Genomic DNA, 57,671 nt, shown 5'->3' with positions numbered 1-57,671 from the left:
GTCGAGGTTGTTGCTCGGCAGGTAGGACAGCAGCGCCTTGACGTAGTCGAGGGCGTCGGACTCGTCCTCGGCCAGATAGTGCGCGACACCGGACTTGGTGTTGTGCGTGCGGGCGCCGCCGAGCTCCTCCAGGCTGACGTCCTCGCCGGTCACGGTCTTCACGACGTCGGGGCCGGTGATGAACATCTGGCTGGTCTGGTCGACCATCACGACGAAGTCGGTCAGCGCGGGGGAGTAGACGTGCCCGCCGGCCGCGGCGCCCATCACCAGCGAGATCTGCGGGATGACGCCCGAGGCGTGCACGTTGCGCCGGAAGATCTCGCCGTAGAGGCCGAGGGAGACCACGCCCTCCTGGATGCGCGCGCCGCCGCCCTCGTTGATGCCGATGATCGGGCAGCCGTTGCGCATGGCCAGGTCGAGGACCTTGACGATCTTCTCGCCGTAGACCTCGCCGAGGCTGCCGCCGAACACCGTGACGTCCTGGGAGAAGACGCAGACCGGGCGCCCGTCGACGGTGCCGTAGCCGGTGACGACGCCGTCCCCGAAGGGCCGCTTGGACTCCATGCCGAAGTTGGTGGAGCGGTGGCGGGCGAACTCGTCGAGCTCGGTGAACGAGCCCGGGTCCAGCAGCGCCTCGATCCGCTCGCGGGCGGTCATCTTGCCCGCGGCGTGCTGCCTCTCCACGGCGCGTTCGGAGCCCGCGTGGGTGGCCTCCTGCACGCGTCGCTCGAAGTCCGCCAGCTTGCCGGCGGTCGTGTGGATGTCGACGTCGCCGGGGACGGAGTCCCCGGCGCTCTCCAGTTCAGCCGCGCTCACGTGCTCTCCTCGCTGCGCTCGTCGGCGCGTCCGCGCCGCGCTGCTGCGTCCATCGGTGAGCTCGCAAGCTCGCTCACGCACCTCTCCTCGCTGGGGCTCGTCGGTCGCGTCGACGCGCTGCCGTGCCCGGGAGTGAGCTCCCTCGCTCACGGGTTCCGTAGCGTAGAAGAGTGCCCGAGACGCTGCCGTCCGCCTCCTCCGACCCCTCCCGGGCCCCGCTCGACGGCCGGTCGCTGGCGGCTGCGCTGACCCCCGGGAGCGCCCTGTGGCGCTCGCTGGAGGTGGTACCCGAGATCGGCTCCACGAACGCCGCTCTCCTCGCGGCCGCGGCCGAGGACGCCCCCGAGGGGACGGTCCTCGCGGCCGAGCACCAGGTGACCGGCCGTGGGCGGCTGGACCGGGTCTGGACCTCCCCGCCGGGCGCGGGCGTCACCGTCTCGTTCCTGCTGCGCCCCGACGTCCCGAGCGCGCGCCGCGGGTGGCTGCCGCTGCTCACCGGCGTGGCCCTGGCCGAGGCTGTGGGCGAGGTGCCGGGCGTGCGCACCTCGCTGAAGTGGCCCAACGACCTGCTCGCCGCCGGCGGCGCGAAGCTGGCCGGCATCCTCGCCGAGGTCGGCAGCGGGGCGGTCGTCGTGGGCGTCGGCCTCAACGTCTCCACCCGGGCCGACGAGCTGCCCGACACCGGCACCTCCCTCGCGCTCGAGGCCGGGCGGCCGGTCGACCGCGCGGCGGTCCTGCTGCAGTTCCTGCGGACCTTCGAGCGCCGCTACCTCGCGTGGGCGCAGGCGCTCGGCGACCCGGTGTCCAGCGGGCTGGCCCGCGACTACCTGGCGTGGTGCTCGACGGTCGGCGCGGACGTCGTCGTCACGCTGCCCGACGGCTCCACGCTCGAGGGGGTCGCGGAGTCGGTCGACTGGGACGGCCGGCTCGTCGTCGGGACGACGCAGGGCGTGGTGGAACTGGCCAGCGGCGACGTGCGACACGTGCGCGCACCGGCGCGGGAGCGGTGATCGGAGGGTCGTCCTCCGCCATCCTGTCCGCGTGCCCTACCCGGACAAGCTGCTCGCCGAGGACGAAGAGGTCGTCCGGCACCTGCACCCCCACTGGCTGACCCTCGTCCGTCCGGTCCTCGTCCTGCTGCTCGTCGTGGGCGGTACCTCGTTCGGCGCGGCGCTGGTGCCCGCCGGGGCCTCGCAGGGCACCGTGCGGACGGTGCTCGCCGGGCTCGCGCTGGTGGTCCTCGTCGTCGCCGTCGTCCGGCCGGTGCTGCGCTGGCGCACCACCCACCACGTCGTCACGACCCACCGGGTGCTGCTGCGCGAGGGCGTCCTCGCCCGGCGCGGGCGCGACATCGCGCTGTCCCGGATCGCCGACGTCTCCTACCGGCAGACGCTGGGCCAGCGCCTGGTCCGCTCGGGGACGCTCACCATCGAGACCCTGGGGGAGGGCGGGACCACCGTGCTCGAGCGGGTGCCCGACTGCGAAGGCGTCCAGCAGCTGCTGTTCGCCCTGCTGGAGGAGGACGCCGACCGGCGCGGCGGTGCCGGTGCCCCGCTGCCGCGCGACGGGTGGGACGACGACGGCTGGACCCCCGCCGGCTGGACCGCCGGGCACCGCACGACCCGCTTCTGAGCCGGGTGTGACGGGCCCGTCACGGCGTGGCTGGGCACTTCTGTCAGCACCCCGACCTACCTTCTGCGCCCATGCGGCTGCTGCACACCTCCGACTGGCACATCGGCCGCTCCCTGCACGGCGCCGACCTGCTGCGTGAGCAGGAGGAGGTGCTCTCCGGGCTGGCCGACGTCGTGGGCGCCGAGGCGGTCGACGTCGTGGTCGTCGCCGGTGACGTGTACGACCGCGCGGTGCCCTCGGCGGACGCGACCGGCGTGCTCGACCGGGTGGTCGGGCGGCTGCTGCGGGCCGGGGCGGCCGTCGTCCTGACGCCGGGCAACCACGACTCCGGGCGCCGCCTGGGCACCTTCTCCGGCCTGCTCTCGGCCGCCGGGCTGCACGTGCGCGCCACCACCGCCGGGCTCGACGAGCCGGTGCTGCTGCGCGACGAGCACGGCGAGGTGGCCGTCTACGGGCTGCCGTACCTGGAGCCGGAGATCGCCCGGCACGAGCTCGGTCTGCCGGGCGCCCGGTCCCACGAGGCGGTGCTCACCGAGGCGATGGAGCGGGTGCGCCGCGACCTGTTCCTGCGCCCCGGCGCCCGGTCGGTCGTGCTGGCGCACGCCTTCGTCGGCGGCGGGGTGCCCAGCGACAGCGAGCGCGACATCTGCGTCGGTGGCGTCGACCTGGTGCCCGCACCGGTGTTCGACGGGGTCGACTACGTCGCCCTCGGGCACCTGCACCGGCCGCAGACGATCACCGAGCGGCTGCGCTACAGCGGGTCGCCGCTGGCGTACTCCTTCGGCGAGGCCGGGCAGGAGAAGCAGGTGTGGCTGGTCGACCTGGACGCCGCCGGGCTGGCCGGCGTGCGCGCCCTGACGCTGCCCACCCCGCGTCCGCTGACCGTGCTCACCGGCACCCTCGACGAGCTGCTCGCCGACCCGGCCCACGCGTGCGTCGAGGAGCACTTCGTCTCCGCCCGGCTGACCGACGACGTGCGCCCCTCGGACCCGATGCGGCAGCTGCAGACCCGCTTCCCGCACTGCGTGCACCTGGAGTGGACCGGTGGCTCCGGCGGTGGCGACGGGCGCAGCTACCAGGAGCGGCTGCGCGGCCGCAGCGACCTGGAGGTCGCCGGGGAGTTCGTCACCCACGTCCGCAACGGCGTCGGGATGACCGACGCCGAGCGCGACCTGCTGGTCCGGGCCCTGGGCGCGGCGGCCCGCGAGGAGCTCGCCCGGTGAGGCTGCACTCCCTGTCGATCACCGCGTTCGGGCCGTTCGCCGGCACCGAGACCGTCGACGTCGACGCCGTCGCCCGCGACGGGCTCTTCCTGCTGTGGGGCCCCACCGGCGCGGGCAAGACGACGCTGCTCGACGCCGTCGTCTACGCCCTCTACGGGACCGTCCCGGGGGCCCGCGGCGAGGAGAAGCGGCTGCGCAGCGACCACGCCGACCCCGCCACCCGCACCGAGGTCTCCTGCGAGCTCACCCTGGCCGGCGAGCGGCTGCTGGTCGTCCGCCGGCCCGAGCAGACCCGGCCGAAGAAGCGCGGCGCCGGCGAGACGACCGAGCAGGCCCGGCTCACCGTGCAGCGCTGGGACGGTGCCGCGTGGCAGCCGGTGAGCACCCGCATCGACGAGGGCTCGGAGTACCTGCGGGTGCGGCTGGGCCTGTCCGCCGAGCAGTTCTGCCAGGTGGTGCTGCTGCCGCAGGGCGACTTCGCCCGCTTCCTGCGCGCCGAGCCCGAGGACCGCGCCAGGCTGCTGCGCACCCTCTTCGACGTGGGCCGCTTCGCCCGCGCCGAGGACTGGCTGGCCGCCGAGCGTCGCGCCGCCGAGGAGACGCTGCGGGCCGACCGGCACCGGATCAGCACCCTGCTGCACCGCGTGGCCCAGATCGCCGACGTCGCGGTGCCCGAGGAGCTGGCCCCCGAGCTGGTCGGCGCCCAGCCCGGCGCCTCGGTCAACGGGTGGGTCGCCGCCGTGCGCACCCGGGCCGCCGGTGACCTCACCGCCGCCACCACGGCGGCCCAGGCCGCGGCCGCGGAGGGCGCCCGCCTGGACGCCGAGCTGGCCGACGCCCGGGCCCTGGCCGACCGGCACGCCCGACGCGACCGCGCCCGTGGCGACCTGGCCCGGCTCACCGCCGAGGAGGAGCAGCTCGGCCCGCTGCGGACCCGGGCCGACGCCGGACGCCGGGCCGAGGCGCTGCGCGACGTCCTGGAGACCGCCGGCCGGACCGCGCTGGCCGCCGAGGCCGCGGCCGCCGCCCTGGGGTCGGCGCGCGCCGCGTGGGCCGAGGTGGCCGACGAGCGCGACGCCGACACGCTCGTGGCCCGCGGGCTGCGGGACGAGGCCGCGGCGGCCCGCGCCCTGGTGCCCGAGGCCGACCGGGCTGCCGGCCTGGCCCGCGAGCTCACCCGGCTGGGCCGGGACGTCGAGGCGCTCACGGCCCGCTGCGAGGAGGGCGCCCGCACCGCGGCGGGCTGGCCCGACCGCGTCGCCGCCGCGCAGCGCCGGCTCGACGCCGCCTCGGCTGCCGCCGCCCGGCTGCCGGGCCTCGCCGCCGCCGCCGACGCCGCCCGCACGGCACTGGACGCCGCCACCCGCGCCGAGCGGGTCGCCGCCGACCTCGCCGCGGCCCGGGAGACCGCGGAGGCCGCGCGCACCGCGTGGGTCGACGCCCGCGAGGCCCTCGTGGAGGTGCGCGCCGCCCGCCTCGACGGCATGGCCGCCGAGCTCGCGGCGGGCCTGGCGCCCGGTGCCGACTGCCCCGTGTGCGGCGCCACGGAGCACCCGCGGCCGGCCACGCACACCGGCCCGCGGGTCTCCGCCGACGACGAGGAGCGGGCGCGGGCGGTCGTCGACGCGGCCGAGGAGCGCACCGCCGATGCCCGCCGGGCCGTCGAGGACCGGGAGCGGCAGCTCGCCGTCCTCCTCGAGCGGGCCGGGGAGCTGCCGGCGGCCGAGCTGGCCGCCCGCGCCGAGCAGGCCCGCGCCGAGCGGGACGAGGTCGCCGCGCTCGCCGGGGGCGTCGAGGCCGCCCGCCGGGAGCTGGCCGCCCGCGAGGCCGGCCGCGACGCCGCGGCCGCGCAGCTCGCCGCCGACCGGGAGGAGCTGCAGCGGCGCACCGCCGAGCGGGACGGCCGCGCCGAGGCGCTGACCGAGCTCACCGCACGGCTCGACGCCGCCCGCGGGGAGGACGCCGACCTGCCGGCGCGGGTCCGGCGGCTGACCGAGGCCGCGGAGCGCTGCGAGGCGGTGCTGTCCGCCGAGGCCGAGGAGCTGCGCGCCCGCACGGCCGCCGGAACCGCGCGGGCGACCGCGGGGGAGCGGGCCGCGACCGCCGGGTTCGCCGACCTGCGCGACGCCGCGGACGCCCTGCTCGACGCCGGGGAGCTGACCCGGCTCGAGCGCCGCCTGCGGGAGCACGACGAGGCCCGCTCGGTCGTCGCCGCCACCCTCGCCGACCCGGAGCTCACCGACCTGCCCCCGCGGCCCGACGTCGCCGCGCTGCAGCAGCGCTGCGCGGAGCTGACCGCCCGGCGGGAGGAGGCGGTCGCCGCGCTGGAGCAGGCCCGGCGCTGCGCGGGCGCCCTCGACGCCCTGGCCGGGGACGTGGTCTCCGCCGAGGTGCAGCTCGCCGAGCGCCGCGCCTGGGCCGGGCGGGTCGCCGGCCTGGCCGACCTGGTCAACGGCCGCGGCGCCAACACGCTGCGGATGCGGCTGCAGTCCTTCGTGCTGGCCGCCCGGCTCGAGCAGGTCGCCGAGGTCGCCAGCCGGCGGCTGCAGGAGATGTCCGCGGGCCGGTACACCTTCCTGCACAGCGACGCGCAGGCCCGGCACGGGGCCCGCGGCGGGCTGGGGCTGGACGTCTTCGACGAGTACACCGGCACCCGCAGGCCGACGAAGACCCTCTCCGGCGGGGAGAGCTTCATGGCGTCGCTGGCGCTGGCCCTCGGTCTCGCCGACGTCGTCACCGCCGAGGCCGGCGGCATCCAGATGGACACGCTGTTCGTCGACGAGGGGTTCGGCACGCTCGACGCGCTGGCCCTCGACGCCGTCATGAACGTGCTCGACGAGCTGCGCCGCGGCGGCCGCACGGTCGGCGTCATCAGCCACCTGGAGGAGCTGCGCACCCGCATCCCCACCCGGCTGGAGGTCGTCGCCGGCCGGCACGGGTCCCGTCTGGCCGGCTGACCCCCGACCGGCGGACGGGGCCGGCGGGACGGCCGGGAGGGGTGTGACGGAGGAGCACGGAGTCTGGCAGTTCTCGCCCCAGAGGCGGGGTCTTTCGGTGCTTTTCGAGTCAACACCCGTGCACGGACCGTCACTAGCGTCCAGGGGGTCCACAGGTCCGGAGCACGCCTCCACGTCCTCCCCGGGAGACGCCGATGTCCGTCGCACCGCGCACAGCCGCGCCCCGCCCACCGGCGACGGGTGCCGTGCGCCGGTCGCGGTCCGAGATCCGGGCGCTGACCGGGCTGCGCATCGTCGCGGCGATGTGGGTGGTCCTGTACCACTTCGTCCCCGAGCTGACGCCCTACCTGGAGCAGCTCCCCGGGGCCATCGCCGTCCTGAGCGCCGGTTGGATCGGGGTGGAGCTGTTCTTCGTGCTCAGCGGCTTCGTCATCGCGCGCGGCTACCTGGAGCAGTTCGGCCAGCGCTGGTCGACCGCGGGGGCGGCCCGGTTCGTGGCCAACCGCTTCGCCCGGGTGTGGCCGGCCTGGGCCACGGTCACGCTGCTCGCCTGTGCCTGGTTCGTCACGGCCGACCTGATGGGCCTCCGAGGCCGCGTCGCGGACCTCTACCCGCCGATCGACGTGGTGTCGCTGCTGCGCCAGCTCACGATGACGCAGATGTGGGGCGCGGAGTCCCTGCTCGGGACCAGCTACGTCACGCCGGGCTGGTCGATCAGCGCCGAGTGGCTGGCCTACCTCGCCTTCCCGCTCCTCGCCCTGGCGGTGCGTCCCCTCCTGCGCGCGCACCCGGCGGCCACCCTCGTCCTCGCGACCGCGGCGATGTCGCCGCTGGCCGTGACGTCCTTCCTGCACGGCACCGACGACGTCGAGATGTACTGGTTGCTGCGCATCGCCTGCAGCTTCACCGCCGGCATGCTGGCCGCCTGTGCCTCCGCCGACCTGGAGGACACCGAGCGCGGCCGGCGCTGGGGGCAGCCCCTCACCCTCGGCGCCCTCGCCACGGTCGGCACCGTGCTCCTCTGGGCCCACTGGCGGACCGCCCAGGACGTCCTCGCGGGCGGCCACGTGGGCGTGTACGGCGGAGTGGCCGTGCTGTGCTGGCCGGTGCTCATCACCGGCCTGGCGCTGACCGACGGTCGGCTCGCGCGGTTCCTGGCGCGGGACGCCATGGTCTACGGCGGCCGCGTCTCCTACTGCCTCTACCTGACGCACGCACTGGTGAAGGACATCGGCCTGGGCGTCATCTGGCACCACGCGTCGGCTGCCGGGGCGCGCGCCCCCGGCGTGGTGCTGCTCGTCCCCGCTCTCGTCGTCGTGTCCTTCCTCAGTGCCGCCGCACTCCACCACGGGATCGAGGAGCCGGCCCGTCGCCGGCTGGTCCGCCTCTGGAGCGGCCCGCGTGCGGTCGGGGCGGCTCCGGCGCGTCGGTCGCTCCCGACCGCCGTCCCGACGCCCACGGGGGAGCCCGCCACCGCGCGCCGGGTGCCGCCGCTGTCCGGCGTCTCCGCCCGTCCGTGGCCCCTCGACACGCCGCCGCGGCCGCGGGCCGCGGCTCCGGCAGGCCTCTCCGCGAGCGCCCGGCTGGTCGCCGGGGACCGGTGGGCCGCCGGCCCGCGCGGCTGAGGCCCGACGTCCGCGAAGGCGAGCTCAGCTCACCGGGCGCCGGGACCCGCCGCGGACCGGACCGGTCACGCGGACCACGGGCACCCGCCACCGGGCCGGCGCGGAGCACGGCCGGTGCGACCCAGCCGGTCGCGCGGCGCCCCGGGCGGCGCGTCGTCCGGCCCCGCTGCCGGACCCGGCCGGGTGGGACCCGAGGTCAGGCGGCGGGATCAGCCGCGGGGAAGACCCACTGGCGGTACAGGAGGTAGCGCACGACGGTGCCCACGGCGATGGAGACGAGGTTGGCGCCCTGCAGGGCCCAGGCGCTGGTCAGGTCGAGGCCGTACCGGGCGAAGGCGACGATCCCCAGGCCCATCAGCAGCGTCAGCCCGTTGATGACCAGGAACATCGGGTACTCGCGCTTGAACCCGGTGCGCGCCCGGTGGGCGAACGACCAGTGGCGGTGGCCGAAGAAGGCGACGGTCATCGCCACGATGGTCGCCACCGCCTTCGCGACGACCGCGCCGCTGCCGAGGTGCCCGTAGAGCAGCTGGAACAGCCCCACCTCGATCACGAAGCCGATGCCGCCGACGACGCCGAACGCCCCGAGGTGACGGACGACGGACCACAGGGAGCGGCTGCGGGGCTGCGTGGGCGCGGGGACGGCAGTCACGAAGCGCCAGGGTACGCGCCGGCGGCATCCCGCACCGGGCGACGAGCACGGGGCCGGTGCCCGGCGGTCCGATCCGCTGCCGCCACCGGTGTCCAGCAGGCGCGCGGGAGGGGAGCCGGTTCGTCACCTGTTGCCGGATCCGGTCGCGGACTCTGGTGGGTCGTCGACTCAACACACCCCAGCGGTCGAGTTACGTTCTGTCACGAGACGTAATCGCCTCGTCATCGACGGCCCGACAGAGGAGGACCGCGTGTCCACACGTGCCCACGCGACGGGGACCGACGGCGAGCAGTCGGTCGGGTCGGGGGAGATCCGGTCGCTGACCGGGCTGCGGGCGGTCGCGGCCGTCTGGGTGGTCGTCTACCACTTCCACTTCACGCCCGGCCTCGGCTACGACGGCTACTGGGAGCCGCTCCGGCCGGTCATCCGTGCCGGTGCCACCGGCGTGGACCTCTTCTTCGTCCTCAGCGGCTTCGTGATCACGCTGACCTACCTCGAGCGCGTCGGCCGCCGGCCCTCGGTGCGCGAGGCGGGGACCTTCCTGTGGGCCCGGGTGTGCCGGATCTGGCCCGTGTACGCGCTGGTCACCGTCGTCTACGGCGGCTGGCTGCTGGTCAAGGCCACCCGGGTCACCGACGGGGTCGTCGCCTACCAGGTCCAGCAGCCGGTGCTCGACGTCTGGCACTTCCTCCTGCAGCTCACGATGGTCCAGCTGTGGTGGCACCCCGCCTCGGGCGGCGAGTCGTGGATGGGCTCGGCGTGGTCGATCAGCGCCGAGTGGCTGGCCTACGTCGCCTTCCCGCTGGTCGCGGTGCTGCTGTGGCGCATCCGCAACGCGCCCCTGGTGCTGCTCGGCGCCACCGCCGTCCTGCTGATGGTGCCGCTGGGCTACACCACCTACGTCCACGGCGGGCCGGTGATCGCCTGGTCCTGGCTGCTGCGCATCGGCGCGGCCTTCCTGGCCGGCGCCCTGACCTGCCTGGTGGTCCGGCGGGTGCGCCGGACGCCGCGGGTGGAGGAGGCCGCCGCCGCCTGGGCCCTGGCCAGCGTCGGCGCCATCGCCGTCGGCCTGTGGTGGGGCGACTGGCGGGGGATCGACAACGACCACTCCGCGTTCGGCGGCATCGTCGTCGTCTTCTTCCCGGTGCTCGTCGGCGCGCTCGCCCTCTCCCGCACCGGCCTGAGCGCCCTGCTGTCCCGGGGGCCGGTGGTGCACGGTGGCCGGATCTCCTTCGGCCTCTACCTGGTGCACATCCCGGTGTTCGAGGTCTTCTGGACCCTCATGGACTGGTGGCCGAGGATCGCCGCCGGCACCTCGCTGTGGGCGCTGCTGCTCGCCCCCGTGCTCCTCTCGACGTTCGTCCTGGCCCACCTCGCCCACCGGTTCGTCGAGGAGCCGGCCCGCCAGCAGCTGCGCCGGGTCGTCCCGGCCCGCCGTCCGGCCGAGACCGCGGCGCAGCTGGCGCCGGCCCAGGCGCGGGTCGCCGTCGTCCGGGGCGACCGGCCGCTGACGCCGGCCACGGCGGCCCTGCTCGCCGGGCGCAACGCCGAGGTCCCGCCGGCGCAGCCCGCCGCTCCGGTGCCGGCGCAGCGGACGCTGAGCGCCTGACGGCGCCGGCGGGCCGCCTCCCCCGCGCCGCACGGCCTGGTGACCGAGACTCGTCGCGTGACGCGGCTCCGCCCTCGACGGGCCCTCCTGCGGGCGGCAGTGGCCGTCGTCCTGCCGGCCGTCGTGGCCGGCTGCGGCCCGTCGCCGGACGACGCGCAGCCGGCCGCCCCGACGCCCGCGCCGCCCAGCAGCGCGGCGCCCGCGACGAGCGCCGCCGCCGAGCCGCGCACCTTCGCCGCGGTCGGCGACTCGATCACCGCCGGCGCCACGGACGTGTCGCAGCCGCTCGTCGGTGACCGCGTCCAGGGGGATGCCTCCTGGCTGCCGGCCGCCGAGCAGGAGAGCGGCCTCGACCTCGTGGCCGGCTGGGCGATCCCCGGGGCCACCACCGCGGACATGCTGGCCGGCGTCGAGCGCACCGACTGGACGGCCGACGTGCTCGTCGTGATGGCCGGCACCAACGACCTGGTCCGCGGCCTCCCGTGGGAGCAGTCGGCCGCCGACATCGAGGGCGTCGTGGCGGCCGCCGGCGCGCCGACCGTCGTGGTCGTCGCCATCGCGCCCAACGACCCGCGCGCGGCGGCGCGCAACGGGTACAACGCCGCGCTCGCGGACCTGGCCAGCCGCAACGGCTGGACCTACCTGGACCCGTGGGGCGAGGTCGACGCCGGCGGGGCGTTCGCCTTCGGCGCCTCACCGGACGGTGTCCACCCGACCCCGGCCGTGGCCGCCGCGGTCGGCGGCCGCATCGGCCGCTCGCTCGCCGCGCTCGGCTGAGCCCGCCGGGAGCCACCTCTAGGGTGGGTGCCCGTGGCCACCCCCGTCGACCCGCGCACCGGACTGCCCGTCGTCGCCATGGTCGGCGGTGGCCAGCTGGCCCGGATGACCCACCAGGCAGCCATCGCGCTCGGCCAGTCGCTGCGGGTCCTCTCCACCGGCCCCGACGAGTCCGCCGCGCTGGTGGCCGCCGACGTCCGCCTCGGCGACCACCGCGACCTCGACGCCCTCCTCGCCCTCGCCGACGGCGCCACCGTGGTCACCTTCGACCACGAGCACGTGCCCACCGAGCACCTGCGCGCTCTGGAGTCGGCCGGTCACCGGGTCGCCCCCGGCCCCGACGCGCTGGTGCACGCGCAGGACAAGCTGGTCCTGCGCCGGGCGCTGGCCGCCGCCGGCGAGCCGCAGCCGGCCTGGGCCGAGGTCGCCTCCGTCGACGAGGTCGCGGCCTTCGGTGACCGGCACGGCTGGCCGGTGGTCGTCAAGACGCCGCGCGGCGGCTACGACGGGCGCGGGGTGTTCGTCGTCGACCGGCCGGACGACGTCGCCGAGCTCCTCGCCCGGTACGACGTCCTGCTCGCCGAGCAGCGGGTCCCGATGGTCAGGGAGCTCTCCGCGCTGGTCGCCCGCTCGCCCTTCGGGCAGGTCTCCGTCTGGCCCGTGGTCGAGACCGTGCAGCGCGACGGCATCAACACCGAGGTGCTCGCGCCCGCGCCCGGGCTGGACGAGGACACCGCGACCGCCGCCCAGGAGCTCGCGGTGCGGGTGGCCGACCGGGTCGGCGTCGTCGGGGTCATGGCCGTCGAGCTGTTCCAGACGGCGGACGGCGTCCTGGTCAACGAGCTGGCGATGCGGCCGCACAACTCCGGGCACTGGACCATCGAGGGCTCGCGGACCAGCCAGTTCGAGCAGCACCTGCGCGCCGTCCTCGACTACCCGCTGGGTGCCACGGCGATGGCCGCGCCGGTCGTGGTGATGGCCAACGTGCTCGGCGGGCGCGCCACCGAGGAGGGCTGGACCGGCCCCGGCCTCGACGAGCGGGTGCACCACCTGATGGCCCACTGGCCCGACGTGAAGCTGCACTGGTACGGCAAGGGGCAGCGCCCCGGCCGCAAGTTGGGCCACGTGACCGCGCTGGGCACCGACCTCGACGAGGTGCGCGCCCGGGCCACCGCGGCCGCCCGCTACCTGGCCGACGGCGAGGTCGACCCGGCGTTCGCCTTCCCGACCGAGCACTGACCCCGACCGAGCAGCGAGGAGCCCCGCGTGGACCCGATCGTCGGCATCGTCATGGGCAGCGACTCCGACTGGCCGGTGATGGAACCCGCGGCGGCGGCGCTGACCGAGTTCGGCGTCCCGTACGAGGCGCACGTCGTCTCCGCGCACCGCACCCCGCGCCGGATGCTCGAGTACGCCGAGAGCGCCGCCGGTCGTGGCCTGCGGGTGGTCATCGCCGGCGCCGGGGGAGCGGCCCACCTGCCCGGGATGGTCGCCGCGGCCACGCCGCTGCCGGTGATCGGCGTCCCCCGGCCGCTGGACCGCCTCGACGGGCTGGACAGCCTGCTGTCGATCGTGCAGATGCCCGCCGGGGTGCCGGTCGCGACGGTCTCCATCGGGGGCGGCCGCAACGCCGGACTGCTCGCGGTGCGCATCCTCGCCGCCGGCGACCCGGAGCTGCGGGCCGCGGTCGAGCGGTTCCAGGCCGACCTCGCCGAGTCCGTCGCCGCCCGGGACGCCACGCTGCAGGAGCGGCTCGCTTCCTCCTGAGTCGCCGCCAGCCCTAGGATCTACCCGTGGGTAACAACGCTGCCGGGCTGTACGCCCTGACCGAGGAGCACGAGGCGGTCCGCGAGGCGGTCCGCGACCTCGCCGAGCGGGAGATCGCCCCGTACGCCGCCGAGGTGGACGCCGACTCCCGCTACCCGATCGAGGCGCAGAAGGCGCTGACCGCCGCCGGCTTCCACGCCACCCACATCCCCGAGGCCTACGGCGGGGAGGGCGCGGACGCGATCGCGACCTGCATCGTCATCGAGGAGGTCGCCCGGGTCGACGCGTCGGCCTCGCTGATCCCGGCGGTCAACAAGCTCGGTTCGATGCCGGTCATCCTCTCGGCGTCCGAGGACCTCAAGCAGCGGGTGCTGCGGCCGATCGCCGCCGGCGACGCGATGATCAGCTACGGGCTCTCCGAGCGGGAGGCCGGCTCCGACGCCGCCGCGATGCGGACCCGCGCCCGGCTCGACGGCGACAGCTGGGTGCTCAACGGCACCAAGGCCTGGATCACCAACTCCGGGGTCTCCGAGTGGTACACGGTCATGGCGGTCACCGACCCGGAGAAGGGCGCCAACGGCATCTCCGCCTTCGCCGTCCACCGCGACGACCCCGGCTTCGCGGTCGGTCCCAAGGAGCGCAAGATGGGCATCAAGGGATCGCCCACCTGCGAGCTCTACCTCACCGACTGCACCATCCCGGCCGACCGGGTCATCGGCGAGCCCGGCACCGGTTTCAAGACCGCGCTGCGGACGCTGGACTTCACCCGGCCGACCATCGGCGCGCAGGCCGTCGGCATCGCCCAGGGCGCGCTCGACGCCTCGGTGGCCTACGTCAAGGAGCGCCGGCAGTTCGGGAAGGCCATCTCCGAGTTCCAGGGCGTGCAGTTCATGCTCGCCGACATGGAGATGAAGATCGAGGCGGCCCGCCACCTCGTCTACGTCGCCGCGGCCGCCGGTGAGCAGGGCCGTCCCGACGTCACCCGGGTCTCCGCCTCGGCCAAGGCCTTCGCCTCCGACGTCGCCATGCAGGTGACCACCGACGCCGTCCAGCTCTTCGGCGGTGCCGGCTACACCCAGGACTTCCCGGTCGAGCGCATGATGCGCGACGCCAAGATCACCCAAATCTACGAGGGCACCAACCAGGTGCAGCGCATGGTGATCGCCCGCAGCCTCCTCCGGTAGCGCACCGCCCGAGCCGCCTGCGCCCCCGCCCCGGTCCCGAGTGGCCCAGGACACGGTACGAGGATGGGGGTGTGGTGAGACAACGCAAGGTGGGTCCGGAGGACGCACGTTCCTGGCTGCTGGTCAACGGTGCCCGTACCGACCTGTTCGACCGGGCCTCGGAGTCGCGAGCCGACCAGATCGTGCTCGACATCGAGGACGCGGTGGACCCAGCGCACAAGGACCAGGCCCGCGCCGGCGTCATCGAGTGGCTCTCGCGCGGCGACCGGTCGGCCTGGGTGCGGATCAACGACCGCTCGACGGAGTTCTGGGACGACGACGTCGCCAAGCTCGCCGGGGCGCCCGGCCTGCTCGGCGTGATGCTGGCCAAGACCGAGGCCGGGGAGCAGGTCACCGAGACCGCCGACCGGCTCGGCGGCTCCACGCCCGTCCTGGCGCTGGTCGAGTCCGCGCTGGGCATCGAGGAGGCCGTCTCCATCGCCCGTGCCCGCGGCGCCTTCCGGCTGGCCTTCGGCAGCGGTGACTACCGCCGCGACACCGGCACCAGCGCCGACGACCTGGCCATGGCCTACCCGCGCTCCCGGCTGGTCCTGGCCAGCAGGATCGGCGGCCTGCCCGGGCCCATCGACGGCCCGACGGTGAGCAGCAGCCACCCGGTGCTGCGCGAGCAGACCGCCGTCACCGTCTCCCTCGGGCTCACCGGCAAGCTGTGCCTGGACCCCGAGCAGACGCCGGTGATCAACGAGGTCATCAGCCCTACGCCGTCGGACGTCGCGTGGGCGCGGGACTTCCTGGCCGACTTCGAGGCCCGCGGCCGGGTCATCCGCGACGGCAGCGACAAGCCCCGGCTCGGCCGCGCCCGCAAGATCGAGCGGCTGGCGCAGACCTTCGGCGTCGAACCGGCCTGACCGCGCCGGGGGCCGCCGGGGGAGGGCGGGGGGCTGGCCCAGCCCCCCGCCCTCACTCGAGCAGCCGGGACACCCCCGCGAGCCGGGTGTCGCCGGCCATCGCGGCCAGCCACGCCGCCCAGCCCGGTCGGGCCCGCAGCGCCTCCAGCGCCGCCCGGGCCGCGTCGCGGTCCCCGCGCTGCGAGGCGGCCAGCGCGGCGTAGAGGTCGCGGGCGCCCTCCGGGGCGAACAACGCGAGGGTCTCGTAGTCGCGCTCGTCGTAGGCGCGCTGCAGGTTGCGCAGCATCCGCAGCTGCGCGACCGGGTCGCCCGAGTCGTCGACCCGCAGGTCCATCCGGACGCCGTCGTCCTCCTCGCTGGCCGGTGTCCCGCTGACCACCAGCAGCGCCGCGGACTGCCGGCCGCGGACGTCGCCGCCGGCGTCCTGCCCGGCGGTCAGCGCGGCGAGCAGTCGGTCGGGCAGGTCGCCGCGGGCGGCGGTGTAGGCCTGCGCCATCGCCGGCAGCACCTCCGGTGAGGCGAGCATGTTGCCCTGCACGCTCATCTGGTCGCCGACCAGGTGGCCGCTGACCGGGAACGAGCCGCGCCCGGTGTCGGCGGCGACGCGACCGGTGGGGTCGAGGACGGCGATCTGCCGGTCGACGTCCTCGGCCGCGTGCGCCGCCGCGCGCACCAGGTCGGCCGGGTCGGCGCCGTCGGCGAGGCCGGCCATCAGCGACTGGCCCAGGCCCCGCCGGCTGCGCGCCTGGACCGCGACCACCCCGATCCCCGGCCGCGCGCTGGGCACCGCCCGGCCGACGGCGAGGATGCACGACGACACCGCGATGCCCAGCTCGCCGGTCGCCGGGTCCCGCGCGACGACCGAGAAGGTCACGGCACCGCCTCGCGGGCGCCCGTCGACCCCGTGACCTGCGGGGCTGTGTCCCCGGGTGCCCTCACACAGCAGCCGGGAGCGGCATCTCGCGGACGTCGTCGGCGACGGTGAGCGGGGCCCCGGTGGCGGCCTGGACCTCCTCGACGCTGACGCCGGGGGCGGTCTCGCGGAGCAGGAAGCCGCCGGGGGTGACGTCGACGACGGCCAGGTCCGTGACCACCCGGTCCACGCAGGCCTTGCCGGTGAGCGGCAGGGTGCACTCCTCGACCAGCTTGGGCGACCCGTCGCGGGCGACGTGCTCCATCATGATGATCACCGTGCGGGCGCCGTGGACGAGGTCCATCGCCCCGCCCATGCCGTTGACCATCTTGCCGGGGATCAGCCAGTTGGCCAGGTCGCCGCGGGGGTTGACCTGCATCGCGCCGAGCACGGCCACGTCGAGGTGCTGGCCGCGGATCATGCCGAAGCTCAGCGAGGAGTCGAAGAAGCTGGCCCCGGGCAGGATCGTCACCGTCTCCTTGCCGGCGTTGATCAGGTCCGGGTCCTCCTCGCCCTCGAAGGGGTAGGGGCCCACGCCGAGGATGCCGTTCTCCGAGTGCAGCACGACGTGCACGTCGTCGGGGACGAAGTTCGGCACCAGGGTCGGCATCCCGATGCCGAGGTTGACGTACTGGCCGTCCTCGAGCTCGAGGGCGACCCGGGCGGCGAGCTGGTCGCGGGTCAGGCTCATCGGGCATCCCCTTCGGTGGCCTCGTCGCCGGCGGCGGCCGGCGCGGCGGAGCGGTCGGTGCGCGGGCGGGTGGTGCGGTTCTCGATCCCCTTGCCCTCCGGGCCGACGACGACCACCCGGTTGACAAAGACCCCGGGCAGGTGCACGTCCTCAGGTCGGATCTCGCCGGGTTCGACGAGCTCCTCGACCTCGGCGATGGTGACCCGCCCGGCCATGCCGGCCAGCGGGTTGAAGTTGCGCGCGGACTCGTGGAACACCAGGTTGCCGTGCCGGTCGCCGACCGCGGCGCGGACCAGGCCGAAGTCGGCGGTCAGCGCGGTCTCCAGCACGTACTGCCGGCCGTCGAACTCCCGGATCTCCTTGGGGCGGGACGTCTCGACGACGTTGCCGTCGGCGTCGTAGTGCACCGGGATGCCGCCGTCGGCGACCATCGTGCCCACCCCGGTGGGGGTGTAGAAGGCCGGGATGCCGGTGCCGCCGGCGCGCAGCCGCTCGGCCAGCGTGCCCTGCGGGGTCAGCTCCACCGTCAGCTGGCCGGACAGGTAGAGGCGGGCCAGCTCCTTGTTGCCGCCGACGAACGAGCTGATCGTCCGGCTGATGCGCCCGGCGTAGAGCAGCACGCCCAGCGCCTGGTCGTCGACGCCGCAGTTGTTGCTGATCGTCGTCAGCCCGGACGCGCCCTGCTCGAGCAGCGCGTCGATCAGCTTGATGGGCACGCCGCACAAGCCGAAACCGCCGACGGCGAGCACCGCGCCGTCCCTGATGTCCGCGACCGCCTCAGCGGCGCTGCCGACCACCTTGTCCATGCAGGTACACCGTCCGTCCGTCCGGGCGGCTGGGGAGCTGCGTCAGGCAGAACGGCCCAGCTCGCGGATGCCGTCGATCGTCCGGCCGAGCGTAGCGGTGACCCTCTCCGCTGTGGCGCGGCCCGGCAGCAGGGAGGGGTCGGGGGAGCGGACGAGCACGATCGACGCACCGGCGGCCAGGGGGGCCAGCAGCCACGCGACCGGGCCGGCCTCGGCGGCGGTGCGGTCGTCGACCAGCACCCGGTCGCCCTCGACCAGCCCCAGCCGCCGCGCGAGCTCGCGAGCGGTGTCCACCAGGCCGCCGAGGGTCAGCTCCAGGCCGCCCAGCAGCAGGCCGGGCGCGGCCGGGTCGGGCCGTTGCCAGGGGGTGAAGACGTCGCCGTGCCCGCGGACCTCGAGGGCGAAGTCGCGGGCCGGGCCGGTGTAGCCGGTCATGCCCATCCCCAGCGGGTGGAGGGAGAGGCCGAGCAGCTCGGGCAGCCCCTGCTCCTCGAGCGGCGGGAGCCGGTCCTGCGCGGCCAGGACGACGTCGGCGTCGTCGAGCCGGCCGTCGTCCTCGGCCGCGGTGTCGAGGACCGTGGCCCCGCAGCTCCACACCCCCAGCAGCACCGCCGCGGTCTGCCAGTGCACCGGCAGCGCCACGGCGACCGTGCTGCCACCGGTGACGTCGAACTCGTCCTGCAGCAGGTTCGCCGTCTTGGCCACCCAGTTGGCCAGGGTGGCCGCCGACAGCTCGACCCGCCCACCGCCGAGGTCGTCGTAGGAGGTCAGCAGCGGCGCCGCCGGTGCGCGGCGCAGCGTCGCGGCGAGCAGGTCGGCGGGGGTCCGTGGGGAGTCGAGCATGCCTCGAGCCTCCCAGGTGGCGGCCCTCCTGCAGGGGCCCGCCGCGAGCGCGCGAGCGGTGGGGGCAGGAGGGTCCCTCTTCAGTTGATGCAGCCGGTGTCGGCCGCGGTGCGGGCGTCCTCGCCCTCGACCGGCTCCGACGGGGCGGCCGGGTCGACGGCCTGGCCCACCGCGTTGAAGTCCGAGCCGAGCACCAGCTGCACGGTGCCGGAGACGGCGTCCGCGTCCTCCTCGACGACCGCGCCCGGCACCGCCGCGGCCAGCGTGGCGGCCAGGGTCTCGTCGCCGGCGGCGTAGCGGACGACGGTGGTGTCGTAGCCGGAGGAGTCGGCGTTGCCGGTCGTCCCGACGGCGAACCCGGCGGTCTCCAGCGCGGCGGCGGCCTGGGCGGCGAGCCCGGAGGTGCCCGAGCCGTTGAGGACGTCGACGGTCACCGCGGACGGCGCGACCGTCTCGGGCGCGGCGGGCGTGGTCCCGGCCGGTGCCGCGGGCTCGGCGGACAGGTCGGCGAAGAAGGCGTGGAGGGTGTCCTCGTCCTCGAGCCGGATGATCGAGCGGTCCTGCTCGTCGCGGTCGGTGCCGACGTAGGGGATGGTCTGGAACTCGATGCTGCCGGCGGTCACCGACTGCATCTGCTCGGCCAGCTGGAACAGGTCCAGGCCCTGGTCGATGGTCAGCGACTGGGACGCCGCCTCGACCAGCTCCCGCTGCTTGCCCAGGTTCAGCATGACCTCGTCGGAGAGCATCTTGCGCAGCACGCCGGCGATGAAGACCTGCTGGCGGACGATCCGGTCGAAGTCGCCGCGGGGCAGGCCGTGCCGCTGGCGGACGAACTTCAGCGCGTCGGCGCCGCTGATCGTCTGGACGCCGGCGGGGAACACCGCGCCGGACCACTCGGAGTCGTCGACGGCCTCGCACAGGTTGACCTCGACGCCGCCGACGACGGAGCTGAGGTTGAAGAAGCCGAGCAGGTCGACCTCGGCGTAGTGGTCGATCTGCAGGCCGGTCAGCCCGCTGATCGTCTGCACCAGCAGCTGGGCCCCGCCGGCCTGGCGGACCTCGGTGGAGGCGGTCTCCGGGGTGTCGGCGTAGCCGTACGCGTAGGCGGCGTTGAGCTTGTCCATCCCGTAGCCGGGGATCTCCACGTAGGAGTCGCGGGGGAAGGAGACGAAGGAGGCGCGCGACCCGTCGGCCGGGATGTGCACCAGGATCATCGTGTCGGTGTTGATGCCCGAGTCGGTGCCGGCGTTGAGGCTGGCCAGCTGCTCGTCGCTGAGGTTGGCGCGGCTGTCGTTGCCGACCAGCAGCAGGTTCACCGCCTCGGGCGCGTTCCCGGTGTCGTCGTTGCCGTCGGTCGGGATGGCGTCGGTGCGGTTGACCGTCGCCTCGGCGACCTGGCCGAGGTACCAGCCCCAGCCGGACCCGGCGAGCAGCACGACCGACAGCACCCCGGCGACGGCGCGAGCCGCGGTGGCGGCGCGGCCGGTGCGCCGGCGCGGCGCCGGACCCTCCTCGGCGGGCTCGTCCGCCGCCTGGGAGCGGGACCGGGCGCGGGGAGAGCCGGCGCGGCCGGCCCGGGGGTCCAGGCGCGCCGGCAGCTGCCGGTCGCCACCCGCTCCGGGGTTCTCTCGTCTCACGGGGGTCCTTCCTCGTGCTCGTCCGCGCGGACACGACGCCGATCCGTCGTGACCGGGGCCGGCCTGGGTGCGGCTGCCGTCGAGAGCGGCGGGCGTCGACCCGGAGGCTGAGGGCGATGCTAGGTGCCGTGAGCCGCGCCCGGCTCGCGTCACGTGGCGAAACGGGACGGGTGTGACCAGCGGTGCTGGGGCGACGCAGCAGTCGCGGGCGGCGGGGGTCCGGCTCGTACCGTGGCGGCATGACGAACACCCCGGGGACCCTGTCCATCGGCGCCCGCCGGGTCGGTCCCGGCGAGCGACCTCTGGTGATCGCCGAGCTCGGCATCAACCACGACGGCGACCTCGACCGGATGCACCGCATGATCGACGACGCCGCCGACGCGGGGGTGGAGTGCGTCAAGTTCCAGTCGCACGTCGTCGAGGACGAGATGATCCCCAACGACGTCGTGCCCGGGAACGCCGACGAGTCGATCTACGGGATGATGCAGCGCTGTGCGCTCTCGGCGAGCGAGGAGCGCGAGGTGTTCGCCCACGCGCACGAGCGCGGGATGCTGGCGCTGTCCACGCCGTTCAGCCGGGCCGCGGCCGACCGGCTGGCCGAGCTCGACGTCCCCGCGTTCAAGATCGGCTCGGGGGAGTGCAACAACTACCCGCTGGTCCGGCACATCGCCTCGTTCGGCAAGCCGGTGCTGCTGAGCACCGGGATGAACGACGTCAGCACCATCCGCCCGTCGGTGGAGCTGCTGCGCGCCAGCGGGGTGCCGTTCGCGCTGATGCACTGCACGAGCATGTACCCGACCCCGCCGGAGAAGGTCCGCCTCGGCGGGATCACCGAGCTGGGGGAGGCCTTCCCCGACGCCGTCCTGGGCCTGTCGGACCACACCACGTCGATCTACGCCTGCCTCGGCGCGGTCGCCGTCGGTGCCGCGGTGCTCGAGCGGCACTTCACCTCGGACCTGACCTGGAGCGGGCCGGACATCCCGATCTCGAGCACCCCGGAGGAGTTCGCCCGGCTCATCGAGGGCGCCGACGTGCTCGGCATGGCCCGCGGCGGGCGCAAGGAGATCCTCCCGGAGGAGCAGCCCACCATCGACTTCGCCTACGCCTGCGTCGTGACGACCAAGCCGGTCGGCGCCGGTGAGGAGTTCACCGTCGACAACCTGTGGGTCAAGCGCCCCGGCACCGGCGAGGTCGTGGCCAAGCACTACGACGAGCTGCTCGGCCGGCGGGCGAGCCGCGACCTGCCCGCCGACGTGCAGGTGGCGTGGTCCGACCTGGCTGAAGCGTGACGGCTCTCGGACGGCCCCGGCGCGTCGTCGGCCTCACCGGCACGCGCGCGGACTTCGGCAAGATGCGCGACGTCTACCTGGGGCTGCAGGCGGCCCCGGGCATCGAGTTCTCGCTCGTGGTCACCGGCATGCACCTGCTGCACCGGTACGGCTACACGCTGCGGGAGATCGAGCGGGCCGGCCTGCGGGCGCTGCACCACGTGCCCAACCAGGTCGAGGACGAGCCGATGGCGCTGGTGCTGGCCAACAGCATCAACTCGATCACCCGGCTGCTGCTCGCGGAGTCGGCGGACATGGTGCTGGTGCACGGCGACCGGGTCGAGGCCCTGGCCGGGGCGCTGGCCGGCAGCCTCACCAATACCCGCGTCGCCCACGTCGAGGGCGGTGAGGTCTCCGGGACGATCGACGACGCCATCCGGCACTCGCTGAGCAAGCACGCCCACGTGCACTTCGTGGCCAACGACCACGCCCGCGCCCGGCTGCTGCAGCTGGGTGAGGAGGCCGAGCGGGTGCTGGTCGTCGGCAGCCCGGAGGCCGACGCGCTCGCGGTGGCGGCGGACTCGGACCTGGCCCCGGTGCGCGACCACTACGGCACCCCGGCCCCGCCCTACGGCGTCCTGGCGCTGCACCCGGTGACCACCGAGCTCGAGCTCAACCGCCGGCACGCCGAGGCGGTCGTCGACGGCGTGCTCGCCGCCGGCGGCTCGTGGGTGGTCATCGACCCCAACAACGACGAGGGCACCCACGACGTCCGGGCCGCGCTCGAGCGCCTCGACGGCCGCCCGGACGTCGTCCGCCTGCCGTCGATGCGCTTCCCCGCCTACCTGACGCTGGTCCGGCACGCCGAGGTCGTCGTCGGCAACTCCAGCAGCGGCGTCCGGGAGGCGCCGGTGCTCGGGACGCCGTCGGTGGACGTCGGGTCGCGGCAGACCGACCGCTCCCCGGCGGCCTCGGTCCGGCACGTGCCGGCGGTCGCCGCGGAGGTGGCCGGCGCGATCCGGGAGGCCCGGGCGGCGGGGCGCAGCCGGCCCGAGGAGCACTTCGGGTCCGTCGGCGCCGCCGCGCGGATCGTCGAGGCCGTCTGCGGGGACGAGGTGTGGGACCTCGGGCTGCAGAAGCGCTTCGTCGACCGGCCGCTCGCCGAGGGCGGGTAGGGCGCCCTAGCCCTCCAGGGCCGCCCGGGCGGCGGCGAGGTCCTCGGCGGTGTCGACGTCGAGGCTGCGTTCCTCGGGCATCTCGACCACGGCGAGCGGGGGCACCAGGACGGCCCCGGCCGCGGCCATGGCGCCGGCAGCGGTCACGTAGACCGCGCCGTTCGGGCGCAGCGCGCGGGGCAGCTGCTGGCGCGGTGCCTCGAGGTCGGCCCAGGTGCGCACCGGGGACGCCGTCCCCGCGTCGTCGACGAGCAGCTGCTTGAGCGGGTGGTGGGCGACCGCGCAGCCGGTGAGCGTGCTGCCCACGCCCCCGGCCGCGTGCCGGTCCAGGACGGCGCGCACGTCGTCCCCGGTGCGCAGCGGCGAGGTGGGCTGCAGGAGCAGCACGAGGGTGTCGTCGGGCAGCGCCAGCGTCCGCACGGCGTGCAGGACGGCGTCCACCGTGCGGCTGTCACCGGTGGCCAGCTCGGCCGGCCGGTCGACGACGGTGCACCCGAGCGCCCGGGCCTCGGCCGCGATGCCGGCGCCGTCGGTGGTGACGACGACCTCGTCGACGCCGGCGTCCCGGGCGGCGCGGGCGGCGTGGCCGACGAGGGAGAGCCCACCGATCCGGGCGAGGTTCTTGCCGGGCAGGCCCTGCGAGCCGGCCCGGGCCGGGACGACGGCGACCACCCGCGGTGCGTTCCCCGGACCCGGCACGCGGGCGACGCTAACAGCGCTGGGCGACACGCCTCACCCCGCGGGAGGATGACCCCGCCGGCCCGGCACGGGAGGATCGCCCCATGCGCGTGCTCGTCACCGGGGGAGCGGGCTTCATCGGCTCGCACTACGTCCGGACCATGCTGACCGGCGGTTACCCGGGCTTCGAGGACGCCGAGGTGACCGTCTTCGACAAGCTCACCTACGCCGGCAACCCGGCCAACCTGACGCCGGTGGCCGACTCGCCGCGCTACCGGTTCGTGCGGGGTGACATCTGCAGCGCCGCCGACCTCGACGCCGCCCTGCCCGGCCACGACGTCGTCGTCAACTTCGCCGCCGAGTCGCACGTCGACCGCTCGATCACCGGCGCCTCGGAGTTCGTGCTGACCAACGTGCTCGGCGCCCAGCAGGTGTTCGAGGCCTGCCTGCGGCACGGCGTCCGCCGGGTCGTGCACGTCTCCACCGACGAGGTCTACGGCTCGATCGACGAGGGCTCGTGGACCGAGGACCACGTCCTGGAGCCGAACTCGCCGTACTCGGCGGCCAAGGCCGGCGGGGACCTGATCGCCCGCGCCTACGCGAAGACCTACGGGCTGGACATCTCCATCACCCGGTGCAGCAACAACTACGGGCCGTACCACTTCCCCGAGAAGGTCATCCCGCTGTTCGTCACCAACCTGCTCGACGGGCACAAGGTGCCGCTGTACGGCGAGGGGGCCAACGTGCGCGACTGGCTGTTCGTCGACGACCACTGCCGCGGCATCCAGCTGGTCGTGGAGAAGGGGCAGCCCGGCGAGTTCTACAACATCGGCGGCGGCCGGGAGCTGTCCAACCGGGAGCTGACCGAGAAGCTGCTCGAGGCCACCGGCCGCGACTGGAGCTACGTCGAGAACATCGTGGACCCGCGCGGCGGCGGCCACGACCTGCGCTACTCGGTGGACTACTCCAAGACCGCCGCGCTCGGCTACGCGCCGCGGATGGGCTTCGAGGACGGGCTCGCCCTCACCGTGCAGTGGTACCGGGACAACCGGGCCTGGTGGGAGCCGCTCAAGGCCCGGCTCGTGGACACGGCGGCTCCCGCCCGCGCATGACCGGACCGGACCACCCGACCGCCTGGCTGGTCACCGGCGCCCGCGGGCAGCTCGGCGGCGACCTGCTCGCCGTCCTGGCCGGCCGGCCCGGGGACCGCGTCACCGCGCTGGGCCGCGCCGAGCTCGACCTGACCGACGAGCGGCAGGTGCGCGACGTCGTCCGCCGCTGGCTGGACGGCGTCCGCGGGGCCCGCCCCGTCGTCCTCAACGCCGCCGCCTACACCGCCGTGGACGCCGCGGAGACCGACGAGGAGACCGCGCTGCTGGTCAACGGCCGCGCACCCGGCTGGCTGGCCGAGGAGCTGGCCGGGCGCGGGCGGCTGGTGCACGTCTCCACCGACTACGTCTTCGACGGCGAGGCCACCGAGCCCTACCGGGTGGACGCCCCGGTCGCGCCGCGCTCGGCCTACGGCCGGACCAAGGCGGCGGGGGAGCGCGCGGTCGCGGCCGCCGGGGGCGACGCCACGGTCGTCCGCACCGCCTGGGTGTACGGCGCGCACGGCGCCAACTTCGTGCGCACCATGGCCGGCCGCGCCCTCGACGGCGCCCCGTCCTCCGTGGTCGACGACCAGGTCGGCTCGCCGACGTGGGCGGCCGACCTGGCCACCGGTCTCGTGGCGCTCGGCGCCCGGCCGGGGCCCGTGCCGCCGGTGCTGCACCGCACCGACGCCGGCGCGGTCAGCTGGTACGGCCTGGCGCGCGCCGTCTACGAGGAGGTCGGCGCCGACCCGTGCCTGGTCACCCCGACGACGACCGAGGCGTTCCCGCGCCCGGCGCCCCGCCCGGCGTGGTCGGTGCTCGACGGCAGCGCGTGGCTGGCCGCCGGGCTGCCGGCGCCGCGGCCGTGGCGGACGGCGCTGCACCTCGCGCTGCAGGAGTGGCCGCCCCGCTGAGGCGTGTGAGCCGTGGGACCCGAGTGGTCCCCGGGTCGCGACGGACGGGATCTCCGGAGATCGTCGGCCGCGTCGGCTCAACACCGGCCGTGGCCGGGCCGATGGTCTCCGTGGACAGATGCGCCCTCGTGCGGGGCGCAGCCGCCGCGCTCCACCGGAGGACCAGCCCGTGCGTCGCCGCTTGCTCGCCGGAACCACCGCCTTCGTCGCCCTCACCGGGGTCGTCCTGGTGCTGCCCGTCTACGCCGAGCCGGACCCCGAGGCCGTGCCCGTCGAGACGTCGGTGGAGGAGGTCGCGATGGGGTCCTTCAGCGCCCCCGCGCCCGAGGCGCAGGTGCAGGAGGGCACCACCGACCCGGTCGCCGGCGTGCCCGACACCGTCCCGGCGCTGTCGGTGAGCGCCACCGACGTCGCCGAGTTCTCGCTGGTCGGGGTCACCTGGGCGTACGACCCGGCGGTCACCGACACCGTCGTGCAGGTGCGGGTCCGCGACTCCGACGGCGCCTGGGGGACGTGGACGGAGGTCAGCGCGGAGGCGGCCGAGCAGGAGGCCGAGACGGACACCGGCCACCCCGTCCGGGGCGGGACGGCGCCGCTGTGGACCGGTCCGGCGACCGCGGTGGAGGCCGAGCTGGTGACCCGCTCCGGCGCGCAGCCCACCGACGTGCAGCTGGACCTGGTCGACCCGGGCGAGAGCCCGGCCGACGCCTCGCTCGGCGACCCCGACATCACCGAGACCGCCGACGCGGCGGTGGCGATGCCGCCTGTCTTCTCCCGGGCGCAGTGGGGCGCCGACGAGAACCTCATGAGGTGGACCCCGCAGTACGCCAGCACCATCAAGGCCGCGACGCTGCACCACACCGCCGGGTCGAACAACTACACCGCCGACCAGGTGCCGGCGATCCTGCGCTCGACCTACACGTACCACGCGCAGAGCCTGGGCTGGGGCGACATCGGCTACAACGTCCTCGTCGACAAGTTCGGCCGGCTCTGGGAGGGCCGCTCCGGCGGCCTGGCGAGCACCGTGGTCGGCGCGCACGCGGGCGGCTTCAACACCTCGACCTTCGGGGTGTCGATGATGGGCAACTACGACGTCGTCGACACGCCCCAGGCCATGATCGACTCGGTCGCGGCGATCATCGCCTGGAAGTTCTCCCTGTACGGCGTCAACCCCAAGGGGACGACGACGCTCACGTCGGGCGGCACGGACAAGTACGCCGCGGGTGCCCGGGTGACCCTGCCGACGGTGTTCGGGCACCGCGACACCAAGAGCACCGCGTGCCCCGGGCGGTACGGCTACGCGCGGCTGGGCGAGATCCGCGACAAGGCGGCCGCCCGGATGGCGAACACCAAGTCCCCGATCGCGACCCGCTACGACTCCGACGCCGGCCTGCGGGCGTGGCTCGGCGCGCCGGTGGGCGGTGAGCAGTCGGCGGCCGGCGTCACCTGGCAGGTCTACGCGAACGGCGCCCGGCTGTACTCCTCGCCGCTCGGCGGCGTCCGGCTGGTGCTCGGCGGCATCCTGGACCGCTACCTCGCTGCGGGCGGGCCGGCGGTGCTCGGGCCACCGATCACCGACGACGCGCCGACCCCCGGGGGGCGCGGTGCCTTCGTCCGCTTCCAGCACGGCGACGTCTACTGGTCGCCGGCGACCGGCTCGCAGCTGGTCCGCGGCGACATCCTGGCCGCCTGGCTCGCCGCCGGCGGCGCCACCGGGGGGCTGGGCTTCCCGACCACGAGCGACGCGCCCACGCCGGGGGGCGGCGGCTACTTCGTCCGCTTCGAGCGGGGCGACGTCTACTGGTCGCAGGCCACCGGCGCCCGCACCGTCCTCGGCTCGATCCGCGACACCTGGCTGGCCGCAGGAGGGCCGACGGGCTTCCTCGGCTTCCCGACGACGAGCGACACCCCCGCCGGCACGGGCGCCTACGTCCGCTTCCAGGGCGGCGAGGTGCTGTGGTCGCCGACGACCGGCACCCGCATCGTGCGCGGCGACATCCTCGACGCCTACCGCGCCGCCGGCGGGCCGACCGGGGGCCTGGGCTTCCCCACCACGAGCGACGCGCCCACGCCGGACGGTCGCGGCTACTTCGTCCGCTTCCAGCGCGGCGACGTCTACTGGTCGCAGGCCACCGGCGCCCGCACCGTCCTCGGCTCGATCCGGGACACCTGGCTGGCCACCGGCGGCCCGGGGGGCTACCTGGGCTTCCCGACCACCAGCGACACCCCCGTCCCCGGCAAGGGCGCCTACGTCCGCTTCCAGGGCGGCGACGTCTACTGGTCGCCGACCACCGGCACCCGGATCGTGCGCGGCGAGATCCTGAACGCCTGGCTGGCCACCGGCGGGGCGACCGGCTACCTCGGTTTCCCGACCACCAGCGACGCGGCGACCACCGACGGCCGCGGCTACTTCGTGCGGTTCCAGGGCGGCGACGTCTACTGGTCCGCCGCCACCGGCCCCCGCATCGTGCGCGGCTCGATCCTGTCCACCTGGCTGGCCACCGGCGGGGCGACCGGCCCGCTGGGCTTCCCGACCACGAGCGACGCGGCGACCGCGGACGGCCGCGGCTACTTCGTGCGCTTCCAGGGCGGTGACGTGTACTGGTCGCCGACGACCGGCACCCAGGTGGTGCGTGGCTCCATCCTGTCCACCTGGCTGGCCGCCGGGGGCGCGACCGGCCCGCTGGGCTTCCCGACCACCAGCGACGCGAAGACCGCCGACGGCCGCGGCTACGTCGTCCGCTTCACCGGCGGCGACGTGTACTGGTCGCCGGCGACCGGCACCCAGGTGGTCTCCGGCGCGATGGCCAGGACCTACTGGCAGCGGGGCGGCAGCGCCTCGGCGCTGGGCTTCCCGACCCGGTCCAGCTACGCGATCACCGGCGGGATGCGCACCGACTTCGAGCACGGCTCGATGACGTGGAACGCCACCAGCGGGGCCGTCGCCGTGTCCCAGTGACCTCAGGCGGCGCGGCTCCCGCGTCGCTCCACGGCGCGAGTCGTGACTGGCAGTAGCCTCCCGGGCACGGTCGCGGACGTGCGGCCGCGACCACCGCGCGAGCGGACAGCGCCGTCCGCCGCCCGGACGCCGATGACCGACCCCCCGCCGTGGGTCGACCTGGGAGTGCCCATGTCCCGCAGGACCCGTCGTAGCCGCCGTCGTCCCCTCCTGGTCCTCGTGACCCTGGTGCTGGCCGCCGGGGCGTTCGTGCTCTGGAGCCGGTCGGGGGAGCCCGCCCCGGCCTCGGCCGGGACCCCGACGCCGACGACGTCGGCGGCCGCGCCGTCCGCGGGCGTGCCGTCGACGGAGGCAGCGTCGGACGCGCCGGCGGAGGAGGACCCCGACACCGGCACGGAGGAGGTGGCCGACGAGGGGCCGCCGTCCCGCCGGACCGCGACCACCTCCGCGCCGGAGCCCGAGGAGGAGGACGACGGCGGGCTGGCCGCGGTCGCCGTCTCGCTGAGCTACACGGGCTACGACACCGCTGCCGGGGCCGTGGTCGCCGGCGGGTACGCCGACGGCGTCGTGGAGGAGGACGCCACCTGCACCCTGGTCCTCCGTCGCGGCGGCGTGGAGCTGCGCGGCGAGTCGCTCGGCACGGCCGACGTGACCACGACCGACTGCGGCGAGGTGCGGGTCGGCGGCGACGCGCTGACCTCGGGGACGTGGGAGGCGGTGCTCAGCTACACGTCGGACACGTCGGTCGGGGAGTCCTCGGCCGGCGAGGTGGTGGTGCCGTGAGGTCGTCCCGCCTCCGCCTGCTCGCGCCCTGTCTGGTCGCCCTGGCGCTCGCCCTCGCCTTCGTCGCCGGCTCCTCACCCCAGCAGCAGAGCCTGCACGAGTCGGCCGACGCGCGGTCGTTCGACCCGGGCAACATCATCAGCGACAGCGTCTTCTACGACCCCGCCACGATGGACACCGCGCAGGTCCAGGCGTTCCTCGAGCGCGAGGGTGCCAGCTGCACCAGCAGCCTGTGCCTGAAGAACCTGCGGCAGGACACCTGGACCCGTGCCGCCGACGGCTACTGCGGGAGCTACGAGGGGGTGGTGGGCGAGCGGGCGGCTCAGATCATCGCCAAGGTCGGCCGCGCCTGCGGGGTCAACCCCCAGGTGCTCCTGGTGATGCTGCAGAAGGAGCAGAGCCTGATCAAGACGTCGGCCCCGACGGAGGAGAAGCTCCGCAAGGCGGTGGGCTACGGCTGCCCGGACACCGCACCCTGCGACGCGCAGTACTACGGCTTCTACAACCAGCTGTACAACGCGGCACACCGCTTCCAGTACTACCGGGCGCACCCCGGCTCGTTCGGTCACCGGGTGGGCGTGGTCAACAACGTCCGCTACCACCCGAACGCGGCGTGCGGCACCGTGCCGGTCTACATCCAGAACCAGGCCACCGCGGGGCTCTACAACTACACCCCGTACACGCCCAACAGGGCCGCGCTGGACGCCGGCTACGGGACCGGCGACGGCTGCTCGGCCTACGGCAACCGCAACTTCTACCTCTACTTCACCGACTGGTTCGGCAGCACCCAGGCGTCGGGGGAGGAGTCGATCCGGGGCAAGTACGACCAGCTCAAGGCGTCCGGCGTGGACCTGGGCGCGCAGACCACGGGCGTGATCTGCGACCTGCCCAACGGCGGCTGCCGCGGCAGCTGGCAGGGCGGCACCATCTTCTGGTCCCGCTACACAGGCGCCCACGTCGTCCGCGGCGCGATCCTGCAGCACTTCCTCGCCCTCGGCGGGGTGCCGTTCCTCGGCTACCCGACCGGCGACGACACCGCGGCCCCGGTGAACCCCGGGTACTTCACCGACTTCCAGGGCGGGTCGATCTACTGGTCGCAGGCGACCGGGGCTCGTGAGGTGCGCGGCAACCTGCTCGCCGCGTGGCGCGCCAAGGGCGCCCAGTCCGGGGTCCTCGGCTACCCGGTCGGCGGCGACGAGGCGGTCCCCGGCGGCTTCCGCAGCCGGTTCCAGGGCGGGACGCTCTACTGGTCGCAGGCCACCGGCGCCCGGATGATCCGCGGCGCGCTGCTCGAACGGTACGAGGCCGCCGGCGGTCCCCGGGTGATCGGCTTCCCGGTGGCCGACGAGCGGCCCACGGCGCGCAACGGCGCGGCCGTCGACCTGACCGGCGGGGCCGTCTACTGGAGTTCGGCGACCGGCGCACGCGTCGTCCGCGGGGACATCCTGGCGACCTACCGGCAGTGGGGCGCGGAGGCCGGGGTGCTCGGCTACCCGACCGGCGACGACCAGGCCCACGCCTCCGGCTTCCGGACCACCTTCCAGGGCGGGCACGTCTACTGGTCGGCACCGACCGGGGCGCACGTGCTGCGCGGCGCGATCCTGGACCGCTACCTCGCCCACGGCGGCGCGCCGGTGCTCGGCTTCCCGACGACCGACGACGTCGCCGCGGCGGGCGGCGGCGCCAAGGCCGAGGTGCAGGGCGGCGCGATCTACTGGTCGTCGGCCACGGGTGCCCACGTCGTCCGCGGCGACATCCTCGCCCGGTGGCGGCAGTGGGGTGCCGAGTCCGGTGCGCTGGGCTACCCGACCGGTGACGACGCGGCCGCGCCGAACGGCGGGTACCTCACCACCTTCCGCGGCGGCACGATCTGGTGGTCGCAGCCGACCGGCGCGAAGGTGCTGCGCGGGGCGATCCTCGACCGCTACGTCGCCCACGGCGGGCCGCGGGTCCTGGGCTACCCGACGACCGACGACGTCGCGGCGGCGGGCGGCGGCGCCAAGGCCGAGGTGCAGGGCGGCGCGATCTACTGGTCGCAGGCGACCGGTGCGCACGTCGTCCGCGGGAACATCCTGGCGAAGTGGCGGCAGTGGGGCGCGGAGTCCGGGGCACTGGGCTACCCGACCGGGGACGACGCGGCCGCCGCGAACGGCGGGTACCTCACCACCTTCCGCGGCGGCACCGTCTACTGGTCGCAGCCGACCGGCGCCAAGGTGGTGCGCGGGGCGATCCTCGAGCGCTACGTGGCCGCCGGTGGCCCCGCGGCGCTGGGCTACCCGAGCACCGACGACGTCGCCGCGGCAGGCGGCGGCGCCAAGATCGAGCTGCAGGGCGGCGCGATCTACTGGTCGTCGGCCACCGGCGCGCGGGTCGTGCGCGGCGAGATCCTGGCGAAGTGGCGGCAGTGGGGCGCGGAGTCCGGGGCACTGGGCTACCCGACCGGGGACGACACCGCTGGCCCGAACGGCGGGTACCTGACCAGCTTCCGCGGCGGCACCGTGTACTGGTCGCCGGCCGCCGGCGCGAAGGTGGTGCGCGGCGCCCTGCTCGAGCACTACCTCGCCGTCGGGGGCCCGCAGGCACTGGGCTACCCGACGGCCGACGACGGGCCCGCGCCCGGTGGCGGCGGCGCCAAGGTGGCGCTGCAGGGGGGCGCCCTCTACTGGTCGCCGGCGACCGGCGCCCACGTGGTGGTGGGCGAGGCCGCCGACCACTACGTCGAGCTGGGTGAGACGACGTCCTGGCTGGGCTACCCGATCTCCGACACGGAGGAGACCCCCGAGGGGACGCACACCGAGTTCGAGCACGGCGTCATCGACGTGACCGACCAGCAGGTGGCCAGCGCCTCCCGGCGCTGACCGGTACGACGACCGCGGCCGCCGGCCCCCTCCCGAGGGGACCGGCGGCCGCGGTCGTGTGCGCGGTCGGTCAGGCGGTGCCGGCGCCGTCGGAGCCGGTGGCGGCGCCGGGCCAGCGGGCGGCCTCCAGCTTGCGCAGCCGCTCCTCGTAGAGCGCGATGCCGCTCAACCGCACCCGGATCCGCTCGTGCTCGCGGACCACCTCGTCGAGCAGGCGGCGCGCCTCCGGGACGTCCTCCGGGGAGCCGACCTCGACCGGCCCCTCCGCGCGCTCCCGGTCGGCGATCCGGACCTCGAGGGCGGCCACGTGCGGCCCCAGCCGGTCGACGTCGAAGGAGACCCGGCCGTGCTGCTCGCGCAGCTCGGCCAGTTCGCCGGACACCCGGCGCACCTCGTCCTCGAGACGCCGGACGTCACCGGCGAGGGCGTCGCAGCGCTCGTCGACGGTGCGGCGCAGCCCGTCGAGGGCGGCCTGCAGCTCGGCCCGCAGCTCCGCACGCAGGCCGGCGTCGACGTGCTCCACGCGCTCGCGCACGCCCTGCAGGGCCGGCTCGGTGCGGACGGCGACGACGGCGTCGAGCTTGCGCTGCACGCGCGCCCACACCGGGTTCACCCGGGCCGCGACCGCGAGCCGGCGCAGGGGGCCGCTCACCGGAGGTACTCCGCGCTGCCGTCCTCGATCCAGCTGCGCAGCATGGTGGCCTCCGCGATGAGCTCGTGGTCCCCGGTCAGGACCGAGGCCCCGCCGTAGGCGTGGTCCCAGGTCGACTGCACCGGGGTCCAGATGAAGGAGAACCCGGCGAGCAGCAGCCGCGCCTCCGGGTAGAGCCGGCGCACCAGCCAGGCCGCGACCGTGCCCGTCGTCGCCCACCGCGGCTGGGCCGGGTCGAAGCCGAGCGCGCGGGACAGCGGCTGGTTGACCTCGCGGTTGGGGATCGGCACCAGGCCGAGGTCCGGGGGCCACCAGGCGGGCAGCCGCTCGACGTCGGCGTACATCATCCCGGGCTCGTTGTAGAGGTAGAGCCGGGACCGGTAGTCGGCGAAGACCCACGGCGTGGCCTCAAGGGCCCACTGGGTGACGACGACGTCGGCGCGCGTGCCCAGCCCCCGGGGGTGCTGCGGACCGTCGAGGGCGAAGCCGTTCACGCGGACCACCAGGTCGGCCGCGTCGATCGCCGCGGCCCGCTCGGGATCGGCGGGCACGGGGGCGTTGCCGACGACGGCGACCGACTCCACGGGGGTGCGCCCGGCGTAGGCGTCGACCAGTCCGGCGACGACCTCCAGTCCGTTCCGCACGGGGGTCGGCGCCCCGACCTCGGGATCTGCGACTGCCATCGGCGCGACGGTAGCAAGCAGGGTGGGACGGACGGGTTCCGCCGGGGTGGTCCGGCCCTCCTGAGGGTGATGTGACGGATGGGGTCCCGTTCCGCCGGGCCTCGGGCCGCCGGGGGACGACGCGGCTATGCTGCGGTCATCGAAACCGGTCGGGGGACGCGTGTCGCTGCCGTGACCGGTGGGTGGTCCACGCCCGGTCGACCGCCGCGCGACCTGGACCCGTCATGCCGTCGTCCTGAGGACTGCACAAGCCTATGACCACCACCTCCGCCGAGCCGCCCGTCGCCGAGACCGAGTCGACGCCCGGCGTCGCCGGGCTGGCGCAGCGCCTCCTGACGCTGCCGCCCGCGCCGGGTCTGCCGGTCGAGCTGTACGCCAAGCGCCTCCGCGGTCACGTGGACCTGGAGCGCACCTCGTTCCGGCTCGCGCCGCACTCGGTGCTGACGACCAACACCTACTCCGGCCGCGTCCCCGCCTCCTACTGGCAGCGCTGGACCGCCGTGCGGGAGATGACCTTCCAGGCCGAGACCTCGGGGGAGGGCCGGGTCGAGCTGTACGCCAGCGACCCCACCGGGGAGGAGCGGTTCCTGACCGGGACCACGGTGTCGGGGGAGGACCGGGTCTCGCTGACCGTCGCGCTCGACCGGTTCGTCGACGGCGGCGCCGTGTGGGCGGACTTCTCCAGCGGCGACGGGGAGCTCCGCGTGTCCTCGGGGCGCTGGACGATCCCGCACCCGCCCCGGCCGCGGAACACCGCCGTGGTCATCTGCACGCACAACCGCCCCGCGGACTGCGTGAAGACCCTGCAGACGCTGGCCGCCGACCTCCCGGCGCTCGACGCGCTCGACACCGTCTACGTCGTCGACCAGGGCGACAAGCGGGTCTCCGCCCACCCGGACTTCGAGCAGGTCTCCGCCGCCCTCGCCGGCCGGCTGCGCTACATCACCCAGGCCAACCTCGGCGGCGCCGGCGGGTTCACCCGCGGCATGTACGAGATCACCGAGGTCGAGTCCGAGCACCACGCGAACGTGCTGTTCATGGACGACGACATCGTCCTCGAGCCCGAGTCGATCATCCGGATGACCGCGTTCGCCAACTCGGCGCGCGAGCCGGTGATCGTCGGCGCGCAGATGCTGTACGCGCTGCACCCGAAGCGGCTGCACACCGGCGCGGAGTTCGCCGACCTGGTCAAGCTGCAGGCCGGCAAGGTCGTGCCCGGCGCGCTGTGGAACGCCGACCTGACCGAGGAGAACCAGGAGCTGCGGGTCGACGCCGACTACAACGCCTGGTGGAGCGCGCTGCTGCCGTCGGAGATCGTCTCGGCGACCGGCTACCCGCTGCCGGTCTTCTTCCAGTGGGACGACATCGAGTACGGCTACCGCGCCCGCGAGAACGGCTTCACCACCGTCACCCTCCCCGGGGCCGGCGTCTGGCACGCCGACTTCACCTGGAAGGACCAGGACGACTGGTCGCGGTACTTCAGCATCCGCAACAGCCTGATCACCTCGGCCCTGCACACGGAGTTCGACAGCCGGGCCATCGCGGTCACGCTGTTCGGGCGCCTGGTGGCCTACGTCGCCGGGCTGCAGTACGGGCTGGCCGCGACCGTGGTCAAGGGCATCGAGGACTTCCTCGCCGGCCCGGAGGTCCTGGCCGACGGCGGGCAGCGGGTCCTCGGTGAGGTCCGCGAGCTGCGCAAGGCGTACCCGGAGACGGTGCGGCACGACGCCGCCGCGATCCCCGGCGTCCCGCTGCGCGGCGAGACCATCGAGCGCGCGCTGCCCGACCCGTCGCAGTTCCGCGCGGTGCTGGCCAAGCGCCTGCTGTGGCAGCTGACCGGCCGCACCGCCGGCTCGGTCGCCATCACCGCGGACGACGCCCAGTGGTGGCACGTCTCCCGGTACCGCCGCGCCATCGTCACCGACGCCTCCCAGGAGGGGGTGCGGGTCCGCGACCTCGACCGCGACCGGGCCGTCGCGCTGCTGCGCGAGAGCGCCGCGGCCTGCTACCGGCTGGCGCGGCGTGGCCCGGCGGCCGCGCAGCAGTACCGCGACGCGCTGCCGCAGCTGACCAGCCGCGAGAACTGGCGGCGCCTCTTCGGCGCCGAGGCCGAGTAGGCCCCGGCATGTCGACGAGCAGCACCACCACGGCCACCGCGCCCGACCTCCCGCCGCACGTGCGGCCCCCCGGTCGCGACTTCCGCTCCGCCTTCCGCGACCTCCGCCGCGGCTGGGAGCAGCGGGAGCTGTGGCTGCAGCTGGGCTGGCAGGACATCCGCCAGCGCTACCGGCGCTCGGTCCTCGGCCCGATCTGGATCACGATCAGCATGGCGGTCACCGCCATCGCGCTCGGCATCCTGTACTCCGCGCTGTTCGGCCTCGAGCTGGCGGAGCTGCTGCCGCACGTCCTCGTCGGGATGATCGTGTGGGGCTTCATCTCCGGGTGCATCAGCGAGGGCTCGGAGGTGTTCGTCGCCAACTCGGGGCTGATCACCCACCTGCCGGCGCCGATCAGCATCCACGTGTACCGGCTGGTGTGGCGCCAGACGCTGTTCTTCGCCCACAACCTGATCGTCTACGCCGTCATGCTGGTCGTCTTCCCGCAGCCGTTGCGGTGGACCGACCTCTCGGTCTTCCTGGCGTTCGGCCTGCTCGTCGTCAACGGCATGTGGGTGGCGCTGCTCATCGGCATCATCAGCACCCGGTTCCGCGACCTGCCGCCGGTGACCCAGAGCGTCGTCCAGCTGCTGTTCTTCCTGACGCCGATCGTCTGGATGTACGACGTCCTGCTGGACAACCCGGCCGTCGCCGAGCGAGCACGGTGGGTCGAGATCAACCCGCTGTTCCACTTCGTGGAGCTCATCCGCCGGCCGATGCTGGGCCAGGACCAGGAGTGGCACACCTGGTTCATCGTCATCGGCATCGCGGTGGTCGGCTGGGCCCTGACGTTGCTGGTCATGCGCCGCTACCGCGGCCGCGTGGCGTACTGGGTCTGAGGAGGACGCCACCGTGGTGAGCATCGACGTCCGCGACGCGAGCGTGGACTTCCCGATCTTCGACGCCAAGTCGCGGTCGCTGAAGCACACCGTCCTCGGTGTGGTGGGCGGCAACGTCGCGGCCAACGAGCGCAAGGTCGTCGTCATCGAGGCGCTGCGCAACATCGACCTGCACGTCTCCGAGGGCGACCGGCTGGCGCTGGTCGGCCACAACGGCGCCGGCAAGTCCACCCTGCTGCGGCTGCTGTCGGGCATCTACGAGCCGACCCGCGGCCAGGCGCTGGTCAACGGGCGGGTCGCGCCGGTCTTCGACCTCGGCGTGGGCATGGACCCGGAGATCTCCGGCCTGGAGAACATCATCGTGCGCGGCCTGTTCCTCGGGATGAGCCGCAAGCAGATGGAGGCGCGGGTCGACGACATCGCCGAGTTCACCGAGCTCGGCAACTTCCTGCAGATGCCGTTGCGCACCTACTCGACCGGCATGCGGGTGCGGCTGGCGCTGGGCGTCGTCACCAGCATCGACCCCGAGATCCTGCTGCTCGACGAGGGCATCGGCGCGGTCGACGCGGCGTTCCTCGAGCGCGCGAAGGGGCGGCTGAAGGACCTCGTGGACCGCGCCGGCCTGCTGGTCTTCGCCTCGCACTCCAACGACCTGCTCAAGCAGCTGTGCACCTCGGCGCTCTGGATGGAGCACGGCACCATCAAGCAGCAGGGGCCGCTCGAGGAGGTCCTCGACGCGTACAAGGGCCGCGAGCACGCGGCCTCGGGGGGCTGAGTGTCCGAGGCGGCCCCCCGGACCCCCGCCCGCCCGGACGACGAGCGCGTCGTCGCGGTCATCGTCACCCGGCACCGGCCGGAGTCCCTCGCCCAGGCGCTGAAGGCGCTGGCGGTGCAGACCCGGCCGGTCGACTCCGTCGTCGTCGTCGACAACGGGCCCGACCAGCCGGCCGAGGAGGTCGTGCGCGCCAGCGGGCTGCCGCACACCTACCTGCTCTCCCGGGCCAACCTCGGCGGGGCCGGCGGCTTCGCCCTGGGCATGCTCACCGCCCTGGCGGAGGGCGCGGACTGGGTGTGGTGCGCCGACGACGACGGGCGGCCCGCCGACGAGCACGTGCTCGCCACCCTGCTGTCGGTGGCCCGCGAGCGCGGGCTGGCCGAGGTCTCGCCCGCCGTCGCCGACATCGACGCACCCGGCAGCTTCGCGTTCCCGGTGCGCACCGGGCTGCGCTGGAAGGGTGAGCGCGACCGCCTCGGCGGTCAGGACTTCCTGCCCGGTTACGCCTCCCTGTTCAACGGCGCGCTCTTCGCCGCCGCGACCCTGGCCCAGACCGGCGTGCCGGACCTGCGGCTGTTCGCCCGCGGCGACGAGACCGAGATCCACCGCCGGCTGGTGCGCGCCGGCCTGCCCTTCGGGACGGCGCTCGACGCCACCTACCTGCACCCCAACGGCCGGGACGAGTTCAAGCCGATCCTCGGCGGGCGGCTGTCCGCGCAGTACCCCGAGGCGGAGTGGAAGCGCTACTACACCTACCGCAACCGCGGGTACCTGATGCGCCAGCCCGGGATGCGCTGGCTCTTCCCGCTCGAGCTGGTCCGCTTCTCCTGGTTCTTCCTGGTGACCCGGCGCGACGTGGCCGGGTACCGCGAGTGGCTGCGCCTGGTGCGGGCCGGCCGCCGCGAGCGGTTCACCCCCGCCGCCTGAGCGCACCCCCCTCCGACGACGGCGGGGCACCCGCCTCCACGAGGTGGGTGCCCCGCCGTCGTCGTGCGCCCGCGCCTGCCCGGGATGCCGGACGGCCCGGGCCCCCTCCGAGGAGGGAGCCCGGGCCGTCCGGGGGTACGGGTGCCCGCTACGGGGCGGTCCTCACGAGGTGAAGACCTTCTCCCAGTTCTGCGCCGAGGTCAGGTCGGCGTAGGAGTCGCGGTACTGCTGCTTCGCGCGGGGGAAGCGCCGGGCGATCTCCAGGTTCAGCCGCACCGACTCGCGGGCCAGGCGCCAGAACGTCGCCGGGTCGCGGCGGCGGACCGTGACGCCGCGGCCGTCCGCGGTGGCGACCGAGGCGCTGTCCAGCTGGGCCAGCACGAACCACTGCGCGTCCCGGGCGGGGAGCTCGACCTGCGGCCGGTCCTCGCCGTCCTGGACCGGCCGGACGTTGTTGCGCAGCGCCTGCAGCGCCGCGCGGGCGATCGCCCGCTTGGCCACCGGCGGGTGCACCATGCCCTCGGTCGCGTCCTGGCCCATCCGCGGCAGCGGGATGCGCGACCGCTCGGTGATGACCTGGCCGTCGGAGTACCGCGCCCGCTCCGCACGGACCTCCGCCAGCACGCCGGGCAGCTGCGGGAAGAGGTTGTCCGGGCCGGCGAGGAAGTCGCGGTAGGCCTTCAGGTGCAGCGCGACCGCGGAGTACTCGAGGCGGAACAGGTGCCGGATGTCGGCCCGGATGTTCTCCTTGACGATGTCCTCGGCGCGCTTGAGCGGGCTATGCAGGGCGGCGATCACGAGCTGGTTGCGCGCGTGGAAGTACGCCTGCCAGTCGGTCGAGTCGTCCTTGTCGGTCCAGGACAGGTGCCAGATCGCCGCACCGGGGAGGGTGACCGTGCGGTACCCGGCGGCGCCGGCCCGCAGGCCGTACTCGGCGTCGTCCCACTTGATGAACAGCGGGAGCGGCAGCCCGATCTCCTCGGCCACCTCGCGGGGGATCAGGCACATCCACCAGGCGTTGTAGTCGACGTCGACCCGGCGGTGCAGGTGCCGGGCGTCGCGCAGCGACCAGTGCGCGAAGTCGTGACCCACCGCGGCGTACGGCGCCGGGCGGTACCGCATCAGCCGGCGGTCGACGCTCTCGCCCATGGTGTGCAGCACCGAGCGGTCCTGCAGGGTCAGCATCTGCCCGCCGACGAGGGTCGGCTCGTCGGTGAACCGGGCGAAGGTCAGCGCCCGGTGCAGGCTGTCGGCCTCGAGCTGGACGTCGTCGTCGAGGAACACCAGGTGGGTGGCGTCGGTCCGGGTGAGCGTCTCGTGCATGGCGCGGGCGAAGCCGCCGCTGCCGCCGAGGTTGCCCTGCTCCACCAGGTGCAGGCGGTCGCCGAGCAGGCCGGCCACCTCGGGGAACGAGGCCTCGTCGCGCACCTTGAGGTTGCCCTGGTCGGCCACGACCACCGCGGCGAGCTCGGCGCCGAGGACCGGGTCCGCGGCGACGGTCTGCAGTGCGGCGACGCAGTCGACCGGGCGGTTGAAGGTGCAGATGCCCACGGCCAGCCGGCCCGGGCGCAGCGGCTCCCGGTCGGCGTACCAGCCGGCGTCCTCGATGATCGTGTCCTCGTCGGCGGTGACGTCGAACCAGTACCAGCCGCCCTCGACGAAGGGGGTGAGGTCCAGGTCCAGCTCGACCGTCCGGCCGGTGCCCTCGACGGTGGTGCCCAGGGCGTGCAGCACGTCGCCGTTGCCCTTGGTGCGGTAGACGTCGATGCGGCAGGTGCCCGAGACGCGCAGCTGCAGGGTGATGCTGGTCAGCGAGGTCCAGCGCCGCCAGTAGCCCGCCGGGAAGGCGTTGAAGTAGGTGGCGAAGGAGACCTCGTCACCGGCCGAGAGGTGCCCGGTCGACCGGGAGGTGACGTGCACCTTCTCGGACCGGACCTCGTCGAGGTACAGGGCGCGCACCTTGCGCGGGTCGGCGACCCGCGGCATGAGGACGCGCTGCAGCAGGGTGACCGCCCGGCCGGGGGCCAGGTCCTCGGCGGCGAGGTCGGCCACGACGTCGGGGGACACCTCGGTGGTCGTCATGGGGGTCAGTCCTCCAGGCGGCCGTCGAGGGCGCCGCCCTCGGCGAAGTAGGGGCGGATGCGGTTCTCGAACATGGTCAGCGCCGAACCGATCGCCATGTGCATGTCGAGGTACTTGTAGGTGCCGAGGCGCCCACCGAAGAGGACGCGCTTCTCGGCGGCCTCCTTGGCGGCCAGCTCGCGGTAGCGCTCGAGCTTGGCGCGGTCCTCGGGGGTGTTGATCGGGTAGTACGGCTCGTCGCCGGTCTGGGCGAAGCGGGAGTACTCGCGCACGACCACGGTCTTGTCGGTCGGGTAGTCGCGCTCGGGGTGGAAGTGCCGGAACTCGTGGATCCGGGTGAAGGGCACGTCCTCGTCGGCGTAGTTCATGACCGAGGTGCCCTGGAAGTCGCCGACCGGCAGCACCTCGGTCTCGAAGTCCAGCGTGCGCCAGCCGAGCTCGCCGGCCTCGTAGTCGAAGTACTTGTCGATCGGGCCGGTGAAGACCGTCGGGACGTCGGTCGGCAGCTCGCCGCGGACGTCGAAGTAGTCGGTGTCCAGCCGCACCTCGATGTTCGGGTGGTCGGCCATCCGCTTCAGCCAGGCGGTGTAGCCGTCCTTCGGCAGACCCTCGTAGGTGTCGTTGAAGTACCGGTTGTCGAACGTGTACCGCACCGGGAGGCGGGCGATGACCGCGGCGGGCAGCTCGGTGGGGTCGGTCTGCCACTGCTTCTTCGTGTAGCCGCGGATGAAGGCCTCGTACAGCGGGCGGCCGATCAGCGAGATCGCCTTCTCCTCGAGGTTGGCGGCCTCGGCGGTGTCGATCTCGCCGGACTGCTCGGCGACGAGGGCACGGGCCTCGTCGGGGGAGAAGCTCTTGCCGAAGTACTGGCAGATGGTGGCCAGGTTGATCGGCAGCGAGTACGTCTTGTCCTGGTAGATGCTGAAGACGCGGTGCTGGTAGTTCGTGAACTCGGTGAACTGGTTGACGTACTGCCAGACCCGCTCGTTGGACGTGTGGAACAGGTGGGCGCCGTAGACGTGCACCTCGATGCCGGTCTCGGGCTCGGGCTCGGAGTAGGCGTTGCCCCCGATGTGGCTGCGGCGGTCGATGACCAGCACGCGCTTGTCCAGCTGGGTGGCGACCCGCTCGGCGACCGTGAGGCCGAAGAACCCGGAGCCGACGACGACGAGATCAGGACTGGCTTGAGTCACGTTTCGCGACTGTACCGGCGCAGAACGGCCCGACCCGGGCGAAACGGGGACTGGTGTGACGGGCCCGTCCCCCACGTCACACCGGTTCCCTGGAGCCCCACGAGGCCCGCCGTCCCGGGCCTCCGGGTGGGCCCGGCGACGTTCCCGCTGGCCTCGTAGGGTTCCCCGCGTGAGCGCACCACCGCCGGACGTCCCCCTCCGCGTGGTCGCGGTGACGTACTCCCCGGGCGAGGCCCTGGAGGGGTTCGTCGAGTCGCTGGGCGCGGCCACCACGCGGCCGGTCGAGGTCGTCCTCGCCGACAACGGCTCGACCGACGGCGCCCCCGAGCGCGCCGCGGCCCGCCACCCGCACGTGCGGCTGCTGCGCACCGGCGGCAACGTCGGCTACGGCGCCGCGGTCAACGCCGGGATGGCCGGCCTGACCGAGGGCTACGCCGTCGTCGCCAACCCCGACGTCCGCTTCGACCCCGGCTCGGTGGACGAGCTGCTGGCCGTGGCCGCCCGCTGGCCCCGTGCGGCGACCGTCGGCCCGGCCATCCGCACCCCGGAGGGCGAGCTCTACCCCTCGGCCCGCGACCTGCCGCGGCTGTCCACGGGTGCCGGGCACGCGCTGCTCGGCTGGGCCTGGCCGGGCAACCCGTGGACGGCGCGCTACCGCCGCGAGCGCGAGGCGCCGCGGGAGCGCCCGGCCGGGTGGCTGTCGGGCTCGTGCCTGCTGGTCGACGTCGCGGCCTTCTGGTCGGTCGGCGGCTTCGACCCCGGCTACTTCATGTACTTCGAGGACGTCGACCTCGCCGAGCGGCTGTCCCGCCGCGGCTGGCTGCACGTCTACGCCCCGTCGGCGGTGGTGGAGCACGAGGGCGGCCACGCCACCCGGCGCCAGCCGCACCGCATGCAGCGGGTGCACCACACCAGCGCGCTGCGCTACCTCTCGGGGCAGTACCCGCTGCGCCGGCACGCCCCGCTGCGGCTGGCCCTGCGCGCCGGCCTGGGCGGCCGGATGCTCGTCTCCTACGTGAGCGGCCGGGTGGCCGCCGGCGCCCGCTTCCAGCGCCGCGCCGAGGGCGTCGGCCGTGGGGCCCGCCGCCGGAGGGGCTGAGGTGCGGCACGCGGTCGTCATGGCCGGCGGTTCGGGGACGCGGCTGTGGCCGCTGTCGCGCAGCGGGCGGCCCAAGCAGCTGCTCGACGTCCTCAGCGACAGCGTCGGCGGTGTCGTGGCGAGCGGGGACGGCCCGCCGCACAGCCTGCTGGCCGAGGCCTTCGCCCGGCTGGAGACGGTGCTGCCGGCCGACCGGATCTGGGTGTGCACCGCGGCCCGCTTCGGCGAGCAGGTGCGCGCCGCCCTGCCGCGGCTGCGCCCGGACCGGCTGGTGCTCGAGCCGGTCGCCCGCGACACCGCCAACGCCGTCGGCCTGGCCGCGGCCCTCGTCGCCGACGTCGACCCCGACGCCGAGCTGGCCGTGGTCAGCGCCGACCACGTCATCCGGCCGGTCGAGCGGTTCGCCGCGGCCCTGACCACCGCCTACGACGCCGTCACCGCGCGGCCCCGGTCCCTGGTGACCCTGGGCATCCGGCCCACCGCACCGGCCACCGGCTTCGGGTACGTGCAGCGCGGCGCGCCGACCGGGGTCCCCGGCGTCGCCGAGGTGACGTCGTTCCGCGAGAAGCCCGACCGCGCCACCGCCGAGGCCTACCTGGCCTCGGGGGAGTACCTGTGGAACTCGGGCACGTTCGTCTGGCGGGCGTCCACCGTGCTGCAGGCGCTGGCCGAGCACCTGCCCGCGACCGCCGAGGGCCTGGCCCGCGTGGTCGCCGTCCCGGCCGGGCCGCAGCGGGACGCCGTCCTGGCCGAGGTCTTCCCCGCGCTGCCGAAGACCAGCGTCGACTACGCCCTCCTGGAGCCCGCGGCGACCGAGCCGGGGCGGGTGCTGGTCGCCGACCTCGACGTCGACTGGCTCGACGTCGGCTCGTGGCCAGCCCTGGCGCAGACGCTCGAGCGGGTGGGGGAGGACGCCGTCGCAGGGCTCGTGGTCGGCCTCGACAGCGCCGGCAACATCGTCTTCAGCGACGACCCCGACCACCTGGTGGCCCTCGTCGGCGTCCGCGACAGCGTCGTGGTGCACACCGCCGACGTCACGATGGTCTGCCCGGTGTCCGACGCCGAGCGGGTCAAGCAGCTGCTCGCCGCCGTCGAGGAGAGACACGGGTCACGGTTCAGCTGAAGGCGCCGATAGCCTCCGGGACGTGAAGAGCTTCGACGTCGCCGCTGTCGTCTCCGGTGGGGCCTCCGGCCTCGGGGAGGCCACCGTCCGGGCCCTGGCCGCGCGGGGCGCGGCCGTGACCGTCCTCGACCTGCAGGAGGAGAAGGGGAAGGAGCTCGCCGCCGAGCTGGGCGGGCACACCACCTTCGTCCGCACCGACGTCACCGACGCCGACTCGGTGCAGGCCGCGGTCGCCGACGCCACCGGCAAGGACCGGCCGCTGCGCATCGCGGTCAACTGCGCCGGCATCGGCTGGGCCCAGCGCACGGTGGGCAAGGGCAACGTCCCGCACGACCTCGACCCGTTCGTCCGCACCGTCATGGTGAACCTGGTCGGCACCTTCAACGTGCTGCGGCTGGCCGCCGCCGCGATGGCCGCCACCGAGCCGGAGGAGGACGGCGAGCGCGGGGTGGTCGTGAACACCGCCTCGATCGCCGCCTACGACGGGCAGATCGGGCAGGTGGCCTACTCGGCGTCCAAGGGCGGCATCGTCGGCATGACCCTGCCGGCGGCACGTGACCTGTCCACCGTCGGCGTCCGGGTCTGCACCATCGCCCCCGGGTTGGTGGACACCCCGCTGCTGGGCAGCCTGCCCGAGGAGGCGCGGCAGGCGCTGGCGGCCGGCATCCCGTTCCCCAAGCGCCTCGGTCGCCCCGAGGACTTCGCGCAGCTGGCGCTCGACATCGTGGAGCACGGCTACCTCAACGGCGAGGTCATCCGGATGGACGGCGCGCTGCGGATGGCGCCGCGCTGACCCGCCGCCCGCTGGTGCACGCACGGGCCGCGTGGGGCGGGTGGTGCGGACACGGAGCAGGACCCGCCGCGGCGCCGCCGGACCCACCTACAGTCGCTCCCCGGGCCCGCTGAGGAGCGGCGCCCGGAGGTGATGGCCGGCGGAGCCGTCCACCACAGGGAGCGGTTCCGGAGGCATGGCGAACACCACCACGGCGACCGATCCCGCACCGGGGCAGGCGTCCGACCGGCGCCGCGCGGTGCGGGCCCGGGTCGAGCGCTCCTGGCCGGCGCGGCACTGGACGCCCACCCTGGTCGTCCTCGGCGTGGTGCTCCTGGTCGGCAACGTGCTGCCCCTCCACCCGGGCTTCATGTCCTTCGACTCGATCATGCAGCTGGGGCAGGCGCTGGACCCGTCGACGCTGGCCGACTGGCACCCCCCGGTCATGACGGCGCTGTGGTGGCTGCTGATGGCGCTGACCGGCGGCAGCGTCGGCAGCATGCTGGTCGCGCAGCTGGGCCTGCTCTGGGCGGGCCTGACCCTGCTGGCGGTGTACGTCTTCCGGCGCAGCGGTCGCCGGCTGCTCTCCCTGCTGCCACTGCTGCTGGGCGTGCTGCCGCACGTCGCCAGCACGTCCGCCGTGATCTGGAAGGACGGCCAGCTCGCGTTCGCGCTGCTCGGCGCGGTCGTCCTCCTGCTGGTCGTCCGCCGCGGGGTCGAGCGTCCCTGGCTCCGCTGGACCGCGGTGGCCGTCGCCGTCCTGCTGCTGGCCTACGCCGGCGCGGTCCGCTACAACGCGCTGCCGGCGATCATCCCGCTGCTGTTCCTGCTGACCTGGCCCGGGGCGCGGCGGGCCCGGCGGTACCGGGTCGCGCTCGCCGGCGCCGCCGTGGTCGGGGCGCTCGTGGCCACGCCCGTCATCGACGCCGTCCGCCCGGTGCAGGAGACGCACCCGGCCGCCAGCGTGATGCTCGACGACGTCCTGCACCTGTACAGCCTCGACGAGCTCCGGGCGGCGGACGTCGCCCCACCGCTGCGCGACTACCTGGTCACCCTCGCCACCACGTGCCCGCCGGAGACCCGCGACGTCAACTACACGTGGCGGTGCGCCAACACGACGGGGACCATCCCCGCGGTCTTCCTGACGCACGCCGACGAGCTGCAGGGGCTCTACCTGCGCGGCATCGCCGAGCACCCGCTGGACTACGCCGCCTTCCGCCTCCGCGTCTTCGGCGAGTTCCTCCACACGCCGCCGGACGAGGTCTTCGTCACCTGGTCCACCATCGGCGCCAACCCGTACGGCCTGGCGTTCGACCCGAACCCGGCGTCACGGGCGCTGGAGACCTACGTGGGCGCCACGGCGCGCGACTTCGGCTTCGTCTTCATGCCGTGGGCCTGGTTGCTGGCGGCGCTCGTCGTGCTCGGGCTGGGCTGGCGGAGGCGGGCGTCGGCGGAGCACGCGGGCGTCGTGCTGGCCCTGGCGGCGTCCTCGGTCCTCTACGTCGTGACCTACCTGCCGATGGTGATCGGGTACGACTACCGGTACGTCTACTGGCCGGCCATCGCGGTGAGCGTGGCCGTGGTCCTGCTGCTGCTGGACCGGCGGACGGCGGCGGCCGGCGCGGACCCCGGCCCGGCGGTCGCCGCTGAGCCGGAGGTCGCCGGCGAGCCGCCGGTGACGGACGCGACCGCGCCGCTGGACCTCCGCCCGGTCGCCGAGCCGGCGTCCCCGCCGCGGGCGCACTCGGCGTGGGCGGGGCAGGGCCCCGGGCCTACCCTCGCCCCAGCGCGGGTGGCGCCTGCGCGGCCCTCTTCCCCAGGGAGCACGTCCTGACCAGCACCACCCTCGAGGCCCCGGCGTTCGAGGACGTCTGGCGGCCGGACTGGCCGCTCGACGTCCGCCGCACCCTCTTCCCGCACCAGCGCAGCGCCGGCGACCCGGCGCTGCGCCACGTCGACGACGGGTGCTGGCGGGTGGTGAACACGCCCGACGGGCCGGCGACGGTGCACCTGACCGTCCGCGGCGGCGAGGTGCGGGTGACGGCGTGGGGGCCCGGCGCCGAGCGGGCCGGGGCGGCGGTGCCCGCGTGGCTGGGCGCCGAGGACCGCCCCGAGGAGTTCGAGCCCGGCGCGCACCCGCTGCTCAGCCGCGTGCACCGGGCCTCGCCCTGGCTGCGGCTGGGCCGCACCGGGCGCACCTGGGACGCGCTGGTGCCCGCCGTCCTCGAGCAGAAGGTGACCGTCATCGAGGCGCACCGCGTGTGGCGCGCGCTGCTGCGGCTGGCCGGCGAGCCCGCGCCGGGTCCCGCCCCCGAGGGGATGCGCGTGCCGCCGACCCCGCAGCGGGTGCTGGCGGTCACCGACTGGGAGTGGCACCGCTGCGGCCTGGACGGCGCCCGCCGCCGGGCGCTGCGGGCGGTGGCCAGCGTCGCGGCGCGGCTGGAGCCCGAGGAGGCCGTGGACTGCCCCGACCTGCAGCGCCGGCTGCAGACGGTGCCGGGCATCGGCGTCTGGACGGCGGCCGAGGTGGTGCAGCGGGTGTTCGGCTGCCCGGACACGGTCAGCTACGGCGACTACCACCTGAAGAACCTGGTGGGCTGGTCGCTGGCCGGCCGCAGGACCGACGACGACGGGATGATGGAGTTGCTCGAACCCTGGCGCGGACAGCGGCAGCGCGTCGTCCGGCTGCTCGGCATCGGAGGCAGCCGCCCGCCCAGGCGCGGCCCGCGCGTCGCGCCGACGAACTACCGCCGGTTCTGAGGCGCCGACCGACGATGGCCACCTCCACCTCCACCAGTTCCGCGCCCGAGCTGCTCGACACCGACCCCCGCGAGGACGACGCCGGACGCCCGTCCCGGCTGCTCGCCGCCCTGCCCGCCGCCCTGCTGCTGTTCGCCCTCGTCGTCGCGGTCACGCAGGCCTGGCGCTGGTGGCACGAGGTGCCGACGTTGCACATGGACGGGGCGTTCCAGACGGCCAGCGGGCTCTACCGGCTGGCCGACGGGCAGTGGCCGGGGCGGGACTTCTTCCCCTACCTCGGCATCGCGCCGGTGCTGGTCCTGTACCCGGTGTTCGCCCTCCTCGGCGGCGAGCTCACCGACACGGTCTTCGCCTCGCGCCTCGTGTCACTGCTGTCGTTCGAGGCGGTCGTCGGGCTCCTGGCGGTGCTCGTCGCGGGACGGCGTCCGCTGCGCGCCCTGGCCTGGGGGGCCGCCGCCGCCGCGCTGCTGGTGGTGGTCGCCGAGCTCTGGGCGCCGGGGCTCTGGGGCGCCTGGAACGGCCTGCTGGGCGCCGCTGCCCTCCCCGGGAACAGCCTGCGCCCGATCCGGGGGTTCGCCCCGTACGTGCTGGCCGCGGTCGCCTACGTCCTGCTGCGCAGGGGGTGGACCGTCCGGCGTGCCGCGGCCGTCGGCGCCGCCGCCGGGGTGGTGGCGGCGCTCTGGTCCAACGACTACGGGCCGGTGTCCGGGGGCCTGCTGCTCGCGGTGGTGACCTACCAGGTGCTGCGCCGGGGATGGGTCCCGCGGCTGCCCGGACTGGCCGCGCTGTGGGCCGCGGCCGCCGTCGGGTACCTCGTCGCCGGTCTCGTGGCGACCGCCGGCCACCTGCCGTCGCTGCTGGCCTACAACTTCCTCGACGTCCGCAACGACCAGTTCTGGTACTTCGGCCCCTGGACCGAGCCGTTCCGGGTCTTCTCGGTCGGCGACCTGCTGCGGATCATGGCCGACGAGCTGTCGCTGTACCCGCTCCCCGTCCTCGCGGGGGTGGTGGTCTACGCCCTGGTCCGCCGCGGCCTGGGCTCGCTGCTGGTCACCTACCTCGGGACGGCGACCTTCCTCGGCGGGCTGATCGGGACCGTCGGCGGCCACGCCGCCGACTACTTCTGGGCCTTCGTCCTCTGGGGGTACGCGGTCACCGCCGTGGGCGCGGTGCGGCTCGCCGCCCTCGCGCTCGCGCGCCTGCCCGCGCTGCGCACCCCGGGCACGGCGCTCCGGCTGACCGGGGCCGCCGCGACGGTCGCCGTCCTGGCCGTGGCCGGGACGGCCGCCGTGCAGGACGCGCGGCAGAGGGGCGGGCTGTTCGCCGCGGACCCCCGGTTCGTGTACGACGCAGGACTCGGCGGCTACCTCGACGCCGCCTTCGCGCCGCAGGTGCAGGCGGCGCGGGAGCGCGAGGCGCCGGTCGTCGAGGAGTACCTCGGTCTGTCCGGCGTGGTCGACGGCCCGCCGTCCGCCTCGGTGGACTCGGTGATCGCCGCGCTCGGCCGGCAACGGGAGGCCTTCGGGGCGCGCCTGGCCGACCGGCCGGGGCTGGTGGTGACGACGGCGCCGGAGGTCAACGACTGGGTGACCTGGAACCTCAGCGCCAACTGGTGGTTCTACCGGGACCTGTTCCGGGGGTACGCCCCGGTCCGGACCTCGCCGCTGACCCTCGGCTGGACGCCGGCCGAGCCGGCGACCTGGGCGCAGGTCCCGTGCCGCACGGAGGGCTCGCAGGTCGTCGTCGAGGCGCCCGCGGCTGGCCTCTACGAGGTCACGCTGCGCTACCAGGGCCCCGGCCAGGGTGCCCGTGCCTTCACGATGGTGCAGAACGACATCAACGTCGCCGTGGACGCCGGCGGCTTCGTGTCGCTGGACCCCGGCGCCCGCGAGCAGCGCTTCCCCGTGGCGGTGCGCGATCCCGGGTCGGGCGCGACCGTGCTCGCGACCCGCGACGTCCCGGGGGACGGCGGCCCGCTGACCACCCTGGAGTCGTGTTCGGCCTCGTCGATCGCCCACCCGGCGGGAGCCGACACGGCGGCCCTCTACGGTCGCCTGCTCACACCGGCTCCACCGGCCGACGGCGGGTGAGCCCGGAGCGGGTCCCCTGCGACGCTCGTGGCGGGTGTGCCCGCAGGAGCCGGGTGCGGCGCCGTGTCGACACGTCGACGTGACGCAACGTGGTGGTGCACGTACTCTCCAGGGAGCCCGTGGTGCGTGCGGGCACCGTCCCCGAGCAGGAAGACCGCTGAGTGTCCCGATCGTCCCGCGTGGACCGCACGGCCGGCGGCGAGGGGTCCCACGGCAGCGTCCTGGTCGTGGGCGGCGGTTTCTACGGCTGCTCGCTGGCCACCCACCTGGCCCGCCAGGGCGCGCGGGTGACCGTGCTCGAGGCCCGGGCGGACCTCCTCGGCGGCGCCAGCTACTTCAACCAGGCCCGCGTGCACGGCGGCTACCACTACCCGCGCTCGCTGCGGACGGCCGGCCGCAGCCAGGCCTCCTACGCGTCCTTCACGGCGCGCTACGCCTCCTGCGTCGTCGACGACTTCCTGTGCGTCTACGCCGTGGCCCGCGGCTCGCTGACCAACGCCCGCAGGTTCCGCCGCGTCTGCGACCACATCGGGGCGCCGCTGATGGAGGCGCCGGCCTCGGTGCGCCGGCTGTTCAACCCGGCGACGGTCGAGGCCTCGTGGGTGACGCGCGAGGCGGTCTTCGACGCGGTGCGGCTGCGCGAGCTGGTCCGCGAGGAGATGGCCGACGCCGGGGTGACCGTGCGGCTCGGGGCCCCGGTCGCCGGCGTGGCGGAGACCGCGTCCGGCGCGCTCGTCACCCTCGAGACGGGCGAGGTCCTGGCCGGCGACCGGGTGCTGGTGTGCACCTACGGCGAGGGGATCGACGACCTGCCGCGGGGTGTCGGCTACGCCGGTCTGCACTGCGAGCCGTGCGAGATGGCGCTGGTCGACCTCCCCGAGCCGCTGCGCGGGCGGGGGATCACCGTCATGGACGGCCCCTACTTCTCGCTGATGCCCTTCCCGTCCACGCCCTACCACACGCTCAGCCACGTCCGGTACACGCCGCACGGCTCGTACCCGACGTACGAGCAGGCCGCGGCGGCGCTGCGTGCGGGGCTGACCACCCGGGCGGACTGGATGGTCCGCGACGCGGCGCGCTACGTGCCCGCGCTGGCCGGCGCCGTCCACCGGGAGTCGCTGTGGGGCGTGAAGACCGTGCCGGCGCGGCGTGACGGTGACGACGCCCGGCCCATCGTCCTGCGCCGGTCCGACGGCGGACGCGTGCTGTCCCTGCTGGGCAGCAAGATCGACAACATCGGTGACGCACTCCGAGTGGCTGAGGAGCACCTCCGTGACGCTGTTTGAGACCTCCCGCCCCTGCGGGAGCGAGGTCGGGGGGCCGCGGGCCGACGTCGTCGTCCGCACGCCGGCGCCGCCGGGGCGGAGCGGTACCTTCCTGAGCGTGGTCGTCGTCGCCGACGGGGCCTCCGCGGAGATCGAGCGGGACCTCGCTGCGCTCGACGTCGCCGTCGCCCGCGACCACCCGGTCCACGAGCTGGTGCTCGTCCTCTCCGGGTCCCGCGGCCGGCTGGCCTGGGCCCGCGCGCTCGCCGAGCGGCAGCCGAACCTCCAGGTGATCGGCCTCGTGCAGCCGGTCCGCGACGAGGTGGCGTTCACCGCCGGTCTCGACGGAGCCCTCGGCGACGTCGTCGTCACCGCGCGCCTCGGCGTGGACGCCCCCGAGGACGTCCTCCGCTGCGCGGGCATGGTCAACGACGAGACGGCCGTGGTCGTGGGCGTGGACCGGCGCGCTCCGGCCGGCCGGCGGGTCGCCCTGCGGCTGAGCCGCGCGCTGGCCAGCCGGAGCCTGGGCGAGGAGATCGCCACGGTCAGCCTGGGGCTGCGCGGCTACAGCCGGCCGGCCCTCGACGCGTGGCTGCCCCGCCGGGACCGGGACCGGGTGCTGCGCATGCTGCCGTCGATCTCGGGCTACCCGTGGGCGGTCCTGCCCTACGAGTCGGGGGAGCGCCAGCACCCGCGACCGGCCAGCAGCTTCCGGCAGGTCGTGCGCTCGATCTTCTACGCCAGCGGGCGGCCGCTGCGGGTCGCGGTGGGCCTCGCGCTGCTCACCAGCCTGGTCAACATGCTCTACGCGCTCTACGTGGTGGCCGTCGGGCTGTTCCGGGGGGCCGTCGAGGGCTGGACGTCGATGAGCCTGCAGATGAGCTTCATGTTCTTCATGCTCAGCGTGGTCATCGCGATCATGGCCGAGTTCATGTTCCAGTCGAACGAGACCACCAACGAGCGGCCCATCTACCGGGTCGCCTTCGAGGCGACGAGCTCGGTGCTGGCCGCCCGCGACACGCTCAACGTCGACGCCGAGGCCGGCGCCGTGCAGGTCGTCGACGGCGGGGTCCGGCCGTGACCGCCCGCGTCCGCCGGGCGCTGGTCGGCTGGAGCGGGTTCGTCGGCGGCTCCCTCGACCAGCGGATCGCCCCGGTCGCCCGCTTCCGCAGCACCGACGTCCACCAGTTGCCCGCCGTCGACGTCGACGAGGTCGTCTGCGCCGGCGCGCCGGCGGAGAAGTGGCGCGCCAACGCCGAGCCGGAGGCCGACCGGGCCGGGATCCACCGCTTGATGGACGCCCTCGACGGCAGCCGGGCCGGCTCCTGCGTCCTGGTGTCGACCGTCGACGTCTTCGCCGACTCCCGCGGGGTGGACGAGACCACACCCGCCGACACCACGCAGGAGCAGGCCTACGGGCGGCACCGGGCGGAGCTCGAGGAGTTCGTCCGCCGGCGGTTCGACGACGTCCTCGTCGTCCGGCTGCCGGGCATGTACGGCCCCGGGCTGAAGAAGAACCTCGTGTACGACCTCGTCCACCAGCCCGGGGCGCGCTTCGCCCACCAGGACTCGAGCTTCCAGTTCTACGACGTGCGCGACCTGTGGGGACACGTGTTGCTCGCCCGCGACGCCGGGCTGTCGGTGGTCAACCTCGCGACCGAACCGGTCACGTCGGCGCAGGTCGCCCGCGAGTGCTTCGGGGTCGACTACCGCTGCGACGACCGGCCGCCGGTGGCCTACGACCTGCGCACCTCCCACGCCGCCGCGCTCGCCGGCCGCGAGGGGCCCTACCTGCGCTCGGCCGACGAGGTGCTGACCGGCATCCGCACCTGGGGTGCCCGGCTCGTGGAGGCGCGGGCATGAGGCTGGCCTTCTCCAACCTGGCCTGGCCGGCCGACCTCGACGCCGCCGTGCTGCCCGAGCTGCCCGGGTGGGGCTTCGGCTCCCTCGAGGTGGCCCCCACCCGGCTGTGGGCGGACCCGCTCGCCCAGGACGCCGACGAGGTCGCCGCGGCCCGCGCCGCGGTCGAGGCGCGCGGGCTGCGCGTCGTCGCGCTGCAGTCGCTGCTGTTCGGCCGCCCGCAGTTCCAGCTGTTCGGCGACGCCGAGGCGCGCCGGGGCCTCGCCGACCACCTGTCCGCGATGGCCGGGCTGGCCGCCGGCCTCGGCGCGACCCGCCTCGTGTTCGGCTCACCGGGGAACCGGCGCCGCGGCGACCTGCCCGTGGCGCACGCCGACGAGATCGCCGCCGAGGTGTTCGCCGGCCTCGGCGCACGCGCCGCCGAGGCCGGCGTCTGCTTCTGCATCGAGGCCAACCCGACCGACTACGGGTGCGACTGGCTGACCGACGCGGTCGCCTCCACCGCGTTCGTCCGCGCCGTCGACTCGCCCGGCGTGCGGCTGCACCTGGACACCGCCTGCATGGCGCTGGCCGGGGACGACGCCGCCGAGCGGGTCCGCGCCGGCGCCGACGTCCTGGCGCACGTGCACGCCAGCGCCCCGCAGCTGGGCCCGGTCGGGCCCGACGGCCCGGTCGACCACGAGGCGGTCGCGGGCGCCCTGCGCGCCGTGGACTACGACGGGCACGTCTCCGTCGAGATGCTGCCGCCCGGCGAGGACGACCTGACCGGCGCCGTCCGGCGCACCGCCGACTTCGTGAGGAAGACCTACTCGTGACCAGCGACCTGCAGGCCACCCCCGACACCACCGGCTGGGCCGTCCCCCGCGGCGACGTGCACGTCCTGGCACCCCGGACGAGCCGGTACTGCGTCCTCATCCCGGTGATCAACGAGGGCGAGCGCCTGCTCGGGCAGCTGCGCCGCCTGCGCGACCTGGGTCTGGGCCTCGACGTCGTCGTCGCCGACGGCGGCAGCACCGACGGCTCCGCCGACCCGGACCTGCTCCGCGGGCTCGGCGTCCGCGCCCTGCTGGTGAAGCGCGACCGCGGCAAGCTCAGCGCCCAGCTGCGCATGGGCTTCGCCTTCGCCCTCACCGAGGGCTACGAGGGCGTCATCACCGTCGACGGCAACGGCAAGGACGACGTCTCGGCGCTGCCCCGCTTCGTCGCGGCGCTCGACGCGGGCGCCGGCTTCGTCCAGGGCTCTCGCTACGTCCCCGGCGGCAGGGCGGTCAACACCCCGCGTGAGCGACACCTGGCGATCACGTACTTCCACGCCCCGGTGACGTCGCTGGCTGCCCGCACCCGGTACACCGACACGACCAACGGCTTCCGCGGCCACTCGCGGGCGCTGCTGCTGGACCCGCGGGTCGCTCCGATGCGAGAGGTCTTCGACACCTACGAACTCCTCGCGTACCTGCCCATCCGGGCCGCGCGCCTGGGCCACCGGTGCACGGAGGTCCCGGTCACCCGCGCCTACCCGGACGCCGGTGCGGTGCCCACGAAGATCCACGGCCGGCGTGCGCAGTTCGCGCTGGTGGAGATCCTGCTGCGGGCCGCGCTGGGGCGGTACGACGCGCCCGGGACGCGCGGGTGAGCCGCGACCGGCTCGCCGTCCTCGGCCGGTTCGTGCTGGTCAACGTCCTCAACACGGGCCTGTACTGGGGGCTCTACCTGCTCCTGCTGCTGGTCGCCCCGTACCTGGTGGCCAACACCGTCGCGCTCGTCGTGGCGGTGCTGGCGGCCTACGCCGCGAACGCCCGCTGGGCCTTCGGGGTGGCTCCGTCGCGCGGGTCGCTGCTGCGGTACCTCGTCGCCAACGGGACGACGATCCTCGTGCGGACAGCGGTGGTCTGGCTGCTGGTCACGCCGTTGTCGCTCCCCGAGCAGCTCGCCCCACCGGCGGCGGTCGCGGTCACGATGCCCGTCGCGTTCGTGCTGACGACGTGGGCGATGGCTGAGCGGCCGGTGGCGGCACGGGAGCCGTCCCCGGTCGCGCCGGTGGCAGCACCGGTGGCCTGACCACGCGAACCGCGGCGACCGTCTCCCGACGATCAGCTGAGCCCACGGTCGGGTGTCCTGGCTCAGCGCCGGTGGTGAGCCAGGACCCCCGACGACCAGCTCAGCTGATCACCGGGGGACCCCCTCACATCACCGGGTCGTCGAGCAGGCGGAGCAGGTAGTCGCCGTAGCCGCTCTTGCCCAGCGGCTCGGCGGCGCGGCGCAGCCCGTCGTCGTCCAGCCAGCCCTGCCGCCAGGCGACCTCCTCGATGCAGCCGATCTTGAGCCCCTGCCGCTCCTCGACCACCGACACGAACTCGGTGGCCTGGCGCAGCGAGGCGAAGGTCCCGGTGTCCAGCCAGGCCGTGCCGCGGTCGAGGACGGTGACGGTGAGCCGGCCCTGGTGCAGGTAGTGCTCGTTGACCGCGGTGATCTCCAGCTCACCGCGGGCGCTGGGCCGGATGCTGCGGGCCACGTCGACCACCGACGACTCGTAGAAGTACAGCCCGGGCACGGCGTACGAGCTCTTCGGCGCCGCCGGCTTCTCCTCGATGGACAGCACGCGGCGGTCGGCGTCGAACTCGACGACGCCGTACTCCTGCGGGTTGGCCACGTGGTAGGCGAAGACGTGCCCGCCGTCGGGGTCGGGCAGCCGGCCCAGCGCCGTGCCCAGCCCCGCGCCGTAGAAGATGTTGTCGCCCAGCACCAGGGCCACCGACTGGTCACCGACGAAGTCCGCACCGATGAGGAAGGCCTGGGCCAGCCCCTCGGGTCGCGGCTGGACGGCGTACTCGATGCGCATGCCCAGCCGGCTGCCGTCGCCCAGCAGCGCGCGGAACGCCTCCTGGTCGCCGGGGGTGGTGATCACCAGGACCTCGCGGACGCCGGCCATCATCAGCGTCGAGAGCGGGTAGTAGACCATTGGCTTGTCGTAGACCGGCATCAGCTGCTTGCTGACCGCCTGCGTGATCGGGAACAGGCGCGTGCCGGTACCCCCGGCCAGGATGATCCCCCGCATGTCCGGCGACGCTACCGGCGCTCCGCGGCTCAGGACGCGGGCGACCCGAGCCACAACCTCCCGACGAGTGAGGTGCCGCCCGGGGTGCCCACCGGCTCCCAGCGGGTCGTCCAGCCCTCGGCGTGCAGCTGCACCACGGCCGCGCCGACCAGGGCCCCGAGGTTGAGCGCCGCCGTCGTGGTGGCCCGCTCCGGCAGGTGCACGTCGACCACCCCGTCGCCCTCGCCGCCGTAGCGCAGCACGACCGGGAACTCCGGCAGCGCCGCCGTCGCCACCCGGAACGCCGCGGCGACGGCGTCGAGCTCGCCGGGGCGGGGGACCAGGTCCGCGCCGGGCGCCCGGGTCGCCACCAGGTCGCGGCTGCCGTAGGGGAACAGGTCGCCGGGACCGAGGCGGACCAGCGGCCGGGTGCCGACGTCGTCCTCGGGCGGGTCGAACGGCAGCCCGCGGACGACGGCCACCGGGATGCCGGCCAGCTTGCCCTTCACCAGGTCCGCCGCGGACGCCAGCTCGTCGACGACGGCGATCTGGGTGGTCTCCAGCCGGTTGCCGTGCGCGTCGACCGCGCCGCGGTGGTCGACCAGTGCGGGGATCCCCGCCGAGCCGACGGCGACGTCGGTCAGCCCGTCCCGCCAGGTCCGGCCGAAGGTGTCACTGACGATGACGGCGACCTCGACGCCGAGGAGCTCGCGCAGCCGGGCGCGCAGGGCGCGGGCCGAGGCGTCGGCGTCCTCCGGCAGCAGCACGAGCGCGTCGCCGGGCACGTTGGAGGCGTCGATCCCGGCAGCGGCGACCACCCAGCCCTGCGGCGTCTCGACGATCTTCAACGGGCCGCGCCGGGCAACCAGACGCACCGTCTGCTCGTCGATGGCCCGCTGCCGGGCGGCCTCGCGGTCCTCGCCGGGCGCGACGGGCACCAGCCGGCCCTCGACCTTGGACACCACCTTGGAGGTCACCACGACGACGTCGCCGTCGGCCAGCCACGGTGCCGCACCCGCCACCGCCGCGGCGAGGTCGTCGCCGGGGGAGAACTCCGGCAGCCCGGGCACCGGGTGGACCTGGAGGCCGCTGGGTGGCCCTCCTGCAGGGTCCCGCCGCGAGCTCGCGAGCGGTGGGGGGCAGGAGGGTCCTTCCTCAGACACGGGCCGCGTCCAGCGCGGCCCGCGCCATCGCCGCGGCCGCCTCGGGGGAGGACATGAGCAGCGGGACGGCGCGGACGTCGACGCCGGGGACGTCGGCGCGGTCGCCGGTGTGCACCAGCCAGGCGTCGAGCAGCCCGCCGGCGGACCGGGCGCCGTAGTGCCGCCCCACCCCCTCCGCGCTGACCTCCACGCCGAGGACCGGCAGGCAGCGGTCGGCCATCCCCCGCACGACGCTGCCCCCGACGATCGGCGAGATCCCGACGACCCGGCCCGGCGTGGCCAGCAGCGCCTGCCGCAGCCCCGGGACGCCGAGGACGGTGCCGATCGACACCACGGGGTTCGAGGGCGCCAGCAGCACGGCGTCGGCCGTGGCGAAGGCCTCGGCCACGCCCGGTGCCGGCTCCGCGGCGTCCACCCCGACCTGCACGAAGGCGCGGGGTTCGGGCTCGGCCTGGTGGCGCACCCACCACTCCTGGAAGTGCAGCGCCTGCTGCCGCCCGGTTCCCGGGTCGGCGACCACGACGTGGGTCTCCACCCGCTGGTCGCTCATCGGCAGCAGCTCGACGCCGGGCCGCCAGCGGTCGGCCAGCGCCGCGGTCACCTGGGACAGCGGGTAGCCGGCGTCCAGCATCCGGGTGCGGACGAGGTGGGTGGCCAGGTCGCGGTCGCCCAGGCCGAACCACGTCGGCTCGGCCCCGTAGGCGGCCAGCTCCTCCTTGACCGTCCAGCTCTCACCGGCCCGGCCCCACCCGCGCTCGGGGTCGATGCCGCCGCCGAGGGTGTACATGACGGTGTCGAGGTCGGGGCAGATCCGCAGCCCGTGCATCGTCACGTCGTCCCCCGTGTTGACGACCGCGGTGAGCCGGGCGTCGGGCACGGCGGAGCGGAGGCCGGCCAGGAACCGGGCCCCGCCGACCCCTCCGGCGAGGACGACGATGTGCACGAAAGTCATCGTGCCCGATGGGCACTTGTCCACTGTTCGCCGGGCGTGTCGAGGTGCGCAGCGAGAAGTGACGAACACCGTGTGACCGGAGTGGCTGATGGGACCGGGTGCTTACACCGGGCGGAGTTGACGGCCCCACAACGACACGCGTGTAATTCCCGCGGTGTCAACGAGTGCCGAGCGGCCCGGGAACGTCCCGTGGAACGCACATCGGGACGACAGCGAGAGGGGACGCATCGTCATGGCAGAGGTCTCGTGGTTGAGCGACTACGTGAACGCCTCCGAGCGCGACCGCGGTGCCACGGGCCAGGCCCAGGGCTTCGCGGGCCTGTGGAGCATGGGCCTGGACGCCGAGCTGCAGTCCTGGCAGGAGCGCGCGCTGTGCGCCGAGACCGACCCCGAGGCGTTCTTCCCGGAGAAGGGCGGCTCCACCCGCGAGGCCAAGAAGATCTGCACCGGCTGCGAGGTCAAGGCCGAGTGCCTGGAGTA

General features: G+C 74.9%; 50 protein-coding genes (2 of these 50 cut by a window edge). 35 read left to right on the top strand and 15 right to left on the bottom strand.

Annotated elements, in window-relative coordinates:
- A protein-coding gene (locus BLS21_RS02095) for an acyl-CoA carboxylase subunit beta (protein ID WP_091213133.1) crosses the window boundary here: on the bottom strand, nucleotides 1-816 show its 5' portion. The gene continues 810 nt to the left of window position 1, outside the view; only the first 816 of its 1,626 coding nucleotides appear in the window; its start codon is at nucleotides 814-816; its stop codon lies off the left edge, out of view.
- A gap of 170 nt (nucleotides 817-986) precedes the next feature.
- On the opposite strand from BLS21_RS02095, the gene BLS21_RS02090 reads away from it, so the two are divergent.
- The 5 genes from BLS21_RS02090 (at nucleotide 987) to BLS21_RS02070 (ending at nucleotide 8,253) form a co-directional block, all read left to right on the top strand.
- The gene (locus BLS21_RS02090; RefSeq protein ID WP_091213130.1) at nucleotides 987-1,826 is read left to right on the top strand and encodes a biotin--[acetyl-CoA-carboxylase] ligase; all 840 of its coding nucleotides are present in this window, start codon (nucleotides 987-989) and stop codon (nucleotides 1,824-1,826) included.
- A gap of 31 nt (nucleotides 1,827-1,857) precedes the next feature.
- Complete coding sequence (locus BLS21_RS02085; RefSeq protein WP_091213127.1) at nucleotides 1,858-2,448, top strand: PH domain-containing protein; 591 nt, start codon at nucleotides 1,858-1,860, stop codon at nucleotides 2,446-2,448.
- A gap of 71 nt (nucleotides 2,449-2,519) precedes the next feature.
- Nucleotides 2,520-3,671 carry an exonuclease SbcCD subunit D gene (locus tag BLS21_RS02080; RefSeq protein ID WP_091213125.1) on the top strand — a complete coding sequence of 384 codons (1,152 nt, stop codon included), beginning with the start codon at nucleotides 2,520-2,522 and terminating at the stop codon, nucleotides 3,669-3,671.
- On the top strand, nucleotides 3,668-6,628 hold the full coding sequence (locus tag BLS21_RS02075; RefSeq protein WP_091213122.1) for an AAA family ATPase: 2,961 nt from the start codon (nucleotides 3,668-3,670) through the stop codon (nucleotides 6,626-6,628). Before BLS21_RS02080 ends, BLS21_RS02075 begins: the two co-directional genes overlap by 4 nt.
- A 194-nt stretch (nucleotides 6,629-6,822) precedes the next feature.
- A complete protein-coding gene (locus tag BLS21_RS02070; RefSeq protein ID WP_091213119.1) occupies nucleotides 6,823-8,253 on the top strand; it encodes an acyltransferase family protein in 1,431 nt (476 codons plus the stop codon).
- A gap of 196 nt (nucleotides 8,254-8,449) precedes the next feature.
- Here the strand turns inward: BLS21_RS02070 and BLS21_RS02065 are convergent, their stop codons facing one another.
- Complete coding sequence (locus BLS21_RS02065; protein WP_091213117.1) at nucleotides 8,450-8,905, bottom strand: GtrA family protein; 456 nt, start codon at nucleotides 8,903-8,905, stop codon at nucleotides 8,450-8,452.
- 250 nt (nucleotides 8,906-9,155) lie between these two features.
- Here BLS21_RS02065 and BLS21_RS02060 point away from each other — a divergent pair, with 250 nt between their 5' ends.
- From BLS21_RS02060 to BLS21_RS02035, 6 genes are all read left to right on the top strand, one after another.
- On the top strand, nucleotides 9,156-10,514 hold the full coding sequence (locus tag BLS21_RS02060; RefSeq protein ID WP_175479365.1) for an acyltransferase family protein: 1,359 nt from the start codon (nucleotides 9,156-9,158) through the stop codon (nucleotides 10,512-10,514).
- A gap of 57 nt (nucleotides 10,515-10,571) precedes the next feature.
- Nucleotides 10,572-11,291: an SGNH/GDSL hydrolase family protein gene (locus tag BLS21_RS02055; protein WP_139176988.1), complete on the top strand. Its 720-nt coding sequence runs from the start codon at nucleotides 10,572-10,574 to the stop codon at nucleotides 11,289-11,291.
- A gap of 33 nt (nucleotides 11,292-11,324) precedes the next feature.
- Nucleotides 11,325-12,530 carry a 5-(carboxyamino)imidazole ribonucleotide synthase gene (locus BLS21_RS02050; protein WP_091213108.1) on the top strand — a complete coding sequence of 402 codons (1,206 nt, stop codon included), beginning with the start codon at nucleotides 11,325-11,327 and terminating at the stop codon, nucleotides 12,528-12,530.
- A 27-nt stretch (nucleotides 12,531-12,557) separates the two neighbouring features.
- The gene (gene purE / locus BLS21_RS02045; RefSeq protein ID WP_245699949.1) at nucleotides 12,558-13,058 is read left to right on the top strand and encodes a 5-(carboxyamino)imidazole ribonucleotide mutase; all 501 of its coding nucleotides are present in this window, start codon (nucleotides 12,558-12,560) and stop codon (nucleotides 13,056-13,058) included.
- A gap of 26 nt (nucleotides 13,059-13,084) precedes the next feature.
- Nucleotides 13,085-14,242, top strand: a complete 1,158-nt coding sequence (locus BLS21_RS02040) for an acyl-CoA dehydrogenase family protein (protein WP_091213105.1) — start codon at nucleotides 13,085-13,087, stop codon at nucleotides 14,240-14,242.
- A 74-nt stretch (nucleotides 14,243-14,316) separates the two neighbouring features.
- Entirely contained in the window at nucleotides 14,317-15,150 is an 834-nt protein-coding gene (locus tag BLS21_RS02035) for an HpcH/HpaI aldolase/citrate lyase family protein (RefSeq protein WP_245699947.1), read from the top strand.
- 52 nt (nucleotides 15,151-15,202) lie between these two features.
- Here BLS21_RS02035 and BLS21_RS02030 read toward each other — a convergent pair whose 3' ends face one another.
- The 5 genes from BLS21_RS02030 to BLS21_RS02010 all read right to left on the bottom strand — a co-directional run bounded on the left by BLS21_RS02030 (nucleotide 15,203) and on the right by BLS21_RS02010 (nucleotide 20,040).
- Nucleotides 15,203-16,024, bottom strand: coding sequence for a DUF1028 domain-containing protein (locus tag BLS21_RS02030; protein ID WP_091213100.1), 822 nt, complete (start codon nucleotides 16,022-16,024; stop codon nucleotides 15,203-15,205).
- Between the two features lie 61 nt (nucleotides 16,025-16,085).
- The gene (locus tag BLS21_RS02025) at nucleotides 16,086-16,754 is read right to left on the bottom strand and encodes a CoA transferase subunit B (RefSeq protein ID WP_091213097.1); all 669 of its coding nucleotides are present in this window, start codon (nucleotides 16,752-16,754) and stop codon (nucleotides 16,086-16,088) included.
- Nucleotides 16,751-17,560, bottom strand: coding sequence for a CoA transferase subunit A (locus BLS21_RS02020; protein ID WP_091213094.1), 810 nt, complete (start codon nucleotides 17,558-17,560; stop codon nucleotides 16,751-16,753). The genes BLS21_RS02025 and BLS21_RS02020 overlap by 4 nt, the downstream gene beginning before the upstream one ends.
- A gap of 42 nt (nucleotides 17,561-17,602) precedes the next feature.
- Nucleotides 17,603-18,403 carry a TIGR03089 family protein gene (locus BLS21_RS02015; protein WP_091213091.1) on the bottom strand — a complete coding sequence of 267 codons (801 nt, stop codon included), beginning with the start codon at nucleotides 18,401-18,403 and terminating at the stop codon, nucleotides 17,603-17,605.
- An 80-nt stretch (nucleotides 18,404-18,483) separates the two neighbouring features.
- On the bottom strand, nucleotides 18,484-20,040 hold the full coding sequence (locus tag BLS21_RS02010) for an LCP family protein (RefSeq protein WP_091213088.1): 1,557 nt from the start codon (nucleotides 20,038-20,040) through the stop codon (nucleotides 18,484-18,486).
- Nucleotides 20,041-20,279: 239 nt separating this feature from the next.
- Between BLS21_RS02010 and BLS21_RS02005 the strand changes: the two genes are divergently transcribed.
- The gene (locus tag BLS21_RS02005; RefSeq protein WP_091213085.1) at nucleotides 20,280-21,329 is read left to right on the top strand and encodes an N-acetylneuraminate synthase family protein; all 1,050 of its coding nucleotides are present in this window, start codon (nucleotides 20,280-20,282) and stop codon (nucleotides 21,327-21,329) included.
- Complete coding sequence (gene neuC / locus BLS21_RS02000; RefSeq protein ID WP_091213083.1) at nucleotides 21,326-22,483, top strand: UDP-N-acetylglucosamine 2-epimerase; 1,158 nt, start codon at nucleotides 21,326-21,328, stop codon at nucleotides 22,481-22,483. The genes BLS21_RS02005 and neuC overlap by 4 nt, the downstream gene beginning before the upstream one ends.
- Before the next feature lie 6 nt (nucleotides 22,484-22,489).
- Here neuC and BLS21_RS01995 read toward each other — a convergent pair whose 3' ends face one another.
- Entirely contained in the window at nucleotides 22,490-23,182 is a 693-nt protein-coding gene (locus BLS21_RS01995; protein ID WP_175479364.1) for an acylneuraminate cytidylyltransferase family protein, read from the bottom strand.
- Between the two features lie 83 nt (nucleotides 23,183-23,265).
- On the opposite strand from BLS21_RS01995, the gene rfbB reads away from it, so the two are divergent.
- The 5 genes from rfbB to BLS21_RS01970 all read left to right on the top strand — a co-directional run bounded on the left by rfbB (nucleotide 23,266) and on the right by BLS21_RS01970 (nucleotide 31,766).
- Entirely contained in the window at nucleotides 23,266-24,273 is a 1,008-nt protein-coding gene (gene rfbB, locus BLS21_RS01990) for a dTDP-glucose 4,6-dehydratase (protein WP_091213078.1), read from the top strand.
- Entirely contained in the window at nucleotides 24,270-25,166 is an 897-nt protein-coding gene (gene rfbD / locus BLS21_RS01985; RefSeq protein WP_091213075.1) for a dTDP-4-dehydrorhamnose reductase, read from the top strand. Before rfbB ends, rfbD begins: the two co-directional genes overlap by 4 nt.
- A gap of 169 nt (nucleotides 25,167-25,335) precedes the next feature.
- A complete protein-coding gene (locus BLS21_RS01980) occupies nucleotides 25,336-28,125 on the top strand; it encodes an N-acetylmuramoyl-L-alanine amidase (protein ID WP_245699943.1) in 2,790 nt (929 codons plus the stop codon).
- 171 nt (nucleotides 28,126-28,296) lie between these two features.
- The gene (locus tag BLS21_RS24915) at nucleotides 28,297-28,908 is read left to right on the top strand and encodes a hypothetical protein (RefSeq protein WP_175479363.1); all 612 of its coding nucleotides are present in this window, start codon (nucleotides 28,297-28,299) and stop codon (nucleotides 28,906-28,908) included.
- Complete coding sequence (locus BLS21_RS01970; protein ID WP_091213066.1) at nucleotides 28,905-31,766, top strand: LGFP repeat-containing protein; 2,862 nt, start codon at nucleotides 28,905-28,907, stop codon at nucleotides 31,764-31,766. The genes BLS21_RS24915 and BLS21_RS01970 overlap by 4 nt, the downstream gene beginning before the upstream one ends.
- Nucleotides 31,767-31,836: 70 nt before the next feature.
- Here the strand turns inward: BLS21_RS01970 and BLS21_RS01965 are convergent, their stop codons facing one another.
- On the bottom strand, nucleotides 31,837-32,418 hold the full coding sequence (locus BLS21_RS01965; protein WP_091213063.1) for a hypothetical protein: 582 nt from the start codon (nucleotides 32,416-32,418) through the stop codon (nucleotides 31,837-31,839).
- The gene (locus tag BLS21_RS01960) at nucleotides 32,415-33,101 is read right to left on the bottom strand and encodes a glycosyltransferase family 29 protein (RefSeq protein ID WP_091213061.1); all 687 of its coding nucleotides are present in this window, start codon (nucleotides 33,099-33,101) and stop codon (nucleotides 32,415-32,417) included. The genes BLS21_RS01965 and BLS21_RS01960 overlap by 4 nt, the downstream gene beginning before the upstream one ends.
- A gap of 254 nt (nucleotides 33,102-33,355) precedes the next feature.
- On the opposite strand from BLS21_RS01960, the gene BLS21_RS01955 reads away from it, so the two are divergent.
- The 4 genes from BLS21_RS01955 to glfT1 are packed head-to-tail and all read left to right on the top strand — an operon-like array spanning nucleotide 33,356 to nucleotide 37,798.
- On the top strand, nucleotides 33,356-35,218 hold the full coding sequence (locus BLS21_RS01955) for a glycosyltransferase (protein WP_091213059.1): 1,863 nt from the start codon (nucleotides 33,356-33,358) through the stop codon (nucleotides 35,216-35,218).
- Between the two features lie 8 nt (nucleotides 35,219-35,226).
- Entirely contained in the window at nucleotides 35,227-36,096 is an 870-nt protein-coding gene (gene wzm, locus BLS21_RS01950; RefSeq protein WP_091213056.1) for a galactan export ABC transporter permease subunit Wzm/RfbD, read from the top strand.
- A 16-nt stretch (nucleotides 36,097-36,112) separates the two neighbouring features.
- Nucleotides 36,113-36,871 (top strand): galactan export ABC transporter ATP-binding subunit Wzt/RfbE, encoded by a 759-nt coding sequence (wzt, locus tag BLS21_RS01945; protein WP_245699941.1) that lies wholly within the window; start codon nucleotides 36,113-36,115, stop codon nucleotides 36,869-36,871.
- On the top strand, nucleotides 36,872-37,798 hold the full coding sequence (glfT1, locus tag BLS21_RS01940; protein ID WP_091213051.1) for a galactofuranosyltransferase GlfT1: 927 nt from the start codon (nucleotides 36,872-36,874) through the stop codon (nucleotides 37,796-37,798). It abuts the gene before it with no gap.
- Between the two features lie 162 nt (nucleotides 37,799-37,960).
- Here the strand turns inward: glfT1 and BLS21_RS01935 are convergent, their stop codons facing one another.
- Together BLS21_RS01935 and glf are read right to left on the bottom strand one after the other, a co-directional pair.
- Complete coding sequence (locus tag BLS21_RS01935; RefSeq protein ID WP_091213048.1) at nucleotides 37,961-39,880, bottom strand: glycosyltransferase; 1,920 nt, start codon at nucleotides 39,878-39,880, stop codon at nucleotides 37,961-37,963.
- A 5-nt stretch (nucleotides 39,881-39,885) separates the two neighbouring features.
- Nucleotides 39,886-41,073 (bottom strand): UDP-galactopyranose mutase, encoded by a 1,188-nt coding sequence (glf, locus tag BLS21_RS01930; RefSeq protein ID WP_091213045.1) that lies wholly within the window; start codon nucleotides 41,071-41,073, stop codon nucleotides 39,886-39,888.
- A gap of 169 nt (nucleotides 41,074-41,242) precedes the next feature.
- Here glf and BLS21_RS01925 point away from each other — a divergent pair, with 169 nt between their 5' ends.
- From BLS21_RS01925 to BLS21_RS01870, 12 genes are all read left to right on the top strand, one after another.
- Nucleotides 41,243-42,172: a glycosyltransferase family 2 protein gene (locus tag BLS21_RS01925; RefSeq protein ID WP_091213041.1), complete on the top strand. Its 930-nt coding sequence runs from the start codon at nucleotides 41,243-41,245 to the stop codon at nucleotides 42,170-42,172.
- Between the two features lies 1 nt (nucleotide 42,173).
- Nucleotides 42,174-43,295, top strand: a complete 1,122-nt coding sequence (locus BLS21_RS01920; protein ID WP_091213779.1) for a mannose-1-phosphate guanylyltransferase — start codon at nucleotides 42,174-42,176, stop codon at nucleotides 43,293-43,295.
- Nucleotides 43,296-43,317: 22 nt separating this feature from the next.
- Nucleotides 43,318-44,088: an SDR family NAD(P)-dependent oxidoreductase gene (locus BLS21_RS01915; protein WP_091213038.1), complete on the top strand. Its 771-nt coding sequence runs from the start codon at nucleotides 43,318-43,320 to the stop codon at nucleotides 44,086-44,088.
- A 175-nt stretch (nucleotides 44,089-44,263) separates the two neighbouring features.
- The gene (locus tag BLS21_RS01910) at nucleotides 44,264-45,901 is read left to right on the top strand and encodes a hypothetical protein (protein ID WP_091213035.1); all 1,638 of its coding nucleotides are present in this window, start codon (nucleotides 44,264-44,266) and stop codon (nucleotides 45,899-45,901) included.
- The gene (locus BLS21_RS01905) at nucleotides 45,817-46,827 is read left to right on the top strand and encodes a DNA-3-methyladenine glycosylase family protein (protein ID WP_245699938.1); all 1,011 of its coding nucleotides are present in this window, start codon (nucleotides 45,817-45,819) and stop codon (nucleotides 46,825-46,827) included. The genes BLS21_RS01910 and BLS21_RS01905 overlap by 85 nt, the downstream gene beginning before the upstream one ends.
- A 14-nt stretch (nucleotides 46,828-46,841) precedes the next feature.
- Complete coding sequence (locus BLS21_RS01900) at nucleotides 46,842-48,917, top strand: hypothetical protein (protein WP_091213032.1); 2,076 nt, start codon at nucleotides 46,842-46,844, stop codon at nucleotides 48,915-48,917.
- A 179-nt stretch (nucleotides 48,918-49,096) separates the two neighbouring features.
- A complete protein-coding gene (locus BLS21_RS01895; RefSeq protein ID WP_175479362.1) occupies nucleotides 49,097-50,203 on the top strand; it encodes an FAD-dependent oxidoreductase in 1,107 nt (368 codons plus the stop codon).
- Entirely contained in the window at nucleotides 50,190-51,263 is a 1,074-nt protein-coding gene (locus BLS21_RS01890; protein WP_091213027.1) for a glycosyltransferase family protein, read from the top strand. Before BLS21_RS01895 ends, BLS21_RS01890 begins: the two co-directional genes overlap by 14 nt.
- Entirely contained in the window at nucleotides 51,260-52,045 is a 786-nt protein-coding gene (locus BLS21_RS01885; RefSeq protein WP_091213024.1) for an NAD-dependent epimerase/dehydratase family protein, read from the top strand. Before BLS21_RS01890 ends, BLS21_RS01885 begins: the two co-directional genes overlap by 4 nt.
- Nucleotides 52,042-52,857, top strand: a complete 816-nt coding sequence (locus BLS21_RS01880) for a sugar phosphate isomerase/epimerase family protein (RefSeq protein ID WP_091213021.1) — start codon at nucleotides 52,042-52,044, stop codon at nucleotides 52,855-52,857. The genes BLS21_RS01885 and BLS21_RS01880 overlap by 4 nt, the downstream gene beginning before the upstream one ends.
- Entirely contained in the window at nucleotides 52,854-53,675 is an 822-nt protein-coding gene (locus BLS21_RS01875; RefSeq protein WP_091213019.1) for a glycosyltransferase family 2 protein, read from the top strand. The genes BLS21_RS01880 and BLS21_RS01875 overlap by 4 nt, the downstream gene beginning before the upstream one ends.
- Entirely contained in the window at nucleotides 53,672-54,100 is a 429-nt protein-coding gene (locus BLS21_RS01870) for a GtrA family protein (protein ID WP_091213016.1), read from the top strand. The genes BLS21_RS01875 and BLS21_RS01870 overlap by 4 nt, the downstream gene beginning before the upstream one ends.
- Before the next feature lie 124 nt (nucleotides 54,101-54,224).
- Here the strand turns inward: BLS21_RS01870 and rfbA are convergent, their stop codons facing one another.
- From rfbA to cofD, 3 genes are all read right to left on the bottom strand, one after another.
- Entirely contained in the window at nucleotides 54,225-55,097 is an 873-nt protein-coding gene (rfbA, locus tag BLS21_RS01865; protein ID WP_091213774.1) for a glucose-1-phosphate thymidylyltransferase RfbA, read from the bottom strand.
- Nucleotides 55,098-55,126: 29 nt separating this feature from the next.
- On the bottom strand, nucleotides 55,127-56,146 hold the full coding sequence (locus BLS21_RS01860; protein WP_091213013.1) for a coenzyme F420-0:L-glutamate ligase: 1,020 nt from the start codon (nucleotides 56,144-56,146) through the stop codon (nucleotides 55,127-55,129).
- A gap of 85 nt (nucleotides 56,147-56,231) precedes the next feature.
- Complete coding sequence (cofD, locus tag BLS21_RS01855) at nucleotides 56,232-57,191, bottom strand: 2-phospho-L-lactate transferase (protein WP_245699937.1); 960 nt, start codon at nucleotides 57,189-57,191, stop codon at nucleotides 56,232-56,234.
- A gap of 328 nt (nucleotides 57,192-57,519) precedes the next feature.
- Between cofD and BLS21_RS01850 the strand changes: the two genes are divergently transcribed.
- Nucleotides 57,520-57,671: the 5' portion of a WhiB family transcriptional regulator gene (locus tag BLS21_RS01850; RefSeq protein ID WP_175479383.1), read on the top strand. 85 nt of this gene lie beyond the right edge of the window; the window shows 152 of its 237 coding nt (coding positions 1-152); the start codon lies at nucleotides 57,520-57,522; its stop codon lies off the right edge, out of view.

The sequence above is a fragment of the Geodermatophilus siccatus genome (genome assembly GCF_900103785.1).
GTDB classification, from domain to species: domain Bacteria; phylum Actinomycetota; class Actinomycetes; order Mycobacteriales; family Geodermatophilaceae; genus Geodermatophilus; species Geodermatophilus siccatus.
Note: the sequence above shows the minus strand (reverse complement) of the source record. Positions and strands in the feature narration are given on the sequence as shown.

Excerpts from the sequence above, each read along its gene's own strand:
- BLS21_RS02080 (WP_091213125.1), top strand. The coding sequence starts at position 2,520 with ATGCGGCTGCTGCACACCTCCGACTGGCACATCGGCCGCTCCCTGCAC.
- BLS21_RS02070 (WP_091213119.1), top strand. The coding sequence starts at position 6,823 with ATGTCCGTCGCACCGCGCACAGCCGCGCCCCGCCCACCGGCGACGGGT.
- BLS21_RS02025 (WP_091213097.1), bottom strand. The coding sequence starts at position 16,754 with ATGAGCCTGACCCGCGACCAGCTCGCCGCCCGGGTCGCCCTCGAGCTC.
- BLS21_RS02020 (WP_091213094.1), bottom strand. The coding sequence starts at position 17,560 with ATGGACAAGGTGGTCGGCAGCGCCGCTGAGGCGGTCGCGGACATCAGG.
- BLS21_RS02015 (WP_091213091.1), bottom strand. The coding sequence starts at position 18,403 with ATGCTCGACTCCCCACGGACCCCCGCCGACCTGCTCGCCGCGACGCTG.
- BLS21_RS02005 (WP_091213085.1), top strand. The coding sequence starts at position 20,280 with ATGACGAACACCCCGGGGACCCTGTCCATCGGCGCCCGCCGGGTCGGT.
- rfbB (WP_091213078.1), top strand. The coding sequence starts at position 23,266 with ATGCGCGTGCTCGTCACCGGGGGAGCGGGCTTCATCGGCTCGCACTAC.
- rfbD (WP_091213075.1), top strand. The coding sequence starts at position 24,270 with ATGACCGGACCGGACCACCCGACCGCCTGGCTGGTCACCGGCGCCCGC.
- BLS21_RS24915 (WP_175479363.1), top strand. The coding sequence starts at position 28,297 with ATGTCCCGCAGGACCCGTCGTAGCCGCCGTCGTCCCCTCCTGGTCCTC.
- BLS21_RS01960 (WP_091213061.1), bottom strand. The coding sequence starts at position 33,101 with ATGGCAGTCGCAGATCCCGAGGTCGGGGCGCCGACCCCCGTGCGGAAC.
- BLS21_RS01955 (WP_091213059.1), top strand. The coding sequence starts at position 33,356 with ATGACCACCACCTCCGCCGAGCCGCCCGTCGCCGAGACCGAGTCGACG.
- wzm (WP_091213056.1), top strand. The coding sequence starts at position 35,227 with ATGTCGACGAGCAGCACCACCACGGCCACCGCGCCCGACCTCCCGCCG.
- BLS21_RS01935 (WP_091213048.1), bottom strand. The coding sequence starts at position 39,880 with ATGACGACCACCGAGGTGTCCCCCGACGTCGTGGCCGACCTCGCCGCC.
- BLS21_RS01910 (WP_091213035.1), top strand. The coding sequence starts at position 44,264 with ATGGCGAACACCACCACGGCGACCGATCCCGCACCGGGGCAGGCGTCC.
- BLS21_RS01900 (WP_091213032.1), top strand. The coding sequence starts at position 46,842 with ATGGCCACCTCCACCTCCACCAGTTCCGCGCCCGAGCTGCTCGACACC.
- BLS21_RS01880 (WP_091213021.1), top strand. The coding sequence starts at position 52,042 with ATGAGGCTGGCCTTCTCCAACCTGGCCTGGCCGGCCGACCTCGACGCC.
- rfbA (WP_091213774.1), bottom strand. The coding sequence starts at position 55,097 with ATGCGGGGGATCATCCTGGCCGGGGGTACCGGCACGCGCCTGTTCCCG.
- cofD (WP_245699937.1), bottom strand. The coding sequence starts at position 57,191 with ATGACTTTCGTGCACATCGTCGTCCTCGCCGGAGGGGTCGGCGGGGCC.